General features: G+C 55.9%; 59 protein-coding genes and 2 pseudogenes (2 of these 61 running past the window's edge). 45 read left to right on the top strand and 16 right to left on the bottom strand.

The features are described 5' to 3' along the window. On the top strand, positions 1 to 427 hold the 3' portion of the coding sequence (locus FEE96_RS21375) for a YceI family protein (protein WP_138165167.1). 146 nt of this gene lie to the left of the window's left edge; the window shows 427 of its 573 coding nt (coding positions 147–573); its start codon lies beyond the left edge, outside the window; its stop codon occupies positions 425 to 427. A gap of 32 nt (positions 428 to 459) precedes the next feature. On the opposite strand, the gene FEE96_RS21370 is transcribed toward FEE96_RS21375, so the two are convergent. Continuing rightward, positions 460 to 1,896 carry an efflux transporter outer membrane subunit gene (locus tag FEE96_RS21370; RefSeq protein ID WP_138165166.1) on the bottom strand — a complete coding sequence of 479 codons (1,437 nt, stop codon included), beginning with the start codon at positions 1,894 to 1,896 and terminating at the stop codon, positions 460 to 462. A gap of 140 nt (positions 1,897 to 2,036) precedes the next feature. Next, a complete protein-coding gene (locus tag FEE96_RS21365; protein ID WP_138165165.1) occupies positions 2,037 to 3,266 on the bottom strand; it encodes a cytochrome b/b6 domain-containing protein in 1,230 nt (409 codons plus the stop codon). Positions 3,267 to 3,449: 183 nt separating this feature from the next. On the opposite strand from FEE96_RS21365, the gene fabD reads away from it, so the two are divergent. From fabD to cysE, 28 genes and pseudogenes are all read left to right on the top strand, one after another. After that, entirely contained in the window at positions 3,450 to 4,385 is a 936-nt protein-coding gene (fabD, locus tag FEE96_RS21360) for an ACP S-malonyltransferase (protein ID WP_138165164.1), read from the top strand. A 62-nt stretch (positions 4,386 to 4,447) separates the two neighbouring features. Next, positions 4,448 to 5,185, top strand: coding sequence for a 3-oxoacyl-[acyl-carrier-protein] reductase (gene fabG, locus FEE96_RS21355; RefSeq protein WP_138165163.1), 738 nt, complete (start codon positions 4,448 to 4,450; stop codon positions 5,183 to 5,185). A 317-nt stretch (positions 5,186 to 5,502) separates the two neighbouring features. After that, positions 5,503 to 5,736, top strand: a complete 234-nt coding sequence (locus FEE96_RS21350) for an acyl carrier protein (protein WP_108800206.1) — start codon at positions 5,503 to 5,505, stop codon at positions 5,734 to 5,736. A 156-nt stretch (positions 5,737 to 5,892) separates the two neighbouring features. Next, positions 5,893 to 6,636, top strand: coding sequence for a 1-(5-phosphoribosyl)-5-[(5-phosphoribosylamino)methylideneamino]imidazole-4-carboxamide isomerase (locus tag FEE96_RS21345; protein WP_138165162.1), 744 nt, complete (start codon positions 5,893 to 5,895; stop codon positions 6,634 to 6,636). Positions 6,637 to 6,934: 298 nt separating this feature from the next. Beyond that, a complete protein-coding gene (fabF, locus tag FEE96_RS21340; protein WP_138165161.1) occupies positions 6,935 to 8,200 on the top strand; it encodes a beta-ketoacyl-ACP synthase II in 1,266 nt (421 codons plus the stop codon). After that, positions 8,200 to 9,354 (top strand): endolytic transglycosylase MltG, encoded by a 1,155-nt coding sequence (mltG, locus tag FEE96_RS21335; protein WP_138165160.1) that lies wholly within the window; start codon positions 8,200 to 8,202, stop codon positions 9,352 to 9,354. Before fabF ends, mltG begins: the two co-directional genes overlap by 1 nt. Positions 9,355 to 9,573: 219 nt before the next feature. Then, entirely contained in the window at positions 9,574 to 9,819 is a 246-nt protein-coding gene (locus FEE96_RS21330; protein WP_138165159.1) for a TFIIB-type zinc ribbon-containing protein, read from the top strand. 250 nt (positions 9,820 to 10,069) lie between these two features. Further along, on the top strand, positions 10,070 to 10,687 hold the full coding sequence (locus FEE96_RS21325; protein WP_138165158.1) for a hypothetical protein: 618 nt from the start codon (positions 10,070 to 10,072) through the stop codon (positions 10,685 to 10,687). Between the two features lie 30 nt (positions 10,688 to 10,717). Then, positions 10,718 to 11,110: a VOC family protein gene (locus FEE96_RS21320; protein ID WP_138165157.1), complete on the top strand. Its 393-nt coding sequence runs from the start codon at positions 10,718 to 10,720 to the stop codon at positions 11,108 to 11,110. Positions 11,111 to 11,363: 253 nt separating this feature from the next. Beyond that, on the top strand, positions 11,364 to 11,648 hold the full coding sequence (locus FEE96_RS21315) for a recombinase (RefSeq protein WP_246079539.1): 285 nt from the start codon (positions 11,364 to 11,366) through the stop codon (positions 11,646 to 11,648). Continuing rightward, positions 11,623 to 12,915 carry a DNA-packaging protein gene (locus FEE96_RS21310; protein WP_171021780.1) on the top strand — a complete coding sequence of 431 codons (1,293 nt, stop codon included), beginning with the start codon at positions 11,623 to 11,625 and terminating at the stop codon, positions 12,913 to 12,915. The genes FEE96_RS21315 and FEE96_RS21310 overlap by 26 nt, the downstream gene beginning before the upstream one ends. Positions 12,916 to 13,096: 181 nt before the next feature. Further along, on the top strand, positions 13,097 to 14,278 hold the full coding sequence (locus FEE96_RS21305) for a phage portal protein (RefSeq protein WP_138165156.1): 1,182 nt from the start codon (positions 13,097 to 13,099) through the stop codon (positions 14,276 to 14,278). Next, complete coding sequence (locus tag FEE96_RS21300; protein WP_138165155.1) at positions 14,271 to 14,486, top strand: GTA head formation protein, RCAP_rcc01685 family; 216 nt, start codon at positions 14,271 to 14,273, stop codon at positions 14,484 to 14,486. Before FEE96_RS21305 ends, FEE96_RS21300 begins: the two co-directional genes overlap by 8 nt. A 28-nt stretch (positions 14,487 to 14,514) precedes the next feature. Further along, positions 14,515 to 15,072: an HK97 family phage prohead protease gene (locus tag FEE96_RS21295; protein WP_138165154.1), complete on the top strand. Its 558-nt coding sequence runs from the start codon at positions 14,515 to 14,517 to the stop codon at positions 15,070 to 15,072. Between the two features lie 42 nt (positions 15,073 to 15,114). After that, positions 15,115 to 16,296 carry a phage major capsid protein gene (locus tag FEE96_RS21290; RefSeq protein WP_138165153.1) on the top strand — a complete coding sequence of 394 codons (1,182 nt, stop codon included), beginning with the start codon at positions 15,115 to 15,117 and terminating at the stop codon, positions 16,294 to 16,296. Positions 16,297 to 16,461: 165 nt separating this feature from the next. Further along, complete coding sequence (locus FEE96_RS21285) at positions 16,462 to 17,061, top strand: head-tail connector protein (RefSeq protein ID WP_138165152.1); 600 nt, start codon at positions 16,462 to 16,464, stop codon at positions 17,059 to 17,061. Further along, a complete protein-coding gene (locus tag FEE96_RS21280; RefSeq protein WP_138165151.1) occupies positions 17,058 to 17,396 on the top strand; it encodes a head-tail adaptor protein in 339 nt (112 codons plus the stop codon). Before FEE96_RS21285 ends, FEE96_RS21280 begins: the two co-directional genes overlap by 4 nt. Beyond that, positions 17,393 to 17,791: a DUF3168 domain-containing protein gene (locus FEE96_RS21275; protein WP_138165150.1), complete on the top strand. Its 399-nt coding sequence runs from the start codon at positions 17,393 to 17,395 to the stop codon at positions 17,789 to 17,791. The genes FEE96_RS21280 and FEE96_RS21275 overlap by 4 nt, the downstream gene beginning before the upstream one ends. A gap of 87 nt (positions 17,792 to 17,878) precedes the next feature. Next, complete coding sequence (locus tag FEE96_RS21270) at positions 17,879 to 18,292, top strand: phage major tail protein, TP901-1 family (protein WP_138165149.1); 414 nt, start codon at positions 17,879 to 17,881, stop codon at positions 18,290 to 18,292. A gap of 3 nt (positions 18,293 to 18,295) precedes the next feature. Continuing rightward, a complete protein-coding gene (locus tag FEE96_RS21265; protein ID WP_138165148.1) occupies positions 18,296 to 18,616 on the top strand; it encodes a gene transfer agent family protein in 321 nt (106 codons plus the stop codon). Further along, positions 18,613 to 18,822 carry a rcc01693 family protein gene (locus tag FEE96_RS21260; protein WP_138165147.1) on the top strand — a complete coding sequence of 70 codons (210 nt, stop codon included), beginning with the start codon at positions 18,613 to 18,615 and terminating at the stop codon, positions 18,820 to 18,822. Before FEE96_RS21265 ends, FEE96_RS21260 begins: the two co-directional genes overlap by 4 nt. Further along, complete coding sequence (locus tag FEE96_RS21255; RefSeq protein WP_138165146.1) at positions 18,815 to 19,474, top strand: phage tail tape measure protein; 660 nt, start codon at positions 18,815 to 18,817, stop codon at positions 19,472 to 19,474. The genes FEE96_RS21260 and FEE96_RS21255 overlap by 8 nt, the downstream gene beginning before the upstream one ends. 90 nt (positions 19,475 to 19,564) lie before the next feature. Beyond that, positions 19,565 to 20,197, top strand: a complete 633-nt coding sequence (locus FEE96_RS21250) for a DUF2460 domain-containing protein (RefSeq protein ID WP_138165145.1) — start codon at positions 19,565 to 19,567, stop codon at positions 20,195 to 20,197. Then, on the top strand, positions 20,194 to 21,084 hold the full coding sequence (locus tag FEE96_RS21245) for a DUF2163 domain-containing protein (RefSeq protein WP_138165144.1): 891 nt from the start codon (positions 20,194 to 20,196) through the stop codon (positions 21,082 to 21,084). The genes FEE96_RS21250 and FEE96_RS21245 overlap by 4 nt, the downstream gene beginning before the upstream one ends. Next, entirely contained in the window at positions 21,081 to 21,527 is a 447-nt protein-coding gene (locus FEE96_RS21240; protein ID WP_138165143.1) for an NlpC/P60 family protein, read from the top strand. Before FEE96_RS21245 ends, FEE96_RS21240 begins: the two co-directional genes overlap by 4 nt. Beyond that, positions 21,527 to 25,452, top strand: a pseudogene (locus FEE96_RS21235) (baseplate multidomain protein megatron). The gene FEE96_RS21240 and the pseudogene FEE96_RS21235 overlap by 1 nt, the downstream one beginning before the upstream one ends. After that, on the top strand, positions 25,452 to 25,727 hold the full coding sequence (locus FEE96_RS21230; RefSeq protein WP_171021774.1) for a DUF7742 family protein: 276 nt from the start codon (positions 25,452 to 25,454) through the stop codon (positions 25,725 to 25,727). Before FEE96_RS21235 ends, FEE96_RS21230 begins: the two are co-directional and overlap by 1 nt. A gap of 145 nt (positions 25,728 to 25,872) precedes the next feature. Then, positions 25,873 to 26,688, top strand: a complete 816-nt coding sequence (gene cysE / locus FEE96_RS21225) for a serine O-acetyltransferase (protein ID WP_138165141.1) — start codon at positions 25,873 to 25,875, stop codon at positions 26,686 to 26,688. A gap of 143 nt (positions 26,689 to 26,831) precedes the next feature. Here the strand turns inward: cysE and FEE96_RS21220 are convergent, their stop codons facing one another. Further along, entirely contained in the window at positions 26,832 to 28,088 is a 1,257-nt protein-coding gene (locus FEE96_RS21220) for a glycosyltransferase (protein WP_138165140.1), read from the bottom strand. Between the two features lie 96 nt (positions 28,089 to 28,184). Between FEE96_RS21220 and FEE96_RS23885 the strand changes: the two are divergent. Then, positions 28,185 to 28,343: pseudogene (locus FEE96_RS23885) on the top strand (cysteine synthase); the annotation flags it as partial. A gap of 307 nt (positions 28,344 to 28,650) precedes the next feature. Here FEE96_RS23885 and FEE96_RS21210 read toward each other — a convergent pair. The 4 genes from FEE96_RS21210 to pdhA all read right to left on the bottom strand — a co-directional run bounded on the left by FEE96_RS21210 (position 28,651) and on the right by pdhA (position 33,031). Then, entirely contained in the window at positions 28,651 to 29,181 is a 531-nt protein-coding gene (locus tag FEE96_RS21210) for a hypothetical protein (protein ID WP_138165139.1), read from the bottom strand. A gap of 156 nt (positions 29,182 to 29,337) precedes the next feature. After that, positions 29,338 to 30,642, bottom strand: a complete 1,305-nt coding sequence (locus FEE96_RS21205) for a pyruvate dehydrogenase complex dihydrolipoamide acetyltransferase (RefSeq protein WP_138165138.1) — start codon at positions 30,640 to 30,642, stop codon at positions 29,338 to 29,340. A gap of 13 nt (positions 30,643 to 30,655) precedes the next feature. Further along, a complete protein-coding gene (locus FEE96_RS21200) occupies positions 30,656 to 32,029 on the bottom strand; it encodes a pyruvate dehydrogenase complex E1 component subunit beta (protein ID WP_138165137.1) in 1,374 nt (457 codons plus the stop codon). A gap of 12 nt (positions 32,030 to 32,041) precedes the next feature. Beyond that, complete coding sequence (pdhA, locus tag FEE96_RS21195) at positions 32,042 to 33,031, bottom strand: pyruvate dehydrogenase (acetyl-transferring) E1 component subunit alpha (RefSeq protein WP_138165136.1); 990 nt, start codon at positions 33,029 to 33,031, stop codon at positions 32,042 to 32,044. Between the two features lie 152 nt (positions 33,032 to 33,183). Here pdhA and FEE96_RS21190 point away from each other — a divergent pair, with 152 nt between their 5' ends. After that, entirely contained in the window at positions 33,184 to 33,624 is a 441-nt protein-coding gene (locus FEE96_RS21190) for a DUF6924 domain-containing protein (protein ID WP_138165135.1), read from the top strand. Here FEE96_RS21190 and FEE96_RS21185 read toward each other — a convergent pair. Both FEE96_RS21185 and FEE96_RS21180 read right to left on the bottom strand, forming a co-directional pair. Then, positions 33,621 to 33,920 carry a septum formation initiator family protein gene (locus tag FEE96_RS21185; protein ID WP_138165134.1) on the bottom strand — a complete coding sequence of 100 codons (300 nt, stop codon included), beginning with the start codon at positions 33,918 to 33,920 and terminating at the stop codon, positions 33,621 to 33,623. The two genes, FEE96_RS21190 and FEE96_RS21185, sit on opposite strands and share 4 nt — an antisense overlap. A 340-nt stretch (positions 33,921 to 34,260) precedes the next feature. Then, the gene (locus FEE96_RS21180) at positions 34,261 to 35,451 is read right to left on the bottom strand and encodes a phosphoglycerate kinase (RefSeq protein WP_138165133.1); all 1,191 of its coding nucleotides are present in this window, start codon (positions 35,449 to 35,451) and stop codon (positions 34,261 to 34,263) included. A 134-nt stretch (positions 35,452 to 35,585) separates the two neighbouring features. Between FEE96_RS21180 and FEE96_RS21175 the strand changes: the two genes are divergently transcribed. The 3 genes from FEE96_RS21175 (at position 35,586) to FEE96_RS21165 (ending at position 37,734) form a co-directional block, all read left to right on the top strand. Next, positions 35,586 to 36,092 (top strand): peptidylprolyl isomerase, encoded by a 507-nt coding sequence (locus FEE96_RS21175; protein ID WP_138165132.1) that lies wholly within the window; start codon positions 35,586 to 35,588, stop codon positions 36,090 to 36,092. Next, on the top strand, positions 36,085 to 36,633 hold the full coding sequence (locus FEE96_RS21170; protein ID WP_138165131.1) for a peptidylprolyl isomerase: 549 nt from the start codon (positions 36,085 to 36,087) through the stop codon (positions 36,631 to 36,633). The genes FEE96_RS21175 and FEE96_RS21170 overlap by 8 nt, the downstream gene beginning before the upstream one ends. 132 nt (positions 36,634 to 36,765) lie before the next feature. Beyond that, positions 36,766 to 37,734 (top strand): DUF3179 domain-containing protein, encoded by a 969-nt coding sequence (locus tag FEE96_RS21165; protein ID WP_138165130.1) that lies wholly within the window; start codon positions 36,766 to 36,768, stop codon positions 37,732 to 37,734. A 54-nt stretch (positions 37,735 to 37,788) separates the two neighbouring features. Here the strand turns inward: FEE96_RS21165 and FEE96_RS21160 are convergent, their stop codons facing one another. Beyond that, positions 37,789 to 38,694, bottom strand: a complete 906-nt coding sequence (locus FEE96_RS21160) for a PLP-dependent cysteine synthase family protein (protein WP_138165129.1) — start codon at positions 38,692 to 38,694, stop codon at positions 37,789 to 37,791. A gap of 129 nt (positions 38,695 to 38,823) precedes the next feature. Here FEE96_RS21160 and FEE96_RS21155 point away from each other — a divergent pair, with 129 nt between their 5' ends. Further along, the gene (locus tag FEE96_RS21155) at positions 38,824 to 39,201 is read left to right on the top strand and encodes a winged helix-turn-helix transcriptional regulator (protein WP_138165128.1); all 378 of its coding nucleotides are present in this window, start codon (positions 38,824 to 38,826) and stop codon (positions 39,199 to 39,201) included. A gap of 150 nt (positions 39,202 to 39,351) precedes the next feature. Here the strand turns inward: FEE96_RS21155 and FEE96_RS21150 are convergent, their stop codons facing one another. The 4 genes from FEE96_RS21150 to FEE96_RS21135 form a co-directional block, all read right to left on the bottom strand. Then, positions 39,352 to 39,891, bottom strand: coding sequence for a bactofilin family protein (locus FEE96_RS21150; RefSeq protein WP_138165127.1), 540 nt, complete (start codon positions 39,889 to 39,891; stop codon positions 39,352 to 39,354). Further along, a complete protein-coding gene (locus FEE96_RS21145; protein ID WP_138165126.1) occupies positions 39,881 to 41,212 on the bottom strand; it encodes a DUF5930 domain-containing protein in 1,332 nt (443 codons plus the stop codon). The genes FEE96_RS21150 and FEE96_RS21145 overlap by 11 nt, the downstream gene beginning before the upstream one ends. 202 nt (positions 41,213 to 41,414) lie before the next feature. Further along, positions 41,415 to 42,245, bottom strand: coding sequence for a ferritin-like domain-containing protein (locus tag FEE96_RS21140; protein WP_138165125.1), 831 nt, complete (start codon positions 42,243 to 42,245; stop codon positions 41,415 to 41,417). Between the two features lie 161 nt (positions 42,246 to 42,406). Continuing rightward, on the bottom strand, positions 42,407 to 42,871 hold the full coding sequence (locus FEE96_RS21135; protein WP_138165124.1) for a peroxiredoxin: 465 nt from the start codon (positions 42,869 to 42,871) through the stop codon (positions 42,407 to 42,409). A gap of 5 nt (positions 42,872 to 42,876) precedes the next feature. Here FEE96_RS21135 and FEE96_RS21130 point away from each other — a divergent pair, with 5 nt between their 5' ends. The 5 genes from FEE96_RS21130 (at position 42,877) to FEE96_RS21110 (ending at position 50,404) form a co-directional block, all read left to right on the top strand. Beyond that, on the top strand, positions 42,877 to 46,332 hold the full coding sequence (locus FEE96_RS21130; RefSeq protein WP_138165123.1) for a YhdP family protein: 3,456 nt from the start codon (positions 42,877 to 42,879) through the stop codon (positions 46,330 to 46,332). 89 nt (positions 46,333 to 46,421) lie between these two features. Further along, entirely contained in the window at positions 46,422 to 47,468 is a 1,047-nt protein-coding gene (queA, locus tag FEE96_RS21125; RefSeq protein WP_138165122.1) for a tRNA preQ1(34) S-adenosylmethionine ribosyltransferase-isomerase QueA, read from the top strand. A 66-nt stretch (positions 47,469 to 47,534) separates the two neighbouring features. Continuing rightward, a complete protein-coding gene (locus tag FEE96_RS21120; protein ID WP_138165121.1) occupies positions 47,535 to 48,224 on the top strand; it encodes an SDR family NAD(P)-dependent oxidoreductase in 690 nt (229 codons plus the stop codon). 189 nt (positions 48,225 to 48,413) lie between these two features. Beyond that, on the top strand, positions 48,414 to 49,688 hold the full coding sequence (locus tag FEE96_RS21115) for an MFS transporter (protein WP_138165120.1): 1,275 nt from the start codon (positions 48,414 to 48,416) through the stop codon (positions 49,686 to 49,688). Between the two features lie 137 nt (positions 49,689 to 49,825). Then, complete coding sequence (locus FEE96_RS21110; protein ID WP_138165119.1) at positions 49,826 to 50,404, top strand: DUF924 family protein; 579 nt, start codon at positions 49,826 to 49,828, stop codon at positions 50,402 to 50,404. 6 nt (positions 50,405 to 50,410) lie between these two features. On the opposite strand, the gene FEE96_RS21105 is transcribed toward FEE96_RS21110, so the two are convergent. Then, complete coding sequence (locus FEE96_RS21105) at positions 50,411 to 50,809, bottom strand: hypothetical protein (RefSeq protein WP_138165118.1); 399 nt, start codon at positions 50,807 to 50,809, stop codon at positions 50,411 to 50,413. Between the two features lie 202 nt (positions 50,810 to 51,011). Between FEE96_RS21105 and lpdA the strand changes: the two genes are divergently transcribed. Next, a complete protein-coding gene (gene lpdA / locus FEE96_RS21100) occupies positions 51,012 to 52,406 on the top strand; it encodes a dihydrolipoyl dehydrogenase (RefSeq protein ID WP_138165117.1) in 1,395 nt (464 codons plus the stop codon). A 270-nt stretch (positions 52,407 to 52,676) separates the two neighbouring features. Next, entirely contained in the window at positions 52,677 to 53,201 is a 525-nt protein-coding gene (locus FEE96_RS21095; RefSeq protein WP_138165116.1) for a hypothetical protein, read from the top strand. Between the two features lie 139 nt (positions 53,202 to 53,340). Here the strand turns inward: FEE96_RS21095 and FEE96_RS21090 are convergent, their stop codons facing one another. Continuing rightward, entirely contained in the window at positions 53,341 to 53,766 is a 426-nt protein-coding gene (locus tag FEE96_RS21090; RefSeq protein WP_138165115.1) for a hypothetical protein, read from the bottom strand. A gap of 123 nt (positions 53,767 to 53,889) precedes the next feature. Here FEE96_RS21090 and FEE96_RS21085 point away from each other — a divergent pair, with 123 nt between their 5' ends. The 3 genes from FEE96_RS21085 to FEE96_RS21075 all read left to right on the top strand — a co-directional run. Next, the gene (locus tag FEE96_RS21085; protein ID WP_171021773.1) at positions 53,890 to 54,450 is read left to right on the top strand and encodes a TetR/AcrR family transcriptional regulator; all 561 of its coding nucleotides are present in this window, start codon (positions 53,890 to 53,892) and stop codon (positions 54,448 to 54,450) included. Positions 54,451 to 54,565: 115 nt separating this feature from the next. Then, on the top strand, positions 54,566 to 55,102 hold the full coding sequence (locus tag FEE96_RS21080) for a methyltransferase domain-containing protein (RefSeq protein ID WP_138165113.1): 537 nt from the start codon (positions 54,566 to 54,568) through the stop codon (positions 55,100 to 55,102). A 133-nt stretch (positions 55,103 to 55,235) separates the two neighbouring features. Further along, positions 55,236 to 55,527 carry the 5' portion of an MFS transporter gene (locus FEE96_RS21075; RefSeq protein ID WP_138165112.1) on the top strand. Its footprint extends 872 nt past the window's final position, so only the first 292 of its 1,164 coding nucleotides appear in the window; the start codon lies at positions 55,236 to 55,238; its stop codon lies off the right edge, out of view.

Raw genomic sequence — 55,527 nt, 5'->3', positions numbered from 1 at the left:
TTCAGGCTTTCAGGGCGAAGTGATGTTCGATCAGGAAAACCCGGAAGGGTCCAGTGTGACAGTTTCGATGCCTGCGCAGTCGATGTTTACCGGCTGGCAAGAACGCCATGATCACTTCATGTCCAAAGATTTCTTTGGGGCGGACGAGAATGAACTGATCAGCTTTAAATCCACCAAGGTCGAGGTGACGGGCGAAACATCTGCTTTGATTTCCGGTGACCTGACCTTGAATGGCATCACCAGACCCGTTGTTCTGGACACGGTCCTCAATCAGATGGGAGATCATCCCATGGTCGGCAAGCCTTGGGTCGGGTTTAACGCCAGCGCCTCAATCTTGCGGTCGCAGTTCGATTTGGGAAAATTTGCGCCCTTTGTAGGGGACGAAGTGACAATCCTGATCTCGATCGAAGCAATGAAAGCGGATTGACGATGCGCGAAGAGCAGGGCGGCTGCGAGCGGTTAACCGTAGCTGCCGCCCAGCGCTACATTGAGCTGGACAAAGTCCACTGCAAAATTGCGCCGGTCCAGCGCCAGCGCATTTTCATTCGACAATAGCGACCGCTCAGCGTCGAGAACCTGTAAAAAACCGATGTCACCGGCAATATAGCCTTCACGTGCTAACTTCAGAACGTCGCGCTTGGCATCTAATGCGTCATGTGTTGCAGCAACAGCATCCTTATGAAATTTGAGGCTTACCAGCGCGTTCTGTACCTCTTCCACGGCTTCAACGACACGTTCTTTCCACTCCAGCAATAGTTCAGCGGCGCGGGCTTGCTGGGCTGCAACTTTTGCACGACGTTCCGGAAGGTCAAACAATGGCACATCCAGCCCAACCCGGAAAAACCCGGCCGTGGGCAGCCAGTCGCTGCTTGAATAATTGACATTCAGGTTCCCGGTCAGCTGCAGGCGAGGATACAGCTCAGCCTCGGCAACCCCCGCCAGTGCCACGGCTTCGGCCAGACGGTTTTCAGCAAATAGAACATCAGGACGGTTGCGGACCAGGTCAGCAGGAATGCCAACTTTTAACCCAGTTGTATCCGGGCCTGGCTGTGGCGCCTTTTTGTCTAACCCGCCGCGTGGTCGCTCCCAGGCTTGGCCCAGAAGGCGGCCAATACGTGACGCAGATTTGAAGAACAAAATTGTTGCTTCAGGCAGTTCTGCCTTGGCGGTCGCAACAAGAGATTTTGCCTGCGCAACATCCAGCTCTGTGACCTCAGTGGTGTCCTCGTCCGCAGCCTCATCGCCGCTCTGGGCGGTCTGGCTCTGGGCTGTCTGTGTCGCTTGCAGGGTCTCTTCGCGTGACGCAACAACCCGCTGGTTGACCCGAATAAGCTCCTGATAGAACCGCAGGTCGATATAGGCCGTCACCAATTCGTCTAGCAAAGTTGTCCGGGCAACGTTGGCATCCGCAAATGCAGATGCCAGCCGATAGGATGCCGCTTCGCGTTCCCGCTTCAATTGACCATACAAATCTAGCTGCCAACTCGCTTCGGCCCGCACAAACCCACTGTCAGCGCGTCCATCGGTGCCGCCACCAGTTACCTTGGCTTCGCCGATACGCGATGCCCCAGAAATTGGATAACCGGCACCACTTAGTATGGCCCGGGATTGTTCAATGCGTTCGACGGCTTTTTGGACGTCCAAATTCTGCGCCAGGCCTAGCTCGACAAGCCGGTTCAGCGACGGGTCATTAAATTTCTTCCACCACTCAGCTGCCCCCCGGGATTGGGCGTCTTTTTCACGGGTGTGGAAATACTGATTTGGAAGCGAGGTGGACGGGCTTTCAAAGTCCTCTCCCACGCTACACCCGCTCCCCAGCAATGCGGTTGCACCAAGACCAGAAAAGAACATCCGGCGCGAAGGCAAGGCTTCAGTGTCGTCTTCTGTGGGGGGCAATGTGCAGGCGACCTCTACCAGTGGGTTTTCACTACGATAGAAGAACACCGTCAGAAGAGAAAGGACGCAGTTTTGGATCGTGCGCGTCGCTCCAGCCTTGTGTTTTCAATAGGCTGGAACGACGATGTTCATGCGAACTGTTATTTCGCCCGTAGCGCATCGAGCTCAATGCTGACGATCACTGCAAACCCAAGCGAGCTTTCATCTGGCAGGCTGCGACCAATGTCAAAATCAAGCCGGTTCAATGTAAGCTCGGCTTTCATCTTGGCAGCGTCATCCTGCAGATCCAGAGTAAAGGGCAGGGTGATCGGCAAAATCTTGTCCCGGATCGTCAGTGTTCCCACAGCCTGATAGCCCTGTTCCAGCTTTTCAATGTCAGCTTTGAAGACCGCCGTAGGGTAGGTTGTACTGTCAAAGTAGTCGACCCCCATCGCCTGAGCGGTCACTGTACCAAGGCTTAACGAGGGGATGGCAATGATCACTTCAACATCACCCGCGGGACCTGGGGCGGCAGGGTCGTCGAAAGTGATTGAGGCAGTCCAGTCTGCAAATGATCCGGCAACCTGTCCGCCCATCTGGGTCACTTCAATGCCCAGCACGCCCTCTGTCACGGTCCAACCAGACAGAACTTCAGCCAGTTGAGTATCGCTGTCAGCGTTACCTGCGGTATGTGTCTGGAAGACGCCTGTAGTAGCCCCACCTGTCAACACAGCAGCAAGAACCGCCAAAGCAACCACGGCAGGCATCAGGCTGTGCGATTGTGCGGGTGGCTGGGGCAAATTGCGGCGACCCGGCAGCATCCGCTGCAATGTTGCGTCACGGTCAATGATCTGGTGCTTTAGCGCACCTGCAATATGCAGCGCCACAGTTGCAAGCAGGGTCCAGACAAAGATCCAGTGCAACCCGGCAAAGATTTCAGCCAGACCATCTGACTTTGGGATAAACGGCAGGTTCTGACCAAGCGGCCACCAGATAGGCGCATATCCGACCGTCGCAGCATGGTGAATCCAGCCACTAAGGGGGGCCAGAACCAGCGATGCGTATAGAACCCAGTGAACGGTTTCAGCGGCCAAGGCCTCGGGTTTGTTTTCAGGATGTAGCAGGCCGGGCTTTTCTTGTGTCACCGCCCACACAATGCGCAACACACCAACAAAGAACATCGCCACGCCCACTGTCTTATGTATAGAAAACAACAGTGTGGCTCGCTCGATTACATCTTTTGATCCATCAAAATCAGGACCTGTGATTTCGTGGGCAAGCTCATTGGCAAAGTAGCCCAGCGGGAATGCGGAGAAGATCAGCAGGGCGGTCAGCCAGTGGAAACTTTTGGCGATACTGCCGTAACTGGCAAAGCTATTATTGGAAGACACGAGCGACTACCTCTTGAAGGGATCTGTTGTGCATACCCTACCTATCGGACCTTGGGTTGCAACGCTGAGAGCTGTCCGCCAACGCACAGGAGTCGTGCGGACACAAGCAGCTCTCTTGTGTGATGGGGCGCAGGTCGCTAAACCGGCAAAAACCGTAAAGTATCTGAGTAGATGGGGTCCTTGATGACTATCGCATTCGTTTTTCCCGGACAGGGCGCGCAGACAATTGGAATGGGCAAGGCGCTGGCTGATGCTTACCCGGCTGCCAAGGCCGTCTTCGACGAAGTCGACGCGGCGCTGGGGGAAAACCTTAGTGGCCTGATTTGGGAGGGCGATATCGAATCGCTGACCCTGACGCAAAACGCTCAACCCGCGCTGATGGCCACTTCAATTGCCGCATTGCGTGCGCTGGAAGCAGAAGGTGTCACCATCGATAGGGCCGCGTTTGTCGCCGGCCACTCCCTGGGAGAATATTCTGCGCTAGCCGCCTCGGGCGCCATTTCGGTGTCTGATACTGCCCGCCTGCTGCGGACCCGTGGGCAGGCCATGCAAAGTGCTGTGCCCGTTGGTGTTGGGGCGATGGCCGCGCTGCTGGGTCTGGACTTTGAAACTGTCAAAGAGGTTGCGGCCGAGGCTGCTACTGACGGCGAAGTGGTTCAGGCAGCCAATGACAACGACCCAACCCAGGTTGTGGTGTCGGGTCACAAAGCTGCTGTTGAGCGCGCTGCCGAGATTGCCAAGACGCGCGGCGCCAAACGCGCAGTCATGTTGCCAGTGAGCGCGCCGTTCCACTGCGCCCTGATGCAGCCCGCCGCTGATGTCATGGCAGAGGCTTTGGCTGCTGTTGAAATCAAATCTCCTACTGTACCACTGATCGCAAACGTGCGGGCGGATGTGGTGACAGATCCCGCTGAAATTCGTGCACTGCTGGTCGAGCAGGTCACCGGTTCCGTACGCTGGCGCGAAAGTGTTCAGGTCATGGCTGCCAAAGGCGTGACGGAGTTCTGGGAAATTGGCGCAGGCAAAGCCCTGTCTGGTATGATCCGCAAGATCGACCGTAGCCTGACCAGCCGTCAGGTTGGTACGCCGGAAAATGCCAAGGCCGCCGCCGAAGCTTAAGCGATAGATATTCCAATTCCATTGCGCCAAAGCTGGCGCACCGGAACCTTAAAGGACAAGATATGTTTGATTTGACTGGCAAGAACGCTCTGATCACCGGCGCATCCGGTGGCATTGGCGGCGACATTGCGCGCAGCCTTCACGCCGCTGGCGCCACTGTGGTGCTATCTGGTACCCGCGAAGAACCTCTGCAGGCGCTGGCTGCTGAACTTGGTGAGCGCGCCCATGTGCTGACCTGTAACCTGTCTGAAAAAGACTCGGTTGAGGCCCTGCCCAAAGCTGCAATCGCGGCAATGGGTTCGGTTGATATTTTGGTCAACAATGCCGGCATCACCCGTGACAACCTGTTTATGCGGATGAAGGACGACGAGTGGGATAGTGTTATCAACGTCAACCTGACCTCTACCATGCGTCTGTGTCGTGGCGTGCTGCGCGGCATGATGAAAGCGCGTTGGGGCCGTATCATCAACATCTCGTCTGTTGTCGGTGCCACAGGTAATCCGGGGCAGGGCAACTATGCGGCGTCCAAGGCGGGTATGGTTGGCATGTCCAAATCGCTGGCCTATGAGGTCGCCAACCGGGGTATCACAGTCAACGCCGTTGCGCCGGGCTTCATTGCGACTGCAATGACAGAAAAACTGAACGACACCCAGAAGGACGCGATTCTGACCCAGGTCCCGGCCGGTCGCATGGGGGATTCGAAAGAGATCGCAGCTGCCGTGCTGTATCTTGCCAGCGCTGAGGCAGCCTATGTCACGGGCACAACGCTGCACGTCAATGGCGGCATGGCGATGCTATAAGCTTGCCGCGAAAAAAATACTGGATTGCCCAATAAATTCAGGGCACTCCTTGTAAGGGACCAATGGTGCTCCCATCTGCGTCGCTTGACGCCTGTAAATGGCAGACAAAGCAAAGCAAGTGACCAAGCGAAATCGTTTGCCTCTGCTGTTAGCTGTGCTATAGGCGGCGCATATTTGCTGCAGTGGTTTCCTTTGCGGAACCATTCGGCACCCCCGCTGGTCGGGGATCGAACCGCCCGGATTGGGCAAAACATGTCCCCCCGAGCGGGCAAGGGCAGAAACGGGCAGATAGAGCCCTGAATTGACGAGGAATTGACATGAGCGACGTCGCAGACCGCGTAAAAAAGATCGTTGTAGAGCACCTGGGTGTTGAAGAAGACAAAGTGACCGAGAACGCTTCGTTCATCGACGATCTGGGCGCAGACAGCCTGGACACAGTTGAGCTGGTTATGGCGTTCGAAGAAGAGTTCGGTATTGAAATCCCTGACGACGCTGCTGAGACTATCCAGTCCTTCGGCGACGCAGTGAAATTCATCACTGAAGCTTCCTAAGCTTTCCGTCACCTTCTGGTGACGATCTGAACGGCGTTTTCCAAACGGAAGATGCCGTTTTTGTTTGCGGCCTCCGGCAATTTTCAGCCCAGTCTCAGATTTGAGGGGCGCGATATGCTATCATGCCTCAGTAGATGTAACTGGAGGCAGCCCACCATGATGATTTACCCTACGATGGAATTGCAGAACGGGCATTGTGTGACCCTGGATAAGGGGCGGCTGGATGAGCCAATGCTGTGGCATGTAGATCCGGTTGAAACCGCTCATAGTTTTGCTGCAGCGGGTGCGGAATGGATGCACCTGACCGATTTCAACGCGATCGAAGGCAATGGTGACAACGCAGAGCTGATCGAAGAAATCATTCGTAACGTCGGTATTCCGGTCCAATTGGGCGGCGGCATGCGTAGCCGGGAACACATCGAACATTGGCTTGAAAAAGGCGTTGGGCGCATTGTTGTAGGAACGCTGGCCTTACGTGACCCAACATTGGTTGAGGAACTGGCCAGACAGCACCCGGATCAGATCGTTTTGGCGGTTGATATCTGGCAGGGGCAGGTGATGAGCGACGGCTGGCGCCAGCCCGGTGCTTTTACACCTCAGGGCTTTATCGAGGCGTTCGGCGACACGCCTTTTGCTGGTATCATAATTACCGATATTGACAGCGATATGTCAGATGTCGAGGCCCAGCTGGGGCTGATTGCAGGTTTGGCAAGCGCGGCCAAGGCTCCGGTCATTGCCAGCGGCGTGGTACGCAAGGCTGATGATATCTCTCGGTTGAAATACATTGGTTCGATTTCGGGTGCACTAGTGGGGCGGGCACTGTTCCGCAAGGCGCTGACAGTTGAAGAGGCTTTGCAAGTGGCGCTTCCAGAACCCGAATCCGTGGCGGAATTCCTCTGACTCACAAGCGAAAAGTTGCTGGTACGACAACTTGTTTCGTAACTTGCAAAATTGGCAGCAGACCGCGAAGGCGTGGCTCACGATCGCGGTCTGCACCTATCCTGCCCTCGGGAACGCGTTGAGGGCTAGGAACCTTGTAACTGTTCTCACTACAGCATCAGTTTGACGGTCATGGGTTAACCACCTGCTGCCTCGGCCGTGAGTTCCCCGTTAAATCGTCCGACATTCGGGCCACTTGCACTTTTGTGGCAATCTGAGCTATTTGAAACCGAATTGCCGAGGCAAAGGAGAGCAAGGAATGCGTCGAGTTGTTGTTACCGGTCTGGGATTGGTCACGCCGCTGGCCAGCGGTGTCGAAGAAAGCTGGTCGCGTCTGTTGGACGGTCAGTCCGGCGCGGGCCCGATTACCCTGTTTGATGCCGTTGAAAGCGGCGTTGCCACCACCTATGCCTGCGAAGTTCCACGCGGCGATGGCTCCGATGGTACCTTTAACCCTGACGAATGGCTGGCGAAAAAAGAACAGCGTAAGGTCGATGATTTCATTCTCTATGGAATCGCAGCCGCTGATATGGCGGTGCGTGATGCTGGCTGGACTGCTGAAACTGAAGACGACCAGTTCCGTACCGGCGTGATGATTGGTTCCGGCATTGGTGGCCTTAGCTCGATCGCGGACACTGCAGTCATGATGAAAGAACGCGGCCCCCGTCGGGTATCCCCGTTCTTTATCCCCGGCGCGCTGATCAACCTGATCTCTGGGCAGGTTTCGATCCGCTTTGGGTTCAAGGGCCCGAACCACTCTGTCGTGACCGCCTGTTCCACCGGTGCCCATGCTATTGGGGATGCCAGCCGCCTGATCAAAGCCGGTGATGCCGATGTCATGATCGCTGGCGGTGCCGAAGCAGCAATCTGTGAAATTGGTATTGCGGGCTTCAACGCCTGTAAGGCGCTGTCGACCAAAATGGCTGACGACCCGACCAAGGCTAGCCGACCCTATGACGCCGACCGCGATGGATTCGTGATGGGCGAAGGGGCCGGTGTGGTAGTTCTGGAAGAATACGAACACGCCAAAGCGCGCGGTGCCAAAATCTATGCCGAAGTTCTGGGCTACGGCATGTCTGGCGATGCTTACCACATCACAGCCCCATCCGAGACAGGTGAAGGCGGTGAACGCTCCATGCGGGCTGCTCTGGCCAACGCTGGCCTGAAACCTGCGGATATTGATTACATCAATGCGCATGGCACCTCGACCATGGCTGATACGATTGAACTGGGTGCAGTTGAGCGGATGCTCGGTGACGATGCCTCTTCGGTCACAATGTCGTCGACCAAATCGTCCACAGGCCACCTGTTGGGGGCTGCTGGCGCGATCGAGGCGATCTTCTCGATCCTGGCTATCCGAGATCAGGTTGCCCCGCCAACGATCAACCTGGACAATCCGGCCGTTGAATCGGTGGTTGATCTGGCCCCTAATGCCAAACGCGCACGTAAAATCGATGTGGCCCTGTCCAATTCCTTTGGCTTTGGTGGCACCAACGCATCCGTCATCTTTGGGCGCGTTGACTGATGTGGCGTAGCCTTGCCTCAAATATGCTGACCTTCCTGGTGGTAGGGCTGTTTCTCCTTGGGGGGGTAATCCTCTGGGGTAAATCGCAATATACTGCAAGTGGACCGCTGGAAACAGCGATCTGCCTGCGGGTGGAGCGGGGCTCGAACATGACCAAGGTGAGCCGCGACCTGGAAGAGCAGGGCGCGGTGACCAATGGGGCAATGTTCCGTATTGGCGCCAAATACAGCGAAAAAACCGGCCTGCTCAAGGCGGGTAGTTTTTTGGTCGATGCGGGTTCTTCAATGGAAGAAATCGTGGCGCAGGTGACCACTGCGGGTGCCAGTTCCTGTGGGACCGAGATTGTTTACCGCGTTGGTATCACGCGTATTTTTGCTGAGGTGCGTGAACTGGATCCGGCCAGCAACAAATTTGTTGAACGGGCCGAATTTCAGCCTGGTGTTGACGAAACACCTGCCGTGTACACGGAAAAGCGTTCAGAAGCAGATACCCGATATCGCATTGCTCTGGCCGAAGGTGTGACCAGCTGGCAGGTGGTCGAGGCGCTCAAGGCGATGGATGTGCTGGATGGCGATCCAGGCGAACGCCCGGCCGAGGGCATGCTGGCGCCGGATAGCTATGAAGTGGTGCCGGGTTCCAAGCGGGCTGATATTCTTGCTGAGATGCAGGAACGCCAACAGTTGCGCATCAATGCCGCGTGGGAGGCCCGCACCGATGGGTTGCCACTGGCAAATCCCGAAGAAATGCTGATCCTTGCTTCGATTATTGAGAAAGAAACCGGTGTCCCGAATGAGCGTCGTCAGGTTGCCAGTGTCTTCACCAACCGCCTGAATCGCGGCATGCGCCTGCAAACTGACCCGACAGTGATCTATGGTGTCACTAAGGGCGAAGGCGTCTTGGGCCGTGGCCTGCGCCAAAGTGAGCTGCGCAAGGTCACGCCATGGAACACCTATGTGATTGAAGGCCTGCCACCGACCCCCATCGCCAACCCCGGCATGGCCAGTCTTCAGGCAGCGGTGGACCCTGACACAACCGACTACGTGTTTTTTGTGGCTGATGGTACCGGCGGTCATGCCTTTGCCGAAACGCTGGAACAGCATAACCGCAACGTCGTGAAATGGCGCGCGATTGAAGCGGAACGGCAGAACAACTGATATTGGCCATAGGCCAAAAGAAGAGGGCGCTTCGGCGCCCTTTTTTGTGTCTGTGGCATTGCTTGGCGTGGCAAGGGGCATTGGGAAAAGCAAGCGCAGGCGCGTGTGGAAACCGGTTTGAAAATTGGAAGTTTCCCGTGCCGCCTACCTAATAATACGGATGTCAGTCATGCTGGGTGCTCCTAAATCGAACGTGATGAGTTCAAAGGAGACATACTTGTGAAGTGCCCAATTGACGGAACAACTCTTGTGATTACGGATCGTTCAGGTGTTGAGATTGACTATTGCCCCCAATGCCGCGGCGTTTGGCTGGACCGTGGAGAGCTGGACAAAATCATCGAGCGCGGGGCAATCTCAGCGCCGGCGCCTCAACAACACCGGGAGAGAGATCGCGGATATGAGGATCACAGCTATAAAAAGAAGAAAAAACGCGGTGGGTTTTTAGAGGACCTGTTTGACTTTTAAGCGCGTACTCAACCAACCAATAGGAATTGCCCAGTCGGTAGTGCACACGAAAAACTGAACAACCGGGCTTTTTGGCCGGGAGATGAGTTTCCAATTTGATGAACGGACTTCTATAGCGCCACAATGCCTAATGGTTTGTCCGGGAGCCAATGCGCGGGTAGGAGTTGTCCTGCCCGCCTTTTTTGCAGCTGAGGTTACAACGCTTAGACTAAGCCACTATTGATTTGAAAATCGTACTGGGTGCGTATCGATGACGAAAAAAGTATTTGATCTGCTGAAGCGACCACCGGGTTGGGTGGATATCAGGGCCTCCAGAGATCCGTTGGATGTTAGCAAGGTACGGCATTACGTTGGGGATGACGGTTTGGAATATTGGGTTGATCCAAATTCCCGGTCCATCCGTACAAACAATGCCGATATCTATATGACGTTTCACGCATTCAGTGATCACGCCTATTGTGGACATAGCTATGCGAAACTTCATTTCGATGAAGAGTTTGTTGTTATTACCCAAAACTACAAAGATCCGGAAAGAGTAGTTTTTTCTCCTGATTTTCAAGAGAAATCTGAACTGGGAGAGCAGATCTGGCATGTTGATAAAATACTCCAAACCCTACGACTGCCAGATGATGAAGCATATCCTTGGTTACATCCAGCGAGCCTCATGCCTGAAATAGAAATTCGGGGGATGTGCAAGTTCCGTGATTTGGACCAGCAAAACAAGTTCATCTACTTGGTGAAAACACTTTTGTCCTGTCACTGTGGTGCCATGGGGGATGTCTTGCGAGGTGAGGTCACTAGGGGGAAAGTCGTATTTGGAACCGATTTGCTGAGCAAATTCCAATCTGGTGAGCTCATTCACTCGTAAAAACCTAAGCAATTTAGAGGATCATCATTTATGCTATCAGGCGTATGCATCGGCACCAATGACATCACTGCCGCCACTCAGTTCTACGACACTGTCCTGGCAACCATCGGCATGCGCCGTGTCCTGACCGAACCGCGCGAAGTGGGTTATGCAGGCGCTGATGGGCGAATAAGCGTGTTTCTCATCGTACCCTTTAACGACCAACCGGCCACCTTCGGCAATGGCAGCCAGTTCATGTTCTACGCGACGGATGCTGCGGCCGTAAGGGCGTTTCACGAAACGGCGCTGGAGTGTGGCGGCACAGACGAAGGTAAACCCGGCCCGCGCAGCTATCATCCTGATTATTATGGGGCCTATGTGCGAGATTTGGACGGCAATAAGTTGAATGTCTCAGTGAGTCTTGAAATCAACTTGGACGCCTGACGGTATAGCTGGCTGTTGCCTACCCACCGAACGCACCTTGTCCTGTAAGTCTTGACTTTTGCAAGATTTTCGCGTATAGACTGTATTGCAGTTGGAAGATATCATTGCGGCCCTTGGGCTCAATTCCTTTGGCCGTTTTGTGTCTCTCATGTGGATCACAACGCATGAGGAAATCCAGACTATGGTGCAAACCCCACGGTCTCCAGATATAGAAAAAACCGCTGATCTGCTTCGGTCTCTACAGGAGTCCATCATGCGATTACGTAACGAGGCCGAGGCCCTGCGCGAGCAGCTGGAGGCTAAACAAGAGATGGGCGGCGACATCTCAAAACCACAACTCGCCAAGCTTGAGGGGCTTATCCGGGACTGCCAGAAAGTGGAGAAAACCCTTGTCGCGCAAAGCAGCCAATTCGCATCCCTCACAGAAAGCGGCCCCGCCCTTAATCTCGACAGCCTGCGCTCCGATCTGCGCTGCCGACTTGCTTCCTTACGTACCTGCTGTGATGAGCGAGATGTTTCTGGAGGAACTGCCGGATGAACTACTGATTGCGCTGCCCTATCTGTTCGAACACTGGGCCTTGTCGCATCAGGTGCCACCCACAGGCGACTGGCGGTCCTGGGTCATTCTGGGCGGGCGAGGAGCGGGCAAAACCCGCGCCGGTGCCGAATGGGTGCGCGCGCAGGTCGAGGGCAGCCTGCCGATGGAACCCGGGTCTGCTCGGCGCGTCGCCCTGTTGGGCGAAACCTACGATCAGGTCCGCGATGTGATGGTGCAAGGGGACAGTGGCATTCTTGTCTGTTCACCGCCGGATCGACGGCCCACATGGAAGGCTGGTGAGCGCAAGTTGATCTGGCCCAATGGCGCGACAGCGCAGGCCTTTTCTGCCCATGACCCCGAGGCGCTGCGCGGGCCTCAATTTGATGCGGCCTGGGCCGATGAACTGGCCAAATGGAAAAAAGCGCGGTCCAGTTGGGATATGTTGCAATTTGCCCTGCGACTGGGGCAGGACCCAAGGGTGTGTGTCACCACCACTCCGCGCAATGCTCAGATCCTGCGTGAAATACTGGCGCTGCCCTCCACAGTCCAAACCCATGCTGCAACAGAGGCAAACCGAGCCAATCTGGCGCCGTCCTTCTTGACCGAAGTGCGGGCAAGATATGCAGGGACGCGGCTTGGGCGACAGGAGCTGGAAGGCGTTCTGCTGTCAGATATCGAAGGCGCGCTGTGGACCGGCAAAATGGTTCAGGCCGCGCTACAGGATCACGTTCCTAAACTGGATCGTGTGGTGGTGGCCGTTGACCCGGCGGTGAGTGCTGGCAGAGCGTCGGATGCCTGCGGGATTGTCGTGACCGGTGCCAGTCTGCAAGGACCGCCACAAGACTGGCGCGCCTATGTGCTGGCGGATCGAACCGTCCAGGGGGTCAGGCCGCTGGCATGGGCCCAGGCTGCAATTGCCGCAATGCAGGAATTTGGTGCTGATCGCTTGGTCGCCGAGGTTAATCAGGGCGGAGCACTGGTTGAGAATGTATTGCGGCAAGTGGACCCTCTGGTGCCCTACAAGGCACTGCACGCCAGTCGCGGGAAGTCGGCCCGCGCGGAGCCGGTCGCTGCACTGTACGAACAGGGGCGGGTGCTGCATGCGCCGGGCTTGGCGGATCTGGAACAGCAGATGTGCCAAATGACGTCGCAAGGCTATCAGGGGGCGGGTTCTCCGGACCGGGTGGATGCACTGGTCTGGGCTTTGCACGATCTGATAATCAGCCCCGCGGCCATGATGCTCAGGCCCCGGCTCAGAGCCCTGTAATACATAAGCACCTGCCTTATTGGTGGGCGTTTATTCAATGAATTCAAATTAATATGGGATTTTGCTCACTAGGTGTTGCGCAGGTGGCGTTCGCTCTGGATCGAAAATCTTCAGGGCCATCAGGGATAACTTTCTCAGCAAAGGGGCGACAGTGTCCCAAACTTGAGGATGAGGAATAGTCATGGTCTTTGACGTCCTGAGGCGCAAAAACAAACCTATCGAGCAAAAGGCAAGCGCTGCATCCCATGTGGTGGCCTGGCACAGTGCGGGTCGTGCCGCCTGGAGCCCGCGCGACAGTGGTTCTTTGATCCGCAGCGGTTTCGCAGGCAACCCAGTAGGCTTTCGCTGTGTCAAACTGATTGCCGAGTCAGCGGCAGCGCTGCCTTTGGTGCTACAGGATCAACAGCAACGGTTTGAACAGCATCCTGTGCTGGCCCTTCTTTCCCATCCAAATGCCGCACAGGGGCGGGCTGAACTGTTTGAAACACTGTTTGGTCAGTTGCTTCTGTCCGGCAATGCCTATGTCGAGGCCGTGGCTGGCGACGATGGGTTGCCACTGGAACTGCATGTGTTGCGCTCGGACCGGGTCACTGTGGTGCCCGGCACCGATGGCTGGCCGCAGGGGTATGACTATCAGGTTGGCGGGCGCAAACATCGGTTTGAGATAGCCGGAACGCGCTCATCCGTATGCCATATCAAAAGTTTCCATCCTCAGGACGATCATTACGGTCTGTCACCGCTTCAGGCGGCAGCAATGGCAGTGGACGTTCACAACAGCGCCTCTCGGTGGTCCAAGGCATTGTTGGACAACGCTGCACGTCCTTCGGGGGCCTTGGTGTGGAAAGGATCTGATGGACAGGGGACCATGGCAGATGATCAGTTCCGCCGTCTAAGTGACGAAATAGAAGCGAATTTTCAGGGTGCACGCAACGCTGGAAGGCCAATGGTCTTGGAAGGTGGTCTGGATTGGAAACCTATGGGCTTTTCGCCCAGCGATATGGAGTTCCAGAAGACCAAGGAGGCAGCCGCGCGTGAAATTGCGCTGGCCTTTGGGGTTCCTCCAATGTTGCTGGGGATCCAGGGTGACGCGACTTATGCCAATTATCAAGAGGCCAATCGGGCGTTCTACCGGCTGACGATTGTACCGCTGGTCACCCGCGTCGTCGCAACATTGATGCATTGGCTAACGGGATTTAACGGTGAATCCCTGACGTTGAAGCCGGATCTTGATCAGGTGGCCGCATTGTCGAGCGAGCGAGATGCGCAATGGGCGCGGGTTAGCTCGGCTGAGTTTCTAAGCCGAAGTGAAAAGCGGGTCTTGTTGGGTTTGCCGCCCGAAGACGGAGGTGCGGAGGATGAATGACGGGTATCCACCCTCCTTTGATTGCGCACCGGGGTTACGTCTGGCGGCGCATGAGAGAGTGAACCAGCTGCAGCAGGATAATCTAAACCGGCGGCTAGACCGTCTGGAACAGATGATGGAACGGTTAGACCGCCGATTGTGGTTCACTGTTTACGGCGTGGCAGCGGTGGTTTTGGCACAGGCCTTTCGATCATTCCTGATCTTGTAATAATTCAATATGTTACATGGAGTTTCTGATGGATTACACATCCCGGTTGGAACATAAATTCACCTCTTCGAAAATGGCGATCAGCCTAACCGAGGGCAGCATCATTCAGGGTTACGCAAGCAGGTTTGGCGAGGTTGATCAATGTGGCGACATGGTCATGAAGGGCGCCTATGCTGCCTCGCTTGCAGCCCTGTCTGCCCGTAGAAGTAAGGTAAAAATGCTATGGCAACATGATCCATCCCAACCGATTGGGGTTTGGGATCAGGTGCGCGAGGATGAACGCGGGTTATGGGTAAAGGGCCGTCTTTTGGTTGAAACCCGCCGCGGAGCAGAGGCCGCAGCACTGATTGCTGCAGGGGCGATTGACGGGTTGTCGATTGGCTATCGTACAAAACGGGCCAGCAAAGGGGACAAGGGCGAACGCCGTCTTTGTGAAGTTGACCTGTGGGAGGTGTCTTTGGTGACATTTCCAATGCTGCCCACCGCGCGAGTAACAACCAAAGAGGCGCAAGACCCTGTTGTGGCGGCACTACACGATATGACTTCGGCATTGAAGCGAGCGCGTCAACAGATGGCCGCGCACTGACAGGGTGCATTAGCGCAACAATCAAACAGACAGGACATGTAGATGAGCAATACCCCTCCCTCGGCTCAGGTAGTGGACGCCGCCCCTCTCATTCTCGAAGTCACCCAGGAGATGAATGGTTTTTCAGGTGATTTCAAAGAGTTCCGGGAAGATATCAACGCAAAATTGAAACAAACAGAAGAGCGAGTGACCATGTTGGATCGAAAAACCCAAATGACTGCGCGGCCGCAATTGTCTGCCGGAGTTGAGCTAGGTGCGCCACATCAAAAAGCGTTTCAGAGCTATTTGCGATCTGGCGATGATGATGGGCTGCGGGGCCTGCAACTGGACGGAAAATCGCTGTCTACGGCGGTGAACAGTGACGGCGGATATCTGGTCGATCCGGTGACCGCAGAAACGGTTACTTCGGTCCTTCAATCGACCGCATCAATCCGCTCTATCGCTGCAGTGGTGACCGTCGAGGCCACATCCTACGACGTGTTGATCGACCATACAGATGTCGGTGCGGGCTGGGCAACCGAAACAGATCCCAGCGTTGAAACCGGCACCCCGGTGATCGACCGGATTACCATCCCGCTGCATGAGTTGAGCGCACTCCCCAAGGCCTCGCAACGGCTGCTGGATGACAGTGCATTTGACATCGAGTCCTGGTTGGCCGGGCGGATTGCGGACAAGTTTGCCCGCGCCGAAGCCTCGGCCTTTTTGAATGGTGACGGGATCGACAAGCCAACCGGTATTCTGACCCATCCTGTGGTGGATAATGACAGCTGGAGTTGGGGCAACGTCGGCTATGTTGTGACTGGCAGTGACGGCAGTATTGGCGATGGGGACGCCATTGTTGATCTGGTGTATGCGCTTGGGGCGCAGTATCGTGCAAACGGTGTTTTCATAATGAATTCAAAAACTGCCGGGCTGATCCGCAAGCTAAAAGATGGTGATGGCCGGTTCTTGTGGTCGGATGGGCTTGCGGCGGGTGAACCTGCGCGGCTGATGGGATATCCTGTGTTGGTGGCTGAAGATATGCCGGATGTGGACAGCAACAGCTACTCCGTCGCTTTTGGGGATTTCTCTGCCGGCTACACCATTGCTGAACGTCCCGATTTGCGAGTGTTGCGCGATCCGTTCAGCGCCAAGCCCCATGTGTTGTTTTATGCCACCAAACGCGTCGGCGGAGATGTCAGTGATTTTGCTGCCATCAAGCTGCTGAAATTCGGCCTGACCTAAACCGTCAAGCCGATGACGCGGCCGGCAACCCGGCTGCGTGAGCGGGTGCACTTCAACCACCTCTGTGCCGTCCAGCTGCTCCCCTCCGTCCGAGCGGCATGGGGAGAGGTGCGCCCGCTGTTTTCAATTCTGTCCCAAAGGGACGTCAGTTTGCGGAGTAATGTGATGATGTTGACCGAACAAACGCCGGTGCCCGAGGCCGCGCTGCCGTTAGAGCCGTTCAAGGCGCATCTGCGGCTGGGGACCGGGTTTGGCGAAGACAGCCTGCAAGACGAGGTCTTGATCAGTTTCCTGCGGGCCGCCATCGCCGCGATCGAAGCAAGGACTGGCAAGGTTCTGTTATCGCGGCAGTTTGTTCTCAACTTGCATCAGTGGAATGATCGAGCAGCACAGGTGCTGCCTTTGGTGCCGGTGACAGAAGTCAGTGCTGTGGTTCAGGTAGATGCTGAGGGCGTCGAAGATATACTGGCGTCCAGCCAGTACCATTTGATTCAGGACAGCCAACATCCGAAGCTCTGTCCAACAGGCAGCCTGTTCCCCCTTGTGGTCACTGGTGGTGCGCTGCGCATCACCTTGACGGCGGGCATTGCGACAGATTGGGGCGGGCTTCCGGCTGATCTGGGCCAGGCTGTGCTGATGCTGGCGTCGCATTATTACCAATACCGCGATGACACCGGCTTGTCCGGTGGCTGCATGCCCTTTGGTGTCACCAGCCTGATTGAACGGTATCGCGTCGTCCGGCTCAGCCTGGGGCGGATGCAATGACTGCGCCGGTTCTGTCGCGCCGTCTGACGCTAGAGGATCCACAGCGTGCCAATGATGGCAGCGGTGGTCATGTAGAAACATGGCGGGCATTGGGTGAAATATGGGCTGAATTTCAACCGCTTACAGGTCGAAGTAAAGTGCAGGGCGGGGCCGATCTTTCGCTGCAACGCTATCGCGTGACCCTGCGGGCCTCTCCGGTTGGATCTGCCAGTCGTCCACGTCCGGACCAACGGTTCCGTGATGGCGCACGATTGTTTGTGATTCATGCTGTGGCCGAGGCAGACGCCTTGGGGCGGTATCTTACCTGTTTTGTGCAAGAGGAGATCTCGGCATGAGCTATGCTTTGTCTGCTGCACTGCAATCGGCAGTGTTTCAACATCTGGGCAACGATCCTGCGCTGGTCGGCATAGCCATCCATGACGCGCTACCATCGGGCACGGTGCCGCCGATCTACGTGCTGTTGGGAGATGAAGATGTGCGTGACGGGTCGGACAAGTCCGGCGCTGGTGCATTGCACAGGTTTACCCTTTCAATTCACTCGGATAGCGCCGGATTTTCAAGCGCAAAACAACTGGCTTCTACGCTTTGTGATAGTTTGATCAGCGCCCCGCTGGTCCTGTCACGGGGACAGCTGATTGGCCTGTGGTTTGACCGCGCCAATGCCAGACGATTGAGCGACGGAAGCCGTCGGATCGAGTTACGGTTTCGCGCCCGGGTTGAGGATGACTAAGGGCCATAGAACATGAGGCGGAGCCTGGTCTGTCGATCAGACGACTAAAAGTGACGTGTAGTACTTTGAAGTAATTGGAGAAACGAAATGACGGCCCAAAACGGCAAGGATCTCTTGGTCAAGGTGGACATGACCGGCGATGGACAGTTTGAAACTCTCGCAGGGCTGCGCGCCACGCGGATCAGTTTCAATGCGGAAACGGTGGATGTCACCAGCTTGGAAAGTCAAGGCGGTTGGCGCGAGCTGCTGTCGGGTGCTGGGGTTCGGTCTGCCTCTATTTCGGGGTCGGGTGTGTTTCGCGATGCGGGATCTGATGAACGCGCGCGGCAGTTGTTCTTTGACGGCGAAACACCGGACTTTCAGGTGATCATCCCAGATTTTGGCATCGTCGAAGGTGCATTTCAGGTCACCGCTTTGGAATACGCCGGCAGCCACAATGGTGAGGCCACCTATGAACTGGCCTTGGCCAGCGCGGGTGCGCTGACCTTTACCGCGGTTTGAGCCATGAGCAATCCTTGGGCAGGTGAAGTGACGCTGGTGATCGAAGGAACCCCTCGGGTGATGAAACTGACGCTGGGGGCTTTGGCAGAGCTGGAGCACTCCCTGGCGGTTGGATCTCTGGTGTATCTGGTGCAGCGGTTCGAAAGTGGTGGGTTTTCCGCGGGTGACGTACTGGCGTTGATTGCTGCTGGGCTGCAGGGGGGCGGACACGCGATGACGCCTTCGGATTTGGCCAAAGCAGAAATAGAAGGCGGGGTACTGATGGCGGCACGCGCAGCGGCGCAGCTGTTGGCGCGGGCCTTCATGACGCCAGAAGAGACATGAAAACACTTGACTGGTCTGCCCTGATGCGAGCTGGGCTGGTTGGGTTGCGGCTAACACCAGACCAATTTTGGCGCCTCACCCCAGCCGAGCTGCGTCTGATGTTGGGTCAGGGTGTTGATCAAACTCCGATGGGTCAGGCCGGTTTGGCCAGCTTGATGGCGGAATTTCCTGACCAACCCATCGACACGGGAGAAAAAAATGAGTGATCATGAGGCATTATCGGATCTTGAGGCCCAAAGCGAAGGCCTGGGCGAAGCATTAGGTGACGCTGCCGGTATGGCGGCGACGTTTGACGCAGAACTGCGCCGCGTTCGCGAGGCTTTTGCAGCCACCGGGCGTGATGCCGCCACGCTGGAGCGCGGCATGTCCAAGGGTCTGCGTCGCGCCTTTGACGGTGTGGCCTTTGACGGCATGAAACTCTCCGAGGCGCTGGAAACCGTGGCGCGTTCAATGATCCAGACCACTTACAACGCGGCGACCAAACCGGTGACCGATCATGTTGGCGGGTTGCTGTCCGATGGAGTGGCAGGGTTGATCAGTGGGCTGCTGCCCTTTGGCGATGGTGCGGCGTTTTCCCAAGGCCGGGTGATGCCTTTTGCGCGCGGTGGCGTGGTCAGTGGTGCCACGAGTTTTCCCATGCGTGGTGGCACCGGGTTGATGGGCGAAGCAGGCCCCGAGGCGATCCTGCCGCTGGCACGTGGCCCGGACGGTGCATTGGGGGTGCGCAATGGCAGTGGTGGTTCAGTCAAAGTAGTGATGAACGTCACCACGCCTGACGTGCGCAGCTTTGCCCGCAGTCAGGGCCAGATCGCCGCACAGATGAGCCGGGCCTTGGGGCGTGGCAACCGTAATCGGTAAAGGGCCATCGCGCTGCCCGACCGATAGGCCGGGTGCGCCCTAGGGATCAAGACGTAACACAAGCCATGAGCAGGATTGGAGACAGCAGCTATGACGTTCCACGAGGTAAGATTTCCAGCCAGCCTGAGCTTTGGTTCTATTGGTGGTCCCGAGCGGCGCACGGATGTGGTGACACTGGCCAATGGTCATGAAGAGCGCAACACCCCCTGGGCGCATTCGCGCAGGCGCTATGACGCTGGGCTGGGGTTGCGGTCGCTGGATGATATCGAATTGCTGATCGCATTTTTTGAGGCGCGACAGGGTCAGATGTGTGGGTTCCGCTGGAAAGACTGGTCAGACTATAAATCCGCGCGGGCTTCGGGTGACGTTGATTATCGTGATCAGGTGATTGCGGTGGGGGATGGCACTACCGTCAGCTTTCAGTTGTGCAAGACGTATCGATCAGGTGACCATCTGTATGAACGCCCGATTGCCAAACCTGTGGCGGGTTCGGTGCGGGTGGGCATTGAACAGGACGAACTGCGCGAGACTGTGGATTTCTCGTTGGATGTGTCCAGTAGTCTGATCACTTTTGTACATCCACCAGCGGAAGGCATGAGCATTGTTGCCGGGTTTGAATTTGATGTGCCGGTGCGCTTTGACACTGACCGGATCCTGACCAGTGTTTCCAATTTTCAGGCGGGTGACGTGCCCAATGTGCCAGTGGTCGAGGTGCGGGTATGACTGCGGGTGTCAGTGCTGCATTTCAGGCCCATGTAGAACAAGGCCTGACCACCCTGTGCCGAGCCTGGCTTGTCACCCGTGCCGATGGGGTGACCTACGGATTTACCGATCATGACCAGAACCTCGCGTTTGAAGGCTACAGCTTCCAGGCCGGCACCGGCTTGACCGCGCTGGCGCTGCAACAGGCGACCGGGCTGTCGGTGGACAACACCGAAGCGATTGGGGGGCTGAGTGACGCGGCTATCCGCGAAACGGATATTGAGGCCGGTCGGTTTGATGGGGCCGAAGTGCGCTGCTGGATGGTGAACTGGGCGGATGTGACCACCCGTTGGTTGATGTTTCGCGGGTCCATGGGCCAATTGCGCCGCGCGGGCGGTGCGTTCCATGCAGAACTACGGGGGCTGAGCGAAGCCTTGAACCGACCATTGGGGCGGGTCTATCAAAAACCCTGTACGGCCGTGTTGGGCGATGAAACGGGCCGATTTGCGCTGGATACACCGGGATACACCGAGCAACTCCCTGTCGAGCAGGTCGAGAGGCAGCAGGAATTTCGCTGGCAGGATCTGGCTGGGTTTGAACCGGGGTGGTTTGCCCGTGGGCAGCTAGAGGTGCTGTCTGGGGCAGCGCAGGGGTTAGGCGGCGTGATCAAACAAGACCGGTCGACGGAAACCCTCCGGGTGATCGAGCTGTGGCAGCCGTTGCGGGCAGAGATCGCAGCGGGCGATATGGTTCAGCTGGTGGCGGGGTGCGACAAGCGGATGCAGAGTTGTCGGTTGAAATTCAACAATTTGGTCAACTTTCAAGGCTTCCCGGATATCCCCGGCGAAGACTGGGTGATGTCGGTGCCCAAGCAAAACGGGACTGCAACCGGCGGCAGTCGCAGATGACTGTGCTGGCGGATCAGGTTGTGCAGGTGGCGCGGACATGGATTGGTACCCCTTATTTGCATCAGGCGGCCAGCAAGGGCGCAGGCTGTGACTGTCTGGGGCTGGTGCGCGGGATCTGGCGAGAGGTGCTGGGAGAAGAGCCTGCCCAGGTGCCCGCCTATTCCAAGGATTGGTCCGAACCGCAGGGGGAGGAACGTCTGTGGCAGGCAGCCATGCAATATCTGGTGGGTAAACCACTGGATCAGGCGGCTGTTGGAGATGTGATCCTGTTTCGGATGCGACAGGGTGCGGTGGCCAAACATCTGGGGATCCAGTCCCGCACGGAACAGCCCTGGCGGTTTGTCCATGCCTATTCGGGCCACGGTGTTGTCGAAAGCCCGCTCAGCATCCCCTGGCGCCGTCGTATCGTCGCGCGCTTTCACTTCCCTGAGGAGAAGATCTGATGGCAACCATTCTATTGTCGGCAGCGGGGGCTGCACTTGGGGGATCTGTTGGGGGTACGGTGGCCGGGCTTTCATCCGTTGTTGTGGGGCGTGCTGTTGGTGCGACACTGGGCCGGGTGATTGATGCGCGGTTGCTGGGCGCAGGGTCGGATCCGGTGGAAACCGGCAAGGTAGACCGGTTTCGCCTGACCCATGCCAGCGAAGGCGCTCCGATCCCGCAGATCTATGGCCGGATGCGGATTGGCGGGCAGGTGATCTGGGCCTCGCAGTTTCAGGAAAGTAAAACCATCAGCGGTGGCGGTGGTAAGGGGGCACCAAGCCAGCCCAGTGTGACCCGCTATAGCTATACTGTCTCGCTGGCGATTGCGCTGTGTGAAGGCGAAGTGACCAGTGTGTCCCGTGTTTGGGCAGATGGTGAGGAGGTGGCAATCGCAGATCTGAACCTGCGTTTGTACCCCGGCACTCAGGATCAGGACCCTGATCCGGTGATTGCAGCAATTGAAGGTGCAGATCAGGTGCCTGCCTATCGCGGCACCGCCTATGTGGTGATCGAAGATCTGGCTCTGGAGCCTTTTGGCAACCGGGTGCCGCAATTTTCATTTGAAGTAATCCGGGCAGAGCAACCGGATAGTGTGACCTATGAAAAGGATCTCGGTCAGCTGGTGCGCGGAGTGGCGTTGATGCCAGGAACTGGTGAATACACACTGGCCACCTCAGCGGTCCATTACGATCACGGGCCAGGGCAGGCTCAACCAGCCAATAGCCACGCGCCCTCGGGACAAACGGATTTCCTGACCTCAATGCGGGCGCTGGAGGAGGAACTGCCAAGCTGCGACGCGGCTTCGTTGGTTGTGAGTTGGTTTGGCAGCGATCTGAGATGTGGGCATTGTAGCCTGCGTCCCAAAGTCGAGCAGGCGCTGTCGGATGGGGGCAACATGCCCTGGACAGTGTCCGGGGTAAGCCGTTCCACAGCTCAGGGCATCACCCAAGAGGATGACCGCCCAATTTATGGTGGCACCCCAGCGGATGCCTCGGTGGTTGAGGCGATCCGACATATGCGGGATCAGGGGCGCCGGGTGATGTTCTATCCGTTTGTCCTGATGGACCAGCAGCAGGGCAACGATCTGCCAGATCCCTGGAGCGAGTCTATGGATCAACCACATCTGCCCTGGCGGGGGCGGATCACTTTGTCCGTGGCTCCGGGGCGTGTGGGGTCACCGGATCAGACCGCGGTAGCGGATGCAGAGGTGGCAGCCTTTGTTGGTACGGTGACTGCGGCCGATTTTGATATTGGGGATGGCGCTGTGACCTATAGTGGCCCAGAGGAATGGTCGCTGTCGCGGTTTATCCTGCATTATGCAGCGCTATGTGCGGCGGCTGGTGGGGTTGAGGCTTTTTGTATTGGTTCCGAGATGCGCGGGTTGACCCAGATCCGTGGGGCCGCTGGCTTTGCTGCGGTAGAGGCGTTGCGGCAGTTGGCGGCTGAGGCCCGGACCCTGCTGGGGCAGAGACCAAGATCAGCTATGCCGCTGATTGGTCCGAGTATTTTGGCTATGATAGCCCAGAAGGCGATCACCTGTTTCATCTGGATCCCCTATGGGCGGATGATAATATCGATTTCATCGGTATCGACAACTACATGCCGTTGTCGGATTGGCGCGAAGGAGAGGATCATCTGGATACACAGGCTGGGGTGACCAGTATCTATGATCCTGCCTATCTGGAGGCCAATGTCGAAGGCGGTGAAGGCTTTGACTGGTACTATCACTCGCCCGAAGCCGAGGCGGCACAGATCCGAACAGAGATCAAGGATACCGCACAGGGTGAACACTGGATCTGGCGCTATAAGGACTTAGCCGGATGGTGGCACAACGACCATCATGAGCGTATTGGGGGCGTGCGGCAGGCCTTGGCCACACCCTGGGAGCCACAGAGTAAGCCCATCTGGTTCACCGAGCTGGGATGTGCCGCCATAGACAAGGGAACCAATCAACCCAACAAATTTCTAGATCCCAAAAGTTCGGAATCTCAACTGCCAAAATTCTCGACAGGATTGCGGGATGATCTGATCCAAACCCAATATCTGCGCGCTGTGCTGGGGCACTGGGGACAGGTGGAGAATAATCCAATATCGGAGGTCTACGGGGCACCGATGCTGGATATGGCCAACGCCTATGTCTGGGCCTGGGACGCGCGTCCTTTTCCGGTGTTCCCAAATGCGCTGGATATCTGGAGCGACGGAGACAATCACCCGCGCGGGCATTGGTTGAATGGCCGGGTAGGGCAGCGCACATTGAACTCGGTTGTGGGTGAGATCTGTCAGCGCGCTGGGCTGGAGGCCGGCAGTTATGATGTCTCGCAGCTGCACGGGGTGGTGCGCGGGTATGTTGTCGCGGATGTCGGCGAAGCACGGGCGGCATTGCAACCCCTTATGTTGCGCTTTGGCTTTGATGCGATTGAACGCAATGGGGTGCTGACGTTTCAGATGCGCAATGGGCTGGCAGCGGTGGATCTGGATCCGGATCTGTTAGCGATCAGTGATGCAATAGACGGAAGCATGGAACAGATCCGCGAAAGTGAGGCTGAACTGGCAGGCCGGGTCAGGTTGCGGTTTGTGCTGTCTGGCGGCGATCATGATGTGGTTGGGGAAGAAGCCGTGCTGCCGGATCAGGCCACCCATGCCGTGAGCCAAAACGATCTGCCGCTGGCCCTGACTCGCGGTGAGGGACGTCAGGTGGTGGAACGTTGGCTGACCGAGGCCCGGGTGGCGCGGGACACTATCCGTTTTGCTCTGCCACCATCCGCCATGGCGCTGGGCGCAGGTGATGTGGTGCGGCTGCCAGACAGCAACGGTACCAAAACCCTGTACCGGATAGATCAGCTGGAACAGACGGAGTTGCAACTGGCCGAAGCTGTGCGCACCGAACCCGAGGTTTATACGCCTTCCGAGATGGCCGAAGACCTGCCGGGGCTAACGGCTTTTGCTCCCCCAGTACCGGTGTTGCCGCTATTTTTAGATCTTCCCCTGATGCACGGCGATGAAATCCCACATGCGCCACTTCTTGCGGTGACCGCACAACCCTGGCCAGGGACAGTGGCAGTGTATGATTCAAACAGCGATGATAACTATGTGCTGGATCAAATCATTGCTGCCGGGACAACTATGGGTATCACCAAATCCCCGTTAGCGGCGGCTCCAACCGGGCGTTGGGACCAAGGCGGTGATCTGCATGTGAGCTTGATTTCGGGTAGTTTGCAGAGCCGAGAGGCTGATGCGGTGTTGAATGGGGCCAATCTGCTGGCCATTGGTGACGGCACCAGCGGCAATTGGGAGCTTTTACAGTTTCAGGAGGCGGAGCTGATCGGTCCGGATAGTTATCTGCTGCGACGACGTTTGCGCGGTCAATTGGGGAGTGACGCGCTGATGCCCGCAACCTGGCCCGTGGGATCCTGGGTTGTCCGTTTAGATGGAACCCCTGTACAGATAGGGCTGACTTCGGCCCAGCGGCGCATTTCGCGGCATTACCGCATTGGGTCGGCCCGGCGTGGCTATGATGATCCCTCTTATGTCCACAGGATTGAGGCATTTAATGGCAATGGCTTGCGCCCCTACAGTCCAGTCCATCTAGAACAAGTCGGTGCGCTGGGCGAGGATGTGGTGTTCAATTGGATCCGCCGCACCCGGATTGATGGCGACAGTTGGGATTTGCCCGAGGTGCCCTTGGGTGAAGAGACAGAACTGTATCGCGTTCAGGTCCTGCGCGGCGAAACCCTGGTGGGGGAGTACAGCATGAACACCCCAAGTTGGAGCTATAGCCCCAGTGCGCAGGTTGCGGATGGTGTGATTGCCGGAGACAGGGTGGAAGTGACACAGGTTTCTTCCAGATATGGCGCGGGATTGCCAGCAACGGTGATTCTAGGGTGATGCGGCCGGTGCTGCATGGGGATGTGACCTCGGTGGCACGGGCGCTGCTACTAGTTGACGAGGATGCGCGTGACGGGCTTTGTCAGCGTATTTTTGTGCAGGCAGATCAGGCGGAGGAGCATGTGCGTTTGAGTGGAAGATTACACTCTTCCTATGGCAATGGTTCACTGATGGCGGCGGCCAGATGTTACAATCTGGCGGATGAGCCCAGCTTTGATAACACCGAATACTGCCGGTGCTTCGCTTTGGTACTGCACCGGTTGATGAGGCGCTAAGACCCGCTGAATTGAGGGACTACTATTCTGCCATGGCGGAAACGCTGCTGATTCATTCAACACAGGAATATGAACCATCAAGACTTTGCATTTGGCAAAAGGCATCTTAGATGCCACTGTTAAGAGCAGCATAGGACGTATAGCCATGGTTGAAACACAGCACGCCGTTACATCGATTGACCCGGTTTGGGATCAGATCACTGCCGAAGCTCAGGAAGCGGTTGCCACGCAGCCCTTGATGGGCGGGTTGATCCACGCCTGTATTCTGCACCACACGTCGCTTGAAAAAGCTCTGTCGTATCGCATTGCCGCCAAGTTGAGCTCGAACGAGATGTCGATGATGGTGCTGCGTGAGATTGTTGACGATGCTTTTGCCAAGTCTCCGGCGATTGTGGAAGCTGCCCGTGCAGATCTGATGGCGATCTATGATCGTGATCCGGCCTGCCATCGTCTGTTGCAGCCGGTATTGTATTTCAAAGGATATCAGGCGGTTCAGGCCTACCGGGTCAGCCATTTTCTGTGGACGGAAGGGCAAGAGGATCTGGCCTATTTCTTCCAGATGCGCACTTCGGAAATTTTTGGCATCGATATCCACCCCGGCGCCAAAGTCGGGCAGGGGATCATGATCGACCATGCCCATTCCATTGTGATCGGCGAGACCGCGGTGGTCGGCAATAACGTGTCGATGCTGCATTCCGTGACACTGGGCGGGACCGGTAAAGAAGAAGAGGACCGCCACCCCAAGATCGCTGATGGCGTGTTGATCGGGGCTGGCGCTAAGGTGTTGGGTAACATCAGGGTTGGTCGGTGCAGTCGTATTGCTGCCGGGTCTGTGGTGCTGAACGAAGTCCCTGAGTGCACAACTGTGGCTGGGGTTCCGGCCAAGATCGTTGGTGAGGCAGGCTGCGATCAACCTGCCGTCAATATGGATCAGGTGGTTCCCTGCGGTAGCGGTAAATAGACCCAAGCCAATTCGCACTAGACTTTGGCACCTATCGAGAGTTTTCTCGGTAGGTGTTTGTTTTTGTGGCAGTAAAAGATCAAACGTGGTGCTGTCGGCAGGGTGGTTTTGCCGGGCGCGTTTTCGACAACTGTGCCAGAAACTTAGGACTGTACCTTGTCAATCTGATTGATCAGATCCGCCATCTTGCCTGCGCCGTCCTCGTGCCTCATCGATGCGCCAAGCGTTTCTGCCTTGGCAGTCATCTCGGGGCTCATGACGGCCTTTAGTGCGGAGGCGAGTTTGTCTGCTGTCAGGCGGTTTTGGGCAATGGGGGCTGGGCCAACCCCCAAGTCGGCAACACGTTGGCCAAAGAAGGGCTGGTCGGCAAAAAGTGGGCAGATAACGCTTGGTCGTCCCCAGCGGAGACCTTCGTGGGTTGTCCCGGATCCACCGTGATGCACCACCGCAGCGACACGCGGAAAGAGCCAGGTATGTGGAACGGCCTCAAGAACATGAATATTCGGGCCGGGAGATAAATCAGCAAACCCACCCCAGCCTGTTGCGACAACAGCCCGAATGCCGGTTTGTTCAAGCGCGCCAAGGAGTGCGGTGTTGATGCGTTGATGATCAATGCCCGGCATCGAACCAAATCCAACATAAATTGGTTTGGGACCCTCTGTCAGAAAAGACTGAAGCGCTGGCGGCGGCATAAACTCCTCTGGTTTGGCAAATATGTAACCGACCTGCTCTTCAGACTCCGACATATCCGGGGCAAGTGGCGTTATGTGGGGCGAATAGGCATGGGGGCGGGTCACCAACCCATCAGGGGCATAACCCGCCTGAACATCCATCATGGGGCCAATCTCTGTCCCGCTCGCCTTGATCCAACGCTTGATCATCAAATTGGTCCCGACCTTGATCAGCGCACCAATGGCTTTGTGGCTGGCCAAATTGCCAACCCGGCCAAGAGAGCGCGACGCCACAAGGAATTGCGGATATTGGCGTGTTGCAGTGAAACCCGGCTGCAGCATGATGGGCCAAGCCGGAATGCCGAGTTTCCGAGCCAGATAGGGCGCCAGTGCTCCCTTGAAGTGGTACAAAATCAGTCCGGGCGCGACATCCATGCCGATCTGCCATATCGCACTCAGCTGTTGGTTCATGATCTCGCTTGTCCAACGGTAGGCCTTGATCTTGCCGGAGAACGAGGTGAGCGCAGACTTGATTTCGGGAGACTGCATCAGATCCTGAAGGTCCATTGGCAAAGGATGGTGCGCCAGTTTTGCCTCCGAAATCACACTGGAAAATCCTTCGGCTGCTGCAATGTGGACGTCATGTCCTTCAGCTTTCAGACGGCTTCCCAGCACGACAAACGGCTGTACATCTCCGCGCGAACCAATTGCAATCAATAGAATTTTCATATGCGCCTCTTTTCAGCTTAAGTAGGCAGGAAGCGGGGATGGTTCAACCTGTCTGAGACAAAATGCGATTGGACTTTGTAGCGCAGTGCACCCGTTTCTGCCGCGCTGAAGGTCGTCGAGAAGGCGCCCGAAGGTTCGGTCATTTTGACCATGCAGCCAGACACCGGCGAACGCTACCTGTCGCCCCTACTTTTCGAAGGCATCAGCGCCGATATCGACGGCGAGGAACTGACCCTCTCGAGATTTAAGCACTGATAAAGGAGCTGTCGCCAGTGCTGCGTTGGCGGCAGATGATGCGCAGGTGACGAAGATGGGGGTAGGTGCGCTCCCTTTTTGGAATTTGGAAAACTTGTGAGACTTCGCGCTAGTTGTAGTCTCTGTAAGTCTTTGTAAGCGTTATGCGGGACCTTTGGACTTCACGACGATTGCTCCATTGTTCCCTTTGAATTCTGCGAAAGGTAAGTCTACGCAACTTGCGCTCATTTTGTGACAGACGGAACCGATCGGAACTCGAAAGCTCACTAGAGACTTGTCTGCAGCCGCTTTCGAGTTCCGATGCCAATTATCTCATTGCTTCGAATATCGGTTCGGCAAGAAACACACCCGGAAGGATCTCAGTTTCTGGGCTTTTTCCTGGGTAAAAATCCTGCGTGAACAGCATAACTTCATGAGCGTCGCAAGCCGTTTTGATGCGGAGCGCGAGGGAAATGATGGGATCCAGGAACTTACTAAGGTCCTCGCGACGACCGCGGGAAAAATACATTCCATCCAATATTGTTTTATACTGTCTCGGGTAGAACAGGATTGTCGGCTCGCGACGATTGGGTCTCTGAAAGTCATAGTACCGCGCACCAACGCAATTTGGCCATTGCTCGTGACGAAGGAGCACTCGGCTCGGAGTGTCGAACCTCGGATCAATAATGCGAAGCGGGTCGTTCAGCAATGCAGTCTCGAAATCGGCAAAATTGAGCGAATGGTTGAAAAAAAAGCGTACATCGAAAGTAGGGCCGTACCGCCAACTGGCGGGGTCGGCTTGAAATGCCAATTCATCATCTGAAAGCACAACATGGGTTTGTGGATTGAAGTCGGTCATGTTCATAAGACCCCGGAGGGGATTTGTTGTGTCAAAAGCGGACCTTATCGCAAGGTGCTTTATTGGTCAAAGTGGGCTCAAATCGGTTACTTGGTGTGTTACGTACAAAGCCCCGATCGTTATGACCGGGGCTTCTCATTTTCTATCCAGCCTGCATTAGGCCAGCATCATCACCGGGTTTTCCAGATTGTCGACGATGGCGTTTAGCAGGTTGGCCCCAAGCGCACCGTCAATGACGCGGTGGTCAACCGACATGGTGACCGACATCACGGTGGCCACCTTCAGCTCTCCATCTTCGCCAACCACGGGTTGTTTCTTGCCTGCGCCCACCGCCAGAATACCGGCATGGGGTGGGTTCACGATGGCGTCGAAATTGTCGATGCCAAACATGCCCAAGTTGGAAATCGCAAAAGAGCCGCCCTGATACTCATGCGGGGCCAGTTTGCGGTCGCGGGCACGCGCTGCCATGTCTTTCATCTGGGTCGACAGGGATGACAGCGATTTGCTGTCGGCGTCTTGCAGAACCGGGGTGAACAAGCCGCCCTCGATTGCCACAGCTACAGCTACGTCAGATGCCTTCATTTGCAGCACACGATCACCAGCCCAGACTGCGTTGGCCTCGGGGACCTGTTGCAGGGCGATGGCGACGGCCTTGATGATGAAATCGTTGACCGAGAGTTTCACACCGCGTCCCGCAAGCTGTGCGTTCAGCTGAGCGCGGAACTTGAGCAGTGCATCCAGCTGGATGTCACGGCGCAGGTAGAAGTGTGGGATGGTCTGTTTGGCCTCGGACAGACGTGCGGCAATGGTTTTGCGCATTCCGTCAAGGCTGACCTCATCGTAGTCACGATCCGCGTACATCTTGGCAACCATATCCGCCGATGGACCTGTCGGCGATACGGCAGCAGCAGGCGTGGCCGCAGGCGCTGCGGCGGCAGGCTTAGGTGCTACCACGGCATTTTCAACGTCTGCCTTGATGATACGACCACGGGGACCAGATCCGGACAGCGTTGCCAGATCCAGACCTTTGTTGGCCGCGATACGGCGGGCAAGGGGCGATGCAAAGATCCGGGTGCCATCTGCCGCTGCCGGTGCCGCCGGGGCGGGGGCTGCTGGCGCAGGAGAGGACGCCGGTGCGGGCCCCGGCTCTGCTGTCGCAGCTGCTGCGGCTGGGGCCGCCGCGGCTGCTGGTGTGGCACCGATGTCATCAGCGCTTTCACCGTCTTCCAGCAACACAGCAATCGCAACGTTGACTTTGACGCCTTCACTGCCTTCGGGGACCAGAATCTTGCCAACGACGCCTTCGTCGACAGCTTCGAACTCCATCGTGGCCTTGTCGGTTTCGATTTCAGCGATAAGGTCACCGGACGACACGGTGTCGCCCTCTTTGACCAGCCATTTCGCCAAGGTGCCTTCTTCCATGGTGGGCGACAGGGCGGGCATGAGAATTTCTATAGGCATTGCTCTGTCTCCTTTACCGGTAAGTCACTTGTTTTACAGCCTCAATCACCTCTTCGGTGGTGATCAGTGCGTGTTTTTCAAGGTTGGCGGCGTAGGGCATCGGGACATCCTTACCGGTGCAGTTGATCACTGGGGCGTCGAGGTAATCGAAAGCCTCTTGCATCACAACGGAAGAAATGTAGCTGCCAACAGATCCCTGGGGCCAGCCTTCCTCAACTGTCACCAGACGGTTGGTTTTCATCACCGATTTGATGATCGCCGGGGTGTCCATCGGGCGCAGGGTGCGCAGGTCGATGACTTCGGCTGAAATGCCGTCTTCAGCCAGCTTGTCAGCCGCTTCCAATGCGTATTGCATGCCGATACCGAACGACACGATGGTCACATCAGTGCCGGTCCGCCAGATGCGGGCCTTGCCAAATGGAACGGTGTAGTCATCCAGTTTGGGCACGTCAAAGGCGCGACCATAGAGGATTTCGTTCTCAAGGAAGACAACCGGGTTAGGGTCGCGGATTGCTGATTTCAGCAGGCCCTTGGCATCAGATGCGGAGTAGGGCATCGCAACTTTCAGGCCGGGGATCTGCATGAACCAGGCCGCAAAGTCCTGGCTGTGCTGCGCGCCGACACGGGCTGCAGCGCCATTGGCACCGCGGAACACCATTGGGGCACCCATCTGGCCACCAGACATATACAGTGTCTTGGCTGCTGAGTTGATGATGTGATCCATCGCTTGCAGAGCAAAGTTGAAGGTCATGAACTCGACGATTGGCTTTAACCCGCCAAAGGCTGCGCCAACGGCGATGCCGGTGAAACCATGTTCTGTGATCGGGGTATCGATCACCCGCTTGGCGCCAAATTCGTCCAGCAGACCCTGCGAGATTTTGTAAGCGCCCTGATATTCGGCAACTTCTTCACCCATCAGGAAAACGCCGTCGTCACTGCGCATCTCTTCGGCCATTGCGTCGCGCAATGCTTCGCGGACCGTGGTTTGAACCAGTTCGGTGCCTTCGGGCCAGTCCGGCGTCACATCCACTGCCGGTGCGGCAGGAACGGAAGCGGCTACCGGCGCTGCGCTTGGGGCCGGGGCCTCAACTGCGGCTGGGGCAGCGGCTGCGGCTGCGGTGGTTGGGGTTGCATCCAGAGCTTCCCCGTCTTCGACCAGAATGGCGATGGCGGTGTTGACTTTGACGGCCTCGGTGCCCTCAGCAATAAGAATTTTGCCAATGATGCCTTCGTCAACCGCCTCGAACTCCATCGTCGCCTTGTCGGTTTCGATCTCGGCCATCACGTCGCCCGAGTTTACGGTGTCACCTTCCTTGACCAACCATTTGGCCAGGGTGCCTTCTTCCATGGTGGGAGACAGGGCGGGCATAAGAATTTCAGTTGCCATGTTTCAATCCCCTCAAGCGTAGATGTCGGTCCAGAGCTCTTCGAGCGCTGGTTCCGGGCTGGTGCGAGCAAAATCAGCGGACTGGTTGACCACTTCTTTGATCTCTTTGTCGATGGCCTTGAGGTCATCTTCGGTGGCGTATTTGTTTTCGAGCAGCATCGCGCGGACCTGTTCAATCGGATCCCGCTCTTCGCGCATTTTCTGAACCTCTTCGCGGGTCCGGTATTTGGCCGGGTCCGACATGGAGTGTCCACGATAGCGGTAGGTTTTGACTTCTAGGATATAGGGGCCTTTGCCCGCGCGGCAGTGGGCTACCGCGCGTTCGCCAGCATCTTTTACGGCAAGAACGCTCATGCCATCAACAGCTTCGCCGGGGATACCAAAAGCGGCGCCTCGGGTGTAGATGTCTGGTGTGACCGAGGACCGTTGTTGCGAGGTGCCCATGGCGTATTGGTTGTTTTCGATGACAAAGATCACCGGCAGTTCCCAAAGGGCGGCCATGTTGAAGGTCTCGTAGACTTGGCCCTGGTTGGAGGCACCGTCACCGAAGTAGGTGAATGTAACGCGGCCGTTGTCTTTGTATTTGTCAGCAAAGGCCAGACCGGCACCAATTGGCACCTGAGCACCAACGATGCCGTGACCGCCGTAGAAATGTTTCTCTTTCGAGAACATGTGCATCGAGCCGCCCTTACCCTTGGACAAGCCGCCTTCGCGTCCGGTGAGTTCAGCCATAACGCCGCCAGCTTCCATGCCACAGGCCAGCATATGGCCGTGGTCGCGGTAGGAGGTCAGGCGTTTGTCGCCTTCTTCGGCTGCGGATTCGAGACCCACAACAACAGCTTCCTGACCGATGTAAAGGTGACAGAAGCCGCCGATCAGGCCCATGCCATAAAGCTGGCCCGCCTTTTCTTCGAATCGCCGGATCAACAACATCGAGCGATAGTGCTCGGTCAGTTCTTCGGCGGAAACATTTGTTTTCTTAACGCTTTTTCTCGCAGCCATGGTGGTGAACTCCCCCTGTAGGCTAGATAGTTTAGTGTTAAACTATCTAATAAATCATTTTGGCGCGGCTGGCGAGTATTTTTGTTGCGCGCGCCTGAGACGGGCTGTTTTCCGCAGTGATCTGTGGTGAATGCTATGGGGAGTCGGTAGATATGAAAACAGTGATTTGCCTGTTTGTAAGGGAAAATATTTTGGAAGACTCTGCGTCGCCAATGGTTCTGATAACCGACGTCAATGCCGTGAAATGGCGTAAGCTATGTGAAGACAGTTTGGTGGAAAACGAAATGGGGTTTCGCGCTGATCTGCGATTTGTTGACGCGCAAAGGTTTGTTGGCTCTGATGAAGAGACGCTGAGGGAAGCGTTTCCATACCCTGAAGCAGTGGTCATCTTTGCTGTAGATGAACTGACATTGTCACAGGAGGGTCGCCCTGTTCTCTGCATCGACCCGGAAGGTCAGGCGGCGTCATTTCGGGCCCACCTCAACGAGATTTGGCAGGTTGAAAGCAATCTTTCGACTGGCAACCTGTTGTTCGAGGAAATTGTGGAAGAGTGTGTTGAGGATGGTTACTTAAAACCACTCGATGAATTCTAGCGGATGACGATTTCGTCAGCGCGCAAGACACCCAAAACTGAACGGGTCTGTTCGTCGAGAAGATCAAGGTCAAGAAAATCATCGGACAGGCGACGTGTCAGGTTTTCCATCTGTGCGATTTCAAGATTGAGCCGGGTGAGATCGCGGCCCAGAGTTTCTGTCTCTGCCGCGATCTCGACCCTGCGAAATAACCCGTAATCCCCCTGTACCGCCGCAAAAGTAAAATACGCGCTGAGCGCGAATGCGGCCGCAAAAAAGGACAATGAACCAAGAGTGGGTCTGTGGTTTCGGGTCACGTGGGATAGCCTGTATGTACTGCTCAAGTTTATTTAGCGCCGGTTGATCCTGCGTCTGTAATGGTTATGGCACAGGCGATTCGGCTTGTGAATCCCCTTTGAGTCCAATGTCCTAAGTTTTTTTCGTTAAGGGTTTTGTAAGGTTTTTTGGGGGTGGCCCTGCGGGCCGCAGCCTCCGGCGGGGATATATCAGGCTAGATGAAATCCGGGAGTTGGAATTCTCTCTATTTTGTCTTGTGTTAACGATTTCCCACCGCAAGTCCGCACACTGTTCAGAGACTCTTGAACAGTGACATTTGCTAGCGGTACCAGCGATGGGAGAGATCGTTTTGTACCGGGGTTACCGGGTCAATGCTGCAACACCTGGCAGGGTTTTGCCCTCCATCCATTCCAGGAAAGCGCCGCCGGCGGTGGAAATATAGCTGAAATCCTTGGCTGCGCCTGCTTGATTGAGGGCCGCCACGGTGTCACCGCCGCCAGCGACGCTGATCAGGTCACCGGATTTGGTTAGCGCGGCCGCTTGTTGGGCTGCTGCATTTGTCGCGGCGTCGAAAGGCGGAATTTCAAAGGCACCCATTGGGCCGTTCCAGATCAGGGTTTGGGAGGACGCCAATACATCAGCCATGGCAGCAACGGTGGCTGGACCTGCGTCCAGGATCATCGCATCAGCGGGGCAAGCGTCTGCAGCGACGGTTTGATTGACAGCGCCTGCCTTGAACTCGCGCGCGACAACAACGTCGGTGGGCAGCAAGATCTTGCAGCCGGCTGTTTGGGCTTTGGCCATGATTTCAAGCGCGGTGCTGGTCATGTCGTGTTCGCACAGAGATTTGCCAACATCTATGCCCTGGGCGGCGAGGAAGGTATTGGCCATACCGCCACCAATCACCAGATGGTCAACCTTTTCAACCAGATTGCCCAGCAATTCTAGCTTGGAGGACACCTTGGCACCGCCAACCACAGCCGTTACCGGGCGTTTGGGCTGTCCCAACGCGCCTTCGAGGGCGGAGAGTTCTGCCTGCATCAGGCGGCCAGCACAGGCGGGCAGCAATTGGGCCAGGGCCTCGGTTGAAGCATGGGCGCGGTGGGCCGCGGAGAAGGCATCGTTGCAATAGATATCGCCGAGCTGGGCCATTTCTGCCGCCAGATCGGTATCGTTCTTTTCTTCGCCCGGATGAAATCGGGTGTTTTCCAGCAGCAGAATTTCACCGTCTTGCAGGGCGGCTACGGCTGCCTCTGCCGCGGGGCCACGGCAGTCGGCGCAAAACACCACAGGGGCGCCAAATGCGGCTTCCAGTGCGGGTTGCAGGGGGCGCAACGACATTTCAGGTACGACCTGACCCTTGGGGCGGCCAAAATGCGCCAACAGGATTGGGCTGCCACCGCGTGCCAGGATATCGGCAACTGTGGGGGCCACGCGGCGGATACGGGTGTCGTCGCTCACCACGCCATTGTCCACTGGTACGTTGATATCAACACGCAGCAATACGCGTTTTCCTGCCAGTTCCATATCGTCCAGCGTGTTCCAGCCCATGTCCGTCTCCTTGGAAAAACCTATGTCAATCTGGCGTTTATCTCGGGGCTTTTTGCTGTGCAGTCAATGCTCCCTTGGCAATTGGTGGCACGCAGCTTAAATATCACCGCAAATAGACAAGACAGGAGAGCCAAATGGCCGAGATTAAAGATCCAGAAAACACCATCATCATCGAGTTGACAGGCGGTAACGTTGTCATCGAACTGCTGCCGGATGTTGCCCCTCAGCATTGTGATCGCATGAAGGAACTGGCGCGTGGTGGCGAGTATGACAATGTCTGCTTTCACCGGGTGATTGACGGGTTCATGGCGCAGACGGGCGATGTGGCCAATGGTGACATGGAAGACGGTTTCAACCTGCGTAGCGCAGGCACTGGTGGGTCCGAGTTGCCTAATGTACCAGCCGAGTTTTCAAAGCTGCCGCACGACCGTGGCACCATTGGCGCCGCTCGTTCAGCCAGCCCAGACAGCGCCAACTCGCAGTTCTTTATCAACTTTAGCGACAACCATTTCCTGAACGGCCAGTACACCGTTTATGGCCGGGTTATTGAAGGTATGGATCACGTTGATGCCATCACCCGTGGTGAGCCACCTGCGGAGCCAGACCGGATGATTTCAGTTAAGGTTGCAGCAGATGCTTAAGTTTGCAGCAGCCTTTGCCCTGATGGCCAGCCCTGCGCTGGCCTCTGGCATCGAGATCGCCGTTGAAGGTGAAGGGGCCAATGGTACCATCACAATCGACTTGTTCGAAGACGTTGCCCCAAAGCATGTCGAGCAGATCACAGCATTGGCCGCGAATGGTCTGTATGACGGTGTGGTTTTTCACCGTGTGATCAAGGGCTTCATGGCACAGACCGGTGATGTTGAGCATGGCCGTTTGGGCATGGACATGAGCCGTGCAGGCACCGGTGGATCGGATCTGGGTAATATTCCGGCCGAGTTTTCGGAGATGCCGTTTGACGCAGGTGTTGTGGGTATGGCGCGCAGCCAGAGCCCTGACAGTGCCAATTCGCAGTTTTTCATCATGTTTGATGCCGGATATTTCCTGAACGGTCAGTACACCGTTGTGGGTAAGGTCACCGCTGGCATGGATGTGGTGAATGCGATCAAACTGGGTCATCCGCGTTCGGGAGCTGTCACTGGCCAGCCGGATGTTATGAAAACGGTAACCGTGACCGAGTAAATCTTTGGAACTTCCTGGGGGAAGTTCTGCAGCTTTAGAAGCGTGAGCAGCCGGACCGTCGGTTGCTCACGCTTTTTTTTGGTGTTTGTGATCCCGGATGAGCGCATTCTGGTCCCTAGAGAGGGGCTGAATATGTTGCTGCGTACGTGCCTTGTTGTTTTTACTCTCCTGTCTGGGGGAGCCGCCGCTGACCCGGAAAATTGGCGCACCGAATGGCCCAACACTGATTTTAGCCGAACCAGCGTTGACAGCTGGGCCGAGATCTTGTCTGGCGGGCCGCCCAGAGATGGCATCCCGGCGTTGGACAATCCACAGTTTGTTGGCACAGATGATGCGCAGGGAATTGGGGCGCGTGAACCTGTCATCACAGTGGAGATTGCAGGACAAACACCGCGCGCCTATCCGCTGCGTTATCTGACCTGGCATGAAATTGTGAATGACAGCATTGGTGATGTGCCTATTGCAGTGACGTTTTGTCCGCTGTGTAATTCTGCGATGACGTTTGATCGACGTACCTCAGCTGGTGTGTTGACCTTTGGGGTGTCTGGAAAACTGCGAAACTCTGACATGGTGATGTTTGATCGCGAGACCGAGAGTTGGTGGCAGCAGGCGCTGGGACAGGGGATTGTTGGTGATATGACGGGCGTCAGGTTAAAGCTGCTGCCGAGCTGGATGGAGAGCTGGCAGGAGTTTGTGACGCGCAATCCAGAGGGGTTGGTGATGGCAGAGCCTGCCTATAACCGGTCTTATGGACGTAACCCGTATCGTGGCTATGACAGCTCTGAACGGCCATTTTTGTACAATGGAGAACCGCCGCCACACGGTGTTCGTCCGCTGGCGCGGGTGGTGCGGGTCGGCACACGGGCCTGGCCGTTGGCACGTCTTGCCGAGGTAGGCGAGGTCCGCGAAGCTGGGGTGGTGATTTCCTGGCGTGCCGGTCAGGCCTCGGCACTGGATACCGGGAAAATTGCTGCGGGACGGGACGTGGGATCCATTCGGGTGCGCGACGGGCAGGGGCGAGATCTGGCCCATGACGTGATGTTTGCTTTTGCGTTTCATGCCTTCTGGCCTGAGGGTGAGTGGATGTTGGATGCCCAATAAGTGAATGAAAGACGCCCATCGCCAGAGATTATGTGCCAACTATGTTGTAGGGTCTTACAGGTACAAGTCATCGTTTAAATACCTTAAACCGGTGTCGATGAGGACGGTCACAATTTTCTTGCCGGGACCCAGTTCTTTGGCGCGTTGCAGGGCGGCCCAGACATTTGCACCCGAAGTGATCCCCGCAAATAGGCCTTCTCGGCGGGCCAGTGACCGTGCGCCCCAATAGGCGTCTTCATCGGTCACAGGGATAACGTCGCTAAGGAGATCATGTCGCAGGATTGTTGGCACAAAGGACAAGCCTATTCCTTCAAGTTTGTGGGTGCCGCTTGTATCTCCTCCGGAAACATTGCGGACATCGTTTGGCTCGATGGCTATGATCCTGGTGTTGGGGTTTTGTGCTTTCAGAATTTCAGCATTTCCAGAGATGCACCCGCCACCACCTGCCGCCATGATGAATTCATCAACCGGGCCATCGATCTGGTTGAGGATTTCACGCGCCATGCCGTGGTAGCCCAGTTTGTTGTCCAGATTGTTGACTTGATCGGGCCAAAATGTACCCGGTTCACGGCTCAACTCTTTCGCGCGGGCAATCATGCGGTTGATTACGTTTGCAGTCAGGACGCCTCCCTCTGCATGAACAATCTCCACCTCGGCACCAAAGGCCCGCATGGTTTGCAGTTTTTCCTGTGAAAACCCATTCGAGGAGACAAAATGAGCCTTATAGCCGCGCGTGGCGCAGATCATAGCGAGCGAGCTGCCGGTGCTGCCTCCAGTGTATTCAACGACCCGTCCGCCAGGTTTCAACGCGCCGCGCTGCTCTGCACCTTCAATCATCGACATTGCCATTCTGTCTTTCATGCTGCCGGTTGGGTTTGCCCCTTCCCACTTCACGTAGACTTCCGCGCTGTCTGGACCTGTCAGGTGGCGAAGTTTGATCAATGGAGTGTTTCCAATCATGGGTCCTGTGATCCTTGTGCTGTTTTGAATTTAGTGACTTTCATATTTAAAGTGACTATTCGGGTCAAGCTTCCATTTTTAAAGTGACTGCTGTAAGAGCAAGGAATGTATCACGAATGGGAGCAGGTCATGCCGGAGCAACAACACGATTTTCGCTCGCGGTGTTCCATTGCGCGCAGTTTGGAAATTCTTGGCGATAAATGGACGTTGTTGGTTGTTCGGGATCTGATGTGGCATGGGAAGCATACCTTTCAGGAGCTGCAGGGGAGCGAAGAAAAGATGCCAACCAACCTGTTGTCGCAGCGATTGAAGCGGTTGATGGAGTGGGGAGCAGTGAGCCGAGAAGCCTACCAGGATCGACCCGTCAGATATCGTTACTACCTGACCGAGCGGGGCAAGGAACTAGAGCCTATCCTGTTGCAGATTATGGGCTGGGGGCATGCGCATCTGGGTGGTGGACGTTATGATCCTGTTCAGGGGCGCACGGTTGTTGACGGCGAAGACTAGCGATCGTGTGTGACTGCTATAGTCCAATATGGGATGGGTGTCTGAGGCTCGCAATCGCACAGGAGCCAGCAAGGAATAAAAAACGCCACTAGATTTCTCTAGTGGCGTTCAAACTCTTGAGGGATCTGATGTTCAGATCCGACGTTGGCCTTAGCCTTCAGCTTTGGCAATAGCAGCGGCGGCTTTGGAGGCTGGTGCTTTGGAGGCTGGCGCAGCAGCGCGACCTGGGTTCAATGGGTCGTCCTGACGCTGAACCGAGCCTTCGAAGTGAGCGCCGCTTTCGATTGCGATGGTCTTGTGGATGATATCACCCTCGACACGAGCGGTTGCTGTCAGGCGAACCTTCAGCCCGCGTACACGACCAACGATTCGACCATTGATGACGACGTCATCAGCAGTCACTTCACCTTTGATGGTGGCCGATTCGCCGATGGTCAGCAGGTGGGCGCGGATATCGCCTTCGACCGTACCTTCGACCTGAATATCACCGGTGGTTTTCATGTTGCCGGTAACGTGCAGATCCGAAGACAGAATGGAAGCAGGTGGCTTTGCCTTAGGGGCGCTGGCCTTGAAATCGCTTTTGGCTGGCGCGGCTGGAGCCGATGCCATTGCCGAAGCCGGTACTGCCGGAGTTGCTTTAGCCTCAGGGGCCTTGGCGCCGGGTTCGTTGATTTTGCTTTTAGAAAACATTGCGTGCAGCCTTGATATAGATCATCGGGTTAACTGGTTTTCCATTGACCCTAACCTCGTAGTGGAGGTGGGTCCCGGTGGACCGTCCGGTGTTACCCATATCACTGATGTGATCCCCGCGCGAGACCCTTTGGCCGACCTTTACGCGGATGTTAGAATTATGGGCGTATCGAGTTTCAATGCCGAAGGCGTGCTGGATGGTGACCAGCTTGCCATAGCCGGATTGCCAACCTGCTTGGGTGACAACACCGTCGGCAGTGGAAAAGATGTCAGTGCCAGTGCGGCCTGCAAAGTCAGAGCCTTTGTGCAGGCGGCGCCCCCCTGTTTTGGGATCGCGACGATAGCCGTAACCTGAGGTTTGGCGGACTGTGCCAAGGTTGACCGGGGTGGCAAACGGCGCTTGCTGGGCAGCAATACGATAAAGATTCAACTGGTCCATCTGATTCAGCAACAGATTGGCGCGCAGTTCATCCGCAGTGGGTTCTTCACCGCGGGTTGACAGGGAAAAAGGGTCAAGCGGACCGCCCTGACCGCTATATCCGCGCCGCACCTGTTCAAGGATGCGGTCCGTGGGCATTCCGGCAGAGCGGAACATTTTGTCGAGTGGTTCGACAGAGATTGCCATGGCTTCTTCCAGTTGGCGGAAAATCTGATCGTTACGATCGTCCATCAAGCGGATTTCTTTTTCCAACTCATCGCGGGCCTCAAGTGCGGCTTGCGAATCTGCCAGAATCTGATCGCGCTCGAGCGCCGTATCGGCCAGAGCTGCGGCGACAAAGTCCATCTGCGCTGGGGCAGATGAGGCCAGCGCCTGCGGGCTGTCACCGGTGGTTTCTTGTTGCTGGAGCTGAGTCAGCTGATTTCGGGCTGACTCGCGGTCCTGCATTGTTTGGCGCAACGTGGTCTGGATGACTTCGATGCCGGTTTCCAACTCATGACGGTGCGTTTCCGAAGCCAGAATTTCCGATTGCATTACCGAGATCTGAGCCAGTGCTGCGTTGAAACGGTTCTGCGCGGCCAGTGCCTCATGGGCGCGGGCGTCGCGTTCTTGCGAAAGAACATTTAGCCGCTCACGGTAGGTTTCCTGATCACGTTTGGCTTGTTCGCGAAAGTTGCCTGAGCCAATGCTGTCCATCAGGACAATGGCGGTTGCAACAATACCCCAGGCGACGATGACGCAGGTGCCTGCAACTGCGATCAGCTGAGTTTCCGGGCGGAGCCGGATAAATCGCGTGTCGGTATCGGATTTCAGAAATACGCGCCGCTCGGGAAATCTCCGTTCCAGAAAGCCGTGAATTTTAATAGCCAGACGTGTTCGCACGCGCTGATCCTTGTGCCATCCCATTACAAAAGGCCCGCCGCAGAGAGCGCGCCAGCCCTTAGGGGGTAAGGAATAGCCAGACAGGCAGGATTGGGCAAGCCTGTTGACCAATTCAGCGTTCACCTAGCGAACAATTGGTAGCTATGGGCAAGATTTTGCCGAACCGAAGTGAGACAGTAGCTGCGTGGATTTAACCGAAGCCTTATTGTGGATCAGCTTCGGTCAAGGGCCAGTAGAAATCTGGCGGAATCCCGGCTTCGGCTCGTTTTTCTTCATTAAACGGAGGTTTTAAAGTGCTGTGAAAATAGCGCCTTACCAAGCTGTGAAAGATCTCTTTGGGGTCTGAGTTTTCTCGTCCACACAGAAAATGGAACCACTTGCTGCCATAGGCCACATGGCTGACCTCTTCGGCGTAAATCACTTCTAGTGTCTCGATTACTTGGGGCATCTTGGCCTTGCGGAACAGCTCGATCATGCCGGGCGTGACATCAAGCCCGCGGGCCTCGAGCACCATGGGAACCACAGCCAAACGACCCATCAGATCTTCGGCGGTGTCCTCGGCGGCGCGCCACATACCTGTGTGGGCGGGCAAAGCACCGTAGTGGCTGCCAAGGGTGTCCAGGCAATCACATATAAGGTTGAAGTGTTTGGATTCTTCATCTGCGGATTTGACCCAATCGTCATAGAACCCCATCGGCATCGGCACATGAGAAAAGCGCGCAATGATATCCCAATGCAGGTCCACTGCGTTTAACTCAATATGCGCAACTGCGTGAAGCAGCGCAATTCTGCCAGCGGGCGTTCCTGGTTTTCGCTTCGGAACATCGCGCGGGTTGAGCAATTCGGGGTGTTCAGGCCGTGCGGGGTGAAGAGGCGGGGAGGCCGTGCCAATCTCAATCACCTCACGTTTTCCAGTACGTGATTCAAACCATTCTTTTGCGTGGTGACGCGATAGAGCAGTTTTTTCGTGCCCATCAGCGGTGTTGAGGACCTGCGCTGCGCGTTCCGCGAGTGAAAGGTTTTGGTTGATCATAGGAGCCATCCGGTTGTTGTGACCTGGATCTCCTTGATTTGGGGGAGATTGTCCAGATTTTGGGGCGAGCGCGGCTTGCTTTCTGCGCGCTCGCCCCGATCAACTGACTATGCAGCATTGCTTGCGATCAGATTCTCAGTGCTGCGCTGCCCTAGGGCTGATTAGAGCGCCTGGACCGCTGCCAGAACCTCTTCGACATGACCGTCCACTTTTACCTTGCGCCAAACGCGGGCAACGCGTCCCTCTGCGTCAATGAGAAAGGTTGAGCGCTCAATCCCCCAGTGTTTTTTGCCATAGAGGTTCTTCTCTTTCCAGACCCCGTAGTCTTCGCTGGTGGTGCCATTTTCGTCAGAAAGCAGCGGTGTTGTCAGTTCGTGTTTTGCGGTAAACTTATCGTGCTTGGTGATACTGTCCTTGGAGATGCCAAACACCAGAGCACCTGCATCAGAAAAAGCCTGCAACTGACTGGAAAATCCGATGGATTCCTTGGTGCAGCCCGGCGTATCATCACGAGGATAGAAAAATAAGACTACGGCTTGGCCCCGAAGAACTGACAGCGTCACATCGCTGCTTTTGCCTCCGCAAGGAAGTGTGAAATCAGGGGCCAGGTCTGAGGTTTCGAGCATATCGTATGTCTCCATGGAAAACTGTGGGGACTGACTGCCACATTCTGGCGACAACAGGCAAAGGAAAAGCAAAGATCACCCGTGCCCAAAAAATACCAGGCCCTGGCCCAGAGCACCAAGAGCCATCTCTGCCGGGCGTCAAACGGACCCGTTGGCGGATGCTACGTGTTGGCATTTGGCTCTTGTCTGGGGTGACGTTGTTGTTGGCTGGACTGGTGTATTTTGCCATGGGGACCCGGTTTGATGCACCAGACTGGCTGCGCCAGCGGGTTGAAACGCGGATCGAGCGCAATTTGGCAGGCATGCAAATCGAATTTGGCCAGATCTATATGGTGGTCAATCACGGGTGGCGACCTCGCGTTGGGTTGCGGGACGTCCGGTTAAGCGCAGCAGACGGAACTGTTATGGCACAGCTGGCGGATGCGCAGGCATCACTGGCGATGCGCCCCTTATTGTCGGGGCAGGTACAACCCAAACGGATCAGTATCAGTGGTTTGTTCGCGACTTTGCGCCGCGAGGCGAGTGGTGCAATGGCACTGAGCCTTGAAGGCGGAGCAGCACCGGTGCGTCAGGCGGCGGGCTTGCCACAATTGATCGAACAGTTTGATCAGCTGCTGATGGCTCCGGCCTTGTCGGCGCTGGATGTTATCGAGACCGAGGCCCTGACGCTGCGCTATGAAGACGACCGGCAAGGCCGGGGTTGGACCTTGGATGGCGGGCACATAGAGTTAGACCGAACCGGTCAGAATGTTGCCATTACCGGTGGTTTCTCGCTGCTGAGCGGGCGTGACTATGTCGGTACGGTCGAGGCCAATTATAGCTCAAAAATTGGTGATGCCGCTGCTGAGTTTGGTGTGTTGGTGCGTGAAATCGCCAGCGAGGATATCGCCAGTCAGAGTGCTGCGCTTGGTTGGTTGCAGGTTTTGCGCGCCCCAATTTCAGGGTCTCTGAGGGGCGGAATCGACAGCAATAGTGCGCTGCTACCGTTTTCTGCCAGTCTGCAGATAGGCAGCGGCGTATTGCAGCCTGCAGACCAAACGCTACCGATCCCATTCCATGGCGCCAGTAGTTACATTTCCTTCACGCCTGAAACGCAAATCCTGCAGTTTGATGAACTGCGTGTGAACAGCGGATGGGGCGCCGGCGCAATGGAAGGTCAGGCCTTGCTAAGCGGGGTGGAGAATGGGCAGTTGACCGAACTCGTCGGGCAGTTGCGATTTTCGGATCTGAGTTTGAATCCGCGTGGGTTGTATGAAACTCCACTGGAACTGGCCGGGATAAACGCGGATTTCAAGCTTGAGCTCAATCCATTTCGTCTTCGGATCGGCGAGATGCTGGTCCGGGATGGCGATAGCAATATTCTTGTCAGTGGTGCGCTGAGGGCCGGAGATCTGGGCTGGGATTACGATGTCATCGCCCAGGTGGATAAAGTTGAGGCCGACCGCGTCAAGCAACTCTGGCCCGAGGCGGCGCCGCCAAAACCACGTAAGTGGGTGCGCGAGAATCTATGGCAAGGCACTGCGCGTGACATCAATTTGGCACTGCGCGGCAGAGACGGCAAAAAGCCGTTCCTGTATTTGGACCTTGGGTTCGAAGATGCAGTTGTGCGGTTCCAGAAAAATCTGCCGCCACTGCGCAATGCTCAAGGTCAGATGAGCATTTATGGCAAGCGGCTGGTTCTGATGGCCACTGGCGGTACGGTTACCGCTGATCAAGGTGGGGACATCGATGTTGCGGGGACCTCATTTATTATTCCCGATATGTCCGTCAAACAGGGGGCTCCGGGTGTTGCCCGGGTGGTGGGGACAGGATCGGTGACGTCTGTACTATCCTTGTTGAACCGGCCGCCGTTGTCGGTGCTGAAAGACAGTAATCTGCCGGTAGATCTGGCAAAGGGATTGGTCAGCGTTGCAGGCACCCTATCGCTGCCATTGCGCGACAAGGTGCCAGTTGAGGAAATTTTCTATCACTACCAAGGACGGATTTCTGATGTCGAGAGCAACGTGTTGGTGCCTGGCCATGCGTTGCAGGCAACTTCTCTGAACCTGAGTGGAGATCAGAACGGCGTGGAGATTGGTGGCAAAGGGCAACTGTCTGGCGTCCCCATAAGCGCCAAGTGGCGTATGGCTCTTGGCAAGGATGTGCCGAAAATGAGCCGTGTTGAAGGCCAGGTTGAGCTATCGCAAATGGCTGTAGATGCCTTTGGCCTGGGATTGCCCAAAGGATCAATTAGCGGGCAGGCTACCGGTGAATTTGCGGTGGATTTGAAACCTGAACAGCCACCTCTGCTCTCGCTGCAATCAGATTTGAGCGGGGCAGGGGTAAGAATCCCATCTTTGAGCTGGGCAATGTCGCCTGAGGCCACCGGAACCTTGACTATCTCAGCCCGCTTGGGAGAACTGGCACAGGTTGACCTCTTGGAGCTCAAGGCCCCTGGTTTGACGGTGTCAGGCACTCTGAGTACCCGTGTGGGCGGAGGCTTGGACCGGGCTCAGTTCAGTCAGGTGAATGTTGGCAATTGGTTGACAGGCTCGGCTGAATTGGTGGGCCGGGGCAATGCTGCGCCATCGGTCAACGTGACCGGTGGGGCGCTGGACATGCGTAAAACCCCGTTCAGTGGTGCCAGTGGTGCTGCGGGTACCAGCGGAGGCAATACTCCGATTACCCTGACACTGGGCCGGTTGCAGGTGACAGACAGCATCGCGTTACACGGGTTTCGCGGGAAGTTTTCAACTTTGGGCGGGTTTAGTGGTCAATTCAGCGGTGCCTTGAATGGGCAGACAGCAATCAACGGTCAGGTGGTGCCCCAAAATGGGGGTGTTGCGACGCGGATTCGGTCAAATGATGCTGGTGGTGTCTTCCGGTCTGCTGGCATGCTGGGCCATGGACGGGGCGGCAGTTTTGATATGACACTGACCCCGGCGAGTAAACCGGGTGAGTATGATGGTCGCATCAAGGTGAAAAACACCCGGATCAAAGATGCACCGGCAATGGCCGCTTTGATCAACTCGTTGAGCTTGATCGGTCTGGTGGATGAACTGGCTGGGCAAGGTATTTTGTTTACAGGAGTTGAGGCCAGTTTTCGTCTGGGCCCGTCTTACCTGATCCTGCACAAAAGCAGTGCAGTGGGTCCCTCGATCGGGCTGTCGATGGACGGCAATTTTGATCTTGCGCGTGGGGTATTGAACATGCGCGGCGTAGTGTCACCGATTTATATGCTGAACGCCATTGGATCCGTACTGACCCGCAAGGGTGAGGGCTTGATTGGATTTGCCTATACCCTGCGCGGTACTGCGGATGAGCCGCAGGTGCAGGTCAACCCGCTGTCTGGGCTGGCGCCGGGTATGTTCCGTGAAATCTTTCGTGGCCCTGCACCTAGAATTCCCGGGCAGCCAGAACCTGCTGCGCCGACGCCCGGCACGCCGCCCTCTCCCTATTCCAGCCCGGCAGAGGATCGGTAGCTTTGCTGTGTTCAGCGATCCTTGCTGACCCAAGCGGTCTCTCAAATTGGGCCATGGCCAAGCGGCGGTGAACCCCTTATAGCGCGGGCATGAAACTCAGTGATTTTGACTTTGAGCTGCCTGACAGCCTGATTGCGACCCGCCCCGCAAACCCGCGCAGTTCGGCGCGTTTACTGGTGGCCCAAGGTGACGTGCTTAGCGATGGGCATGTGACGGATCTGGTGGACTGGCTGCGCTCTGGCGATCGCTTGGTGTTGAACGATACCAAAGTGATCCCGGCACGATTAAGCGGGCGACGGCATCGTGACAGTGCGCAGGGACCGGTTGCAGCTAAAATTGAAGTGACACTGCTGGAGCCGCGTGCAGATGGGCGTTGGGGGGCTTTGCTGAAGCCACTGAAAAAGATCAAGATCGGCGAAGAGGTGGTATTCCGTGATGGGTTCAGCGCCACACTAGAGGCTGTCGAGGATGGTCAGGGCCAGCTGCGGTTTAATCTGGATGGGGATGATTTCGACGCAGCACTGGCGCAGGCGGGGGCGATGCCCTTACCGCCCTATATTGCCGCAAAACGTGCTGCGGATGAGCAGGATAAACAGGACTATCAAACGGTTTGGGCACAACATTCTGGGGCGGTCGCTGCCCCAACTGCCAGTCTGCATTTTGACGACGCATTGCTGACGGCCTTGGCGGCCAAGGGGGTGGAATTCACGCATGTCACCCTGCACGTCGGGGCAGGCACATTCTTACCGGTCAAAGTCGATGACGTGACCACCCATAAGATGCATGCAGAATGGGGGCGGGTCAGCCAGCAAGCCGTCGATGAAATCACCGCCACTAAGGCGGCCGGTGGCCGTGTGATCCCGGTGGGGACCACGGCACTCAGATTGATTGAGAGTGCGGCACGCAGCGGTGAGATTGCGCCCTGGGAAGGGGAGACGGATATCTTTATCTATCCGGGGTTCGCCTTTCATGTGACCGATGCACTGATGACCAACTTTCACCTGCCAAAGTCGACCCTGTTGATGCTGGTGTCTGCTTTGATTGGACAACAGCGTGTGAAAGCGATTTACGATCACGCGGTCGAAGACGGTTACAGGTTTTTTTCCTACGGTGACGCCTCATTGTTGCTGCCCTAAGTTTGGCGGTTCTTGCTGACTAGGGTGAAATTGTGCAGGCTCCGCCGTAAAAGGGGAGATTGCAGTATGGGCGGGACTATTGTTGTAACAGGGGCCACCAGCGGGTTGGGTCTTGCCTTGGTGGAGCAGTTAAAGATGGCTGGGTTTCAGCCGGTTCTGACGGGGCGAAATCGAGATAAGGTGGATAGTCTGGCGACAGATCTGGCTGTGCCAGGATATCAGTTGAATGTCGCCGATGCAGGGTCAATCACCCGGGTGAGTGCTCAGATTATCGCTGATCTTGGACCGGTTGACGGTCTGATCAACAATGCAGGCATTTGGCTGGAAGGGGATTTTGAGACCTATACTGCCGAACAGATCCAACAGGTTTTGGACACAAACACCACAGGCACAATCCTGACCACACATGCCTTTTTGCCCGATATGCTGGCCCGCCGTCGTGGCACTATCATCAACACGGTTTCGACTGGGGCGTTGTATTGCCGTAAGTTGATCAGTGTTTACTCGGCCAGCAAATGGGCCATCCGTGGGTTTACCGGCTGTATGGAGGTCGAATGTGCGCCAAAGGGAGTTCGCGTGATGGGGTTCTATCCGGGTAAGATTGATACCAGCATGTATGACACGGCTGGGTTTGGGCGCGATCTGAACATTGCGATGAGCCCGGAGCAGGGCGCCGAGATGGTTGTCACCATGTTGCGGAGTGAAGGCATGGTCTGGTCGCAGGTCTCGGGGCGGTCGATCACCGATTATCAGTGACACAGGTGCGCTGTGGAGGGCCGTCTTTGTTTGCCCGAGAATGTATGCAAGCGTCGCTTTTAGGACCTGCGTGACGAAAAACTGACAGAACTGAGCTTCGTTCTCAGGGAAAAGCAGAAATCTGAGAGGCCAAAACCCATTTGGGGCGGGCCAGATGGTGCAGTCCCTAAATGAGAAGGATACGCAGGGATGTTTCAGGTTCTGTCGAGCGCGTGGGCGCTGTTACTTGGGATGGGTCTACTGATGGTCGGCAACGGCCTGCAGGGGACCTTGCTTGGGGTCAGAGGTGAGATTGAGGGCTTCTCGACGTTTGAGATGTCCTTTGTGATGTCGGCGTATTTTGTAGGCTTTCTAGGTGGGTCCAAATTGGCCCCAGACCTGATCCGGCGGGTGGGGCATGTGCGGGTCTTTGCGGCTTTGGCCTCATTTATCTCGGCTGTGATGATTCTATATCCGGCCTTTGCCCATCCTGTCGCGTGGATCTTTGGACGGGTTCTCATCGGGTTCTGCTTTTCTGGCGTGTATGTGACCGCTGAAAGCTGGTTGAACAATGCGGCTGACAATCAAAACCGAGGTAAGGCACTGTCACTTTACATGATCGTGCAGATGGCGGGGATCGTGTCCGCGCAGGGGTTGCTCCTGGTTGGTGATCCAGCCGGTTATGAGACATTTGTCATTGCATCGGTGCTTGTATCCGTTTCGTTTGCTCCGATTTTGCTATCGATTTCCCCCACACCGGCGTTTGACACTGCCAAACCGATGACATTGCGTAAGCTGATGGAAACGTCGCCGCTGGGATGTGTCGGCATGTTCTTGCTGGGCGGCGTGTTTTCCGCACAGTTTGGTATGAGCGCAGTATATGGCGCTGAGGCAGGGTTGAGCCTGTTGGAAATTTCGATCTTTGTGGCGACGTTCTACGTTGGCGCGACTCTCTTGCAGTTTCCGCTTGGGTGGGTCTCGGACAGAATGGACCGACGTGTTCTGGTGCTGGTCATTGCGGGCGTTGGAGCCGTTGGCAGCGTGCTGGGAATGAAATTTGGGATGCAGTTTGAGATGTTGCTGCTGTCAGCGTTTCTGGTTGGCGGCATGACCAGCCCTTTGTATTCGCTGCTGATCGCCCATACCAACGACTATCTTGACCACGATGATATGGCGGCTGCCTCGGGCGGGTTGGTGTTTATCAATGGGCTGGGGGCGATCGCGGGACCGCTGATCACCGGTTGGCTGATGGGGGACGCGGTCTTTGGGCCTGCGGGGTACTTCTTGTTTATGGCGCTGCTGCTGGCTGTTCTGGCCAGCTATGCCGCTTATCGCATAACTCAGCGGGCTGCGATTCCTGTCGAAGAAACCGGAATAATGGCGCCGATGACACCAAGTGCATCGCCCGTGTCAGTTGAGTTTGCACAGGAGTATGCCATTGATACGGAACTGGAAGAGCAAGAAGCTGCTGGCGAATTAGGATGATTGCGCTAACCCGGTTGAATTTTGCGCAAGATTTCACAAAAACACCACTCCTGTTGTAATTTGTTACCGTAACAGACTTGTAAAATGGTCGTAAAATCGACTGATGTTAGGGACAGGCAAAAATTGGAGTATGACCCATGGTTGGTCCCGACGAGGTTCTGGAGTTCTGGCTAGATGAAGCTGGACCAAAGGGCTGGTATATGCAGGACGAGGCGTTTGACGCCGAGATACGAAAACGGTTTGAGGCAGCATGGGAAGGGGCTTGCGAAGGCAAGTATTCGATGTGGCTTACCCATCCCAGCGGAGTGCTGGCCTATCTCATTCTAACCGATCAGTTCCCACGGAATATGTACCGCGGATCCAAGGCGGCTTTTTCCAGTGATAAGCTGGCCCTGGCAGCAGCCAAGGCGGCGATCAGCAAGAAATGGGATATGAAGATCGACGAGCCCGCACGGCAGTTCTTTTATCTGCCGCTAATGCATTCCGAAAACCTCTGTGATCAGGACCGTTGTGTTCGGTTGATGAAGGAGCGGATGCCGGTTGAAGGCCCATCGAACTTGCTGCATGCCCGCGCGCACCGTGAGGTGATCCGGCTGTTCGGTCGCTTTCCCTATCGCAACGAAGCGTTGGCGCGTCACAGTACGGAACCTGAATTGGACTATGTTATGGCTGGTGGCTATGGCGAGACGGTCCGTTTGTTACAGGCTGCCAGCTAGGCCCAATTAGGGCGTCGGCGGTACACAATTTGAGAGCCGGGCAATCTGCCCGGCGAACTCAGCCGCCCCGGTTTGGGCCGCATCTCGAATGACTTCTGCAGGTAGGGCTTTCAGATCCAACATTTCGGACTGGAGAGCCGCCAATCTACGGTCCAGTGCATCAAGCTTCGCCGACACCGCGATTTCGGGGCGCTGCAGAATGTCACTACGCAGTGCGACAACTTCGGTTCGCAATGCCTCGATGCGGTTCTGGACTGGGGTGATCTGGACCACAGCCTGCGTGACTTGCCCTGTCACATTGTCCACGGAAGACATTAGCTTCCAACCCAGAAACAGGCAGAGCGCCAATAGCAGCAGGGTTGCGTTGATACATGCCTTGAGCAGATCGAGAAGTGTTTTTGTCATCACAAGGGCCTATTGGGTCAAATGTGTTGGATTGGGAATTATGAGATTTATACCGTCTCATGGTTTCAGAAATTGCGGCGGAATGCTATTGATAACAATAAGAAATGCAGGAAAACCTCTCTGTCAGGGGGAGTGTTTGCAGTCTGTATATAAATAGTTTAATGGTGAACTAGTTTTAAACCGCAGTGCTGAGGGACTAACAATGGCTACCAAATCCTTTGATCTGATTGTTATCGGGGCCGGACCGGGGGGCTATGTAGCCGCCATTCGCGGCGCGCAGCTGGGGCTGAAAGTCGCAGTGGTCGAGCGCGAACATCTGGGCGGCATCTGCCTGAACTGGGGCTGTATCCCCACCAAGGCGCTGCTGCGATCCTCTGAGGTGTTTCACCTGATGCACCGGGCCAAAGAATTTGGCCTGTCGGCAGACAATATCAACTATGACATCGATGCGGTGGTGAAGCGGTCGCGCGGTGTAGCCAAGCAGCTGTCTGGTGGCATCGGACATCTGTTGAAGAAAAACAAAGTCACTGTGGTGATGGGACAAGCGGTGATCCCGGCCAAGGGACGCGTTAGTGTCAAGACTGATAAGGGTACCGAAGAGCTAAGCGCCAAGAACATCGTTTTGGCTACCGGCGCACGGGCACGGGAATTGCCGGGGCTGGAAGCAGACGGCGATCTGGTCTGGACATACCGTCATGCCCTGCAACCGCCGCATATGCCGAAAAAGCTGCTGGTCATCGGGTCGGGCGCCATTGGCATCGAATTTGCTAGTTTCTATAACACACTGGGGGCTGACACGACTGTTGTGGAAGTGATGGACCGGGTGCTGCCAGTTGAAGACGCCGAGATTTCCGCCTTTGCCCATAAGGCGTTCAAGAAACAGGGCATGAAGATCATGGAAAAAGCCATGGTCAAAAAACTGGATCGCGGTAAAGGCAAGGTTACAGCTCATATAGAGGTCGCTGGTAAGGTCGAAACCCAAGAGTTCGACACTGTAATTTCAGCTGTTGGCATCGTCGGCAACGTCGAAAACCTGGGGCTGGAGGCACTGGGGGTCAAGTTGGATCGCACCCATGTGGTCACCGATGAATATTGCCGGACTGGGGTCGACGGGCTCTATGCCATCGGTGATATCGCCGGAGCGCCCTGGTTGGCGCATAAGGCCAGCCATGAAGGTGTCATGGTGGCGGATCTGATCGCAGGCAAACATGCGCATCCGGTTAAACCCGAAAGCATTGCGGGCTGCACCTATTGTCACCCACAGGTGGCCAGCGTCGGGTATACCGAAGCTAAGGCCAAAGAGTTGGGTTATGACATCAAAGTGGGCCGGTTTCCCTTTATCGGCAATGGCAAAGCCATTGCATTGGGCGAAGCAGAAGGGTTGGTAAAAACCATTTTTGATGCAAAAACAGGCGAACTGTTGGGCGCTCATATGGTTGGGGCTGAAGTGACGGAAATGATCCAAGGCTATGTGGTTGGGCGTCAGCTGGAAACCACAGAGGAAGACCTGATCAATACCGTGTTCCCACATCCGACCCTTAGCGAGATGATGCATGAAAGTGTATTGGATGCGTTTGACCGCGTAATCCATATGTAGTTTTAGATACAGTCGTTTAGGTTGCAATGCCCGGTGCCATGACTGGTTCCGGGCATTTTGCGTTTTAACGCGCAAAGCAAGCAATTATCCGCCCACTTCGTAATCAACATTTATCCGACTATGACATCACGAAAAAATCGTCTTCCCAGGTCTGCTACAGGATTGAAAATAGCGGTTTTTGGCCAGATCAAACAAAGCATTCGACAGTATCAGAGCGGGTGCCTAAATTGGTTTAGTGTACACTTGTTAATTAGTAGAGGGAGTAACGTCATGAATACTTTAAAGACTCTTGCCATGATTGTGGCTGGTAGCTTTATTTCTACGACTTCAGCAATCGCCGGTGGTTCGGTGTTGCCTGGGGACGGTAGCTTTACCCAATATGGTGTTGTGGACGGCTGGACCGTCTATGTTGATGTGGAGCGGGAATCCTGCTTGATCGAGCGTGTTGATGCCTCGGCCAACGTCGTGCAGATGGGGTTAACGGCTGATCACAAACTGGGATATTTGGGCGTGTTTTCCAAGACAGCTGATCTGGGTAGCGGCAATAAGGAAAAGATCTTTATCGATTTGGACGGCACTATGTACAATGCCAAGGCGACAAAGATGAAAAAGAACATTACCGAGGGCTACTCCGGTGGCTATATTCTTGCCGACAATCCTCAATTTATCGAAGATCTTGCTCAGAAATATACCATGACGGTCTTCCCTGAAAAAGAGGCGTCATTTCAGGTGGATCTGGCCGGAACACACAAGGCAATGGAACTGGCCCGGAACTGTAACGCTGAGCAGGGGTAAGGCAAGGTCTCTTTGACCTTTGAACGACGGCTGGGCGTTCGTCTGATCGTCAAATTTTTACCTGTATTGCACCTGCTGAGTTTTACCTCGGCAGGTGTTGTTTTGGCAGACGAATGGTGTGAAGCACATATTGTGCAGTCTAGTGAACAGGCATCTTCGAGCCGTTTTTGCCAGCAAGAAAGCTTTGCCAAATTGCCAATGAAAAGCCCAGCATAGCGACGGCTGCTAGCACTTGGCCGACAATCAGCAGGTGGGCCATTGTAAAAGCTAGCATACCGAGCGCCCCTAGAGCGTTTACACCCAAGAATAGTTTCGAGAACTGAACAGCTGGGGCGGCACGAACTGCAAGTAAGACCACAAAGGCCCATATGATGATTGAGAATGGGCCCAGGTAAGCATAGCCCCAATATATGTTGCTGGCAGTCACATCTTGCCCAAATGCCGTCCAGACAGGCCCGCCTTCCAGGTGTGCCATGAGTTCGGGGTAGTGGGGTTTCATTGGAGTCGCGGCAGTTGAGGCCATGCCGCCGATACCAGCTAGAAAAGACCTGAGAAAGCGAGCCATATTGCTGGGTTTGTTCGTGTATTCATAGAATTATGCTTTCATAATAAAGGGGGTGTGTAAGGTTGCGAATCTATTAGACGTCACCGTACAATAGTAAGTGCTGGATTTGAAAGTGAGAATAGAGTGCCCAAAAAAATTGCATCTAAGGACGCCTGGGTTAAGCTTGGGTTTCGCAAATTTTGTGTTGGAGGAGTTGACGCTCTGCGGGTGGAGGCGATGGGCCGTACGCTTGGGGTCAGTAAAGCCAGCTTTTATCATTTTTTCAAAACCCGTGATGTGTTCATAAATGACATAATCAACCATTGGCGGGACCTAAGAACCGAAGAATACATCGTGTTGAGCCAAGCGAACTCAGACACATCTTTAGAAATCAACACTCTGATCCTCACTATCTTTAGTGCTGAAATTGAAGACGACTTTCTGATCCATTTGCGGCGCTTGGGACAGGCCAATGGAGCCGTACGCGACCTGCTTATCGAAGTGGAAAAGCAGCGTATCGACTATGCTTGCAGCTCAATTGAACGGCTTGGTTATTCACATGAGGTGGCGCAGGAAAAAGCGACCATCATCTACAACTACTATCTGGGATGGCGTGAACGTCAAAAAACTACACTTGGGCCTACTAGGACGCCCGCCGAGGAACTCACCCTGCTGGTCGGCCACCTTGGACTATGTCCGCAATAAGATTGCCCAGACCCCAGGCACTTGTCAGTTGCCCTATGCGGTGTTTCGGTGTTCTGTGAACACCGGTAGCGGGAACAGTTGGGGGATAGTGGTGCCAAGTCTCAATAGAATTGCAATGGCGAAATCCAGTCGCAGAATGATCCGCGAATTGGGGCCAAGACAGTTACATGTTGCTGAGATTTCAGGGAAGTGGGGCGAGATGTTCGATTTTGCCTCGTACCAACAATTTAGGTTTCCGGAATACGATATCTGTCAGGGCCCCATAAGCGGGGAAGACGGGCGTCCGCTGAAGTTTGATCTGATCCTGGCCAATCAGGTTTGGGAACATCTGGACCGGCCTTACGGGGCGACCAAGAATATCCGCAAGATGTTGCGACGGGGTGGGTACTTCTGGCTGGCTGTTCCGTTTCACATTCCGTTCCACGCAGCCCCCAATGATTGTTCACGCTGGTCGGCGCGTGGGTTAAAGAACCTGCTGATAGAGGCCGGGTTTGAAGAGGACGCGATCCGAGCCCAACAATGGGGCAACCGCAACGCTGCTCTGCGAAACCTCGAAGACAAATGGCCGCCCGAATATGATGAGGCCAATGATCCGCTGGACAATGACCCGCAAATGCCGATTTGTGCATGGGCGATTGCCCAAAAGACCTAGGCGGAGGTTCATCGAAATTGGGCTGTGAATTTACAAGAACCCCACTGGCCCCTGCGTCTTCTTCCCGTTAGTCCTGTCTTTATCTTGGCACGCTTCGTGATGTTGCGCGCTATTGAAGAAGTGCGGATTCAAAATGACATCGACAGATAATACCCGCTGGGGCTTGATCCTGGTGATTTGGGCTGCCGGCCTTGGGGCCGCTGCGCAATATGGCAAGATCAGTGTGATCTTTGACCGGATGGCTGAACTGTATCCATTGGCAGGAGATGCAATCAGTTTCACTGTGTCGCTGGTTGGGTTGCTTGGGATTTTGCTGGGTGTGGTCGCGGGCATGTTTGTCGCCGCGTTTGGATATCGCCGTACGCTGGTCTGGGCCCTGTGGATTGGCGCAGCTATGTCGGCGTTGCAAGCCTTACACCTGCCTT

This window comes from Parasedimentitalea maritima (assembly GCF_005771405.1).
Taxonomy (GTDB): domain Bacteria; phylum Pseudomonadota; class Alphaproteobacteria; order Rhodobacterales; family Rhodobacteraceae; genus Parasedimentitalea; species Parasedimentitalea maritima.
The sequence above is the reverse complement of the archived record's forward strand: the minus strand, read 5'-3'. Positions and strand labels throughout refer to the sequence as shown.

Coding starts and splice junctions, on each gene's coding strand:
- fabD (WP_138165164.1), top strand. CDS start 3,450: ATGACTATCGCATTCGTTTTTCCCGGACAGGGCGCGCAGACAATTGGA.
- fabG (WP_138165163.1), top strand. CDS start 4,448: ATGTTTGATTTGACTGGCAAGAACGCTCTGATCACCGGCGCATCCGGT.
- FEE96_RS21350 (WP_108800206.1), top strand. CDS start 5,503: ATGAGCGACGTCGCAGACCGCGTAAAAAAGATCGTTGTAGAGCACCTG.
- FEE96_RS21345 (WP_138165162.1), top strand. CDS start 5,893: ATGATGATTTACCCTACGATGGAATTGCAGAACGGGCATTGTGTGACC.
- fabF (WP_138165161.1), top strand. CDS start 6,935: ATGCGTCGAGTTGTTGTTACCGGTCTGGGATTGGTCACGCCGCTGGCC.
- mltG (WP_138165160.1), top strand. CDS start 8,200: ATGTGGCGTAGCCTTGCCTCAAATATGCTGACCTTCCTGGTGGTAGGG.
- FEE96_RS21325 (WP_138165158.1), top strand. CDS start 10,070: ATGACGAAAAAAGTATTTGATCTGCTGAAGCGACCACCGGGTTGGGTG.
- FEE96_RS21320 (WP_138165157.1), top strand. CDS start 10,718: ATGCTATCAGGCGTATGCATCGGCACCAATGACATCACTGCCGCCACT.
- FEE96_RS21315 (WP_246079539.1), top strand. CDS start 11,364: ATGCGATTACGTAACGAGGCCGAGGCCCTGCGCGAGCAGCTGGAGGCT.
- FEE96_RS21310 (WP_171021780.1), top strand. CDS start 11,623: ATGTTTCTGGAGGAACTGCCGGATGAACTACTGATTGCGCTGCCCTAT.
- FEE96_RS21305 (WP_138165156.1), top strand. CDS start 13,097: ATGGTCTTTGACGTCCTGAGGCGCAAAAACAAACCTATCGAGCAAAAG.
- FEE96_RS21300 (WP_138165155.1), top strand. CDS start 14,271: ATGAATGACGGGTATCCACCCTCCTTTGATTGCGCACCGGGGTTACGT.
- FEE96_RS21295 (WP_138165154.1), top strand. CDS start 14,515: ATGGATTACACATCCCGGTTGGAACATAAATTCACCTCTTCGAAAATG.
- FEE96_RS21290 (WP_138165153.1), top strand. CDS start 15,115: ATGAGCAATACCCCTCCCTCGGCTCAGGTAGTGGACGCCGCCCCTCTC.
- FEE96_RS21285 (WP_138165152.1), top strand. CDS start 16,462: ATGATGTTGACCGAACAAACGCCGGTGCCCGAGGCCGCGCTGCCGTTA.
- FEE96_RS21280 (WP_138165151.1), top strand. CDS start 17,058: ATGACTGCGCCGGTTCTGTCGCGCCGTCTGACGCTAGAGGATCCACAG.
- FEE96_RS21275 (WP_138165150.1), top strand. CDS start 17,393: ATGAGCTATGCTTTGTCTGCTGCACTGCAATCGGCAGTGTTTCAACAT.
- FEE96_RS21270 (WP_138165149.1), top strand. CDS start 17,879: ATGACGGCCCAAAACGGCAAGGATCTCTTGGTCAAGGTGGACATGACC.
- FEE96_RS21265 (WP_138165148.1), top strand. CDS start 18,296: ATGAGCAATCCTTGGGCAGGTGAAGTGACGCTGGTGATCGAAGGAACC.
- FEE96_RS21260 (WP_138165147.1), top strand. CDS start 18,613: ATGAAAACACTTGACTGGTCTGCCCTGATGCGAGCTGGGCTGGTTGGG.
- FEE96_RS21255 (WP_138165146.1), top strand. CDS start 18,815: ATGAGTGATCATGAGGCATTATCGGATCTTGAGGCCCAAAGCGAAGGC.
- FEE96_RS21250 (WP_138165145.1), top strand. CDS start 19,565: ATGACGTTCCACGAGGTAAGATTTCCAGCCAGCCTGAGCTTTGGTTCT.
- FEE96_RS21245 (WP_138165144.1), top strand. CDS start 20,194: ATGACTGCGGGTGTCAGTGCTGCATTTCAGGCCCATGTAGAACAAGGC.
- FEE96_RS21240 (WP_138165143.1), top strand. CDS start 21,081: ATGACTGTGCTGGCGGATCAGGTTGTGCAGGTGGCGCGGACATGGATT.
- FEE96_RS21230 (WP_171021774.1), top strand. CDS start 25,452: ATGCGGCCGGTGCTGCATGGGGATGTGACCTCGGTGGCACGGGCGCTG.
- cysE (WP_138165141.1), top strand. CDS start 25,873: ATGGTTGAAACACAGCACGCCGTTACATCGATTGACCCGGTTTGGGAT.
- FEE96_RS21220 (WP_138165140.1), bottom strand. CDS start 28,088: ATGAAAATTCTATTGATTGCAATTGGTTCGCGCGGAGATGTACAGCCG.
- FEE96_RS21210 (WP_138165139.1), bottom strand. CDS start 29,181: ATGACCGACTTCAATCCACAAACCCATGTTGTGCTTTCAGATGATGAA.
- FEE96_RS21205 (WP_138165138.1), bottom strand. CDS start 30,642: ATGCCTATAGAAATTCTCATGCCCGCCCTGTCGCCCACCATGGAAGAA.
- FEE96_RS21200 (WP_138165137.1), bottom strand. CDS start 32,029: ATGGCAACTGAAATTCTTATGCCCGCCCTGTCTCCCACCATGGAAGAA.
- pdhA (WP_138165136.1), bottom strand. CDS start 33,031: ATGGCTGCGAGAAAAAGCGTTAAGAAAACAAATGTTTCCGCCGAAGAA.
- FEE96_RS21190 (WP_138165135.1), top strand. CDS start 33,184: ATGAAAACAGTGATTTGCCTGTTTGTAAGGGAAAATATTTTGGAAGAC.
- FEE96_RS21180 (WP_138165133.1), bottom strand. CDS start 35,451: ATGGGCTGGAACACGCTGGACGATATGGAACTGGCAGGAAAACGCGTA.
- FEE96_RS21175 (WP_138165132.1), top strand. CDS start 35,586: ATGGCCGAGATTAAAGATCCAGAAAACACCATCATCATCGAGTTGACA.
- FEE96_RS21170 (WP_138165131.1), top strand. CDS start 36,085: ATGCTTAAGTTTGCAGCAGCCTTTGCCCTGATGGCCAGCCCTGCGCTG.
- FEE96_RS21165 (WP_138165130.1), top strand. CDS start 36,766: ATGTTGCTGCGTACGTGCCTTGTTGTTTTTACTCTCCTGTCTGGGGGA.
- FEE96_RS21160 (WP_138165129.1), bottom strand. CDS start 38,694: ATGATTGGAAACACTCCATTGATCAAACTTCGCCACCTGACAGGTCCA.
- FEE96_RS21155 (WP_138165128.1), top strand. CDS start 38,824: ATGCCGGAGCAACAACACGATTTTCGCTCGCGGTGTTCCATTGCGCGC.
- FEE96_RS21150 (WP_138165127.1), bottom strand. CDS start 39,891: ATGTTTTCTAAAAGCAAAATCAACGAACCCGGCGCCAAGGCCCCTGAG.
- FEE96_RS21140 (WP_138165125.1), bottom strand. CDS start 42,245: ATGATCAACCAAAACCTTTCACTCGCGGAACGCGCAGCGCAGGTCCTC.
- FEE96_RS21135 (WP_138165124.1), bottom strand. CDS start 42,871: ATGCTCGAAACCTCAGACCTGGCCCCTGATTTCACACTTCCTTGCGGA.
- FEE96_RS21130 (WP_138165123.1), top strand. CDS start 42,877: ATGTCTCCATGGAAAACTGTGGGGACTGACTGCCACATTCTGGCGACA.
- queA (WP_138165122.1), top strand. CDS start 46,422: ATGAAACTCAGTGATTTTGACTTTGAGCTGCCTGACAGCCTGATTGCG.
- FEE96_RS21120 (WP_138165121.1), top strand. CDS start 47,535: ATGGGCGGGACTATTGTTGTAACAGGGGCCACCAGCGGGTTGGGTCTT.
- FEE96_RS21115 (WP_138165120.1), top strand. CDS start 48,414: ATGTTTCAGGTTCTGTCGAGCGCGTGGGCGCTGTTACTTGGGATGGGT.
- FEE96_RS21110 (WP_138165119.1), top strand. CDS start 49,826: ATGGTTGGTCCCGACGAGGTTCTGGAGTTCTGGCTAGATGAAGCTGGA.
- FEE96_RS21105 (WP_138165118.1), bottom strand. CDS start 50,809: ATGACAAAAACACTTCTCGATCTGCTCAAGGCATGTATCAACGCAACC.
- lpdA (WP_138165117.1), top strand. CDS start 51,012: ATGGCTACCAAATCCTTTGATCTGATTGTTATCGGGGCCGGACCGGGG.
- FEE96_RS21095 (WP_138165116.1), top strand. CDS start 52,677: ATGAATACTTTAAAGACTCTTGCCATGATTGTGGCTGGTAGCTTTATT.
- FEE96_RS21090 (WP_138165115.1), bottom strand. CDS start 53,766: ATGGCTCGCTTTCTCAGGTCTTTTCTAGCTGGTATCGGCGGCATGGCC.
- FEE96_RS21080 (WP_138165113.1), top strand. CDS start 54,566: ATGGCGAAATCCAGTCGCAGAATGATCCGCGAATTGGGGCCAAGACAG.